Genomic DNA, 57,671 nt, shown 5'->3' on the forward strand with positions numbered 1-57,671 from the left:
AACTTGCATGTGTTAAGCCTGTAGCTAGCGTTCATCCTGAGCCAGGATCAAACTCTCCATTGTAAAATATGTTTTGGTGATAAGTGATGGGTGATAAATGATAATGGATACCATGTTAACCCAAACGCTTCACCGAGTAATCTCTGTTTCAGAACGCTTATCCTAAAAGTATCAAGTAAAAAGCACCTTTTCTTTTGTTCCTTAATTGTTTTGAAGCGATGCCTCAAAAGCAGGAACAATGAATTGATCGGTTCGTTTCTTTTACCCATCTATTTGATATAAAATCAAACAGACGCTTCTTGTACTACTTCTCTGTTTATGTAAATCTTTTCAAAGAACTCTTTCTTCTATGCTTTAACCAACTTGCCAAGAGGCTTGTTTTGTAAAGCGAGTGCAAAGGTATAGACTTTCTCTGTAACCTCCAAATGTTTTGAGAGAAAATTTTATCAAAAACTTAATTTTTCTTCGTTAGGAGCGAATTAAACGGCGTTACACCTTATTATATAATACGCTTCCCTTTCTTGCAAAAAATAAGCTTCTTGTCCCGACCGTCATCCTTTCACGACCTAATTAAGCCAGGATTGACATTACAGCCATACTATTTCTTTTTAGGCTTTATCAGATGCCAAGCCTCTCTAACCCATAGAACCAAAGAAGAGCCAAGCATGATAATAATCCAATCCTCCAATGACAATCCCCCCTTAGCAATGTTAAAGAACTTCTGCAAGATAGGCAGTTCCACCATAGCAATTTGTCCGATAAGAATAATCATAACGATAAATAGCAATCCCCGGCACCCTTTGAAATGCAAAGCACTCCGTCCTGTTTCAAATGCACGAGCATTAAACAGATAGAAGAAATGCGTCATAACAAAGATAGTAAAGAGTAAAGTTAATTCATACGGACTAAGTCCATTAGTGCTACCAAGCTGCAGATGGATAATATCCTTTAATGCCGTAATATCAGCATGTTCGAAGATATAGAGTAAAGCCAACAACATCACAAAGAAGAAGCCACCCACACCAAGAATATTCCAGCCCATAGAACGACTGATAATAAAGGCATTACGGTCACGCGGAGCATCCTTCATCACCCTTTCAGACGGAGGCAGAGAAGCCAGTGCCATAGCCGCAAAAGTATCCATGATAAGGTTCACCCACAACATCTGCGTCACTGTCAGCGGAGATTCCGTACCCATGAAAGCACCAGCAAGGACGAGGAAACAAGCCGCAACATTAACCGTAAGCTGAAAGAGTAAGAACCGTTGTATATTCTGATAGAGCGAACGACCCCACATCACCGCCTTACCGATACTACTAAAAGAGTTATCGATAATCGTAATATCAGAAGCCTCCTTAGCCACCGACGTACCATCACCCATAGAGAGTCCCACATGTGCCGCCTGCAATGCAGGAGCGTCATTCGTGCCATCACCTGTAACGGCAACCACCTCATTACACCGCTGCAACGATTCAACCAGTCGTTTCTTATCCAGCGGACGAGCCCGAGAAATAATCTTCAAGTCCTCCACTCGTTTATCAAGTTCAGCATCAGAAAGAGCCGCAAACTCTGGTCCTGTAATAATATTCTTATCCGAATCGCTGCTTGTCCACAGTCCTATCTGTCGTCCAATCTCCTTAGCAGTCCTTGACGTATCACCTGTCACGATCTTCACATCAATCCCCGCCTTCATACAATCAGCCACAGCAGCAGGGACATCATCACGAACAGGGTCGCTGATAGCGACTATCCCTTGGAAGATAAGGCCATCAGCCACTACTCTTCCCTCCTTAAACACATCCTCCTTACCATCAACAATCTGATAAGCAAAGCCCAGCGTACGCATAGCCTGCTCCTGATACTCTTCCAACTGTCGTTCGATATCCTCTTTCGTAACATCACAATCCGTCTGTTTACAGAGTCCATAGACAATCTCAGGAGCACCCTTCACATAGAGGATCTGCTTTCCTTCCATCAGCGTAGACTTGACGAGCACAGCCATATACTTCCTTTCCGTAGTAAACGGCAGCTCCTCAACGATTTGCACATTACTTCTTATCTCTCTATAAGATATCTGATGATCATTCAGCCACAGCAACAAAGCCCCTTCAGTAGGACTCCCCAATACCTCAGGTTTATCTTTTTCCGAGTAATCCAAAGATGCAGTAGAGTTAACCGATATCCCCTCCATCAATAAACGTGCAGCCAGACTCTCATCCAATTGTTGCTTATCCAAGGCATAGAACTGCGTCTGATAAACCCGCATCTGGTTCTGTGTCAGCGTACCCGTCTTATCTGTACAGATGACTGTCGTTGCTCCCATTGTCTCACAGGCATGCATCTTACGCACGAGATTGTTCGTCTTCATCATCCTTCGCATACTATAGGCTAAGCTCAATGTCACAGCCATTGGAAGGCCCTCTGGTACAGCCACAACAATCAAGGTCACAGCAATCATCATTGTATTCAGCGTATGCGCCAACAAGCCCGTCATACTCTCTTCAGGAAGGAGCATTATATGGAACACGACAACACAAGCCATTAAGATAAGGAAATAGCCAATCGTTATGAACGTATTAACAAACCATTTCCATCCCTCAAACTTCTTAATAACAAGCCAGAAGAATATTAACGTAGGAATACTCAACGTCCAAACAATTGGTTGCCAATGGAAGAACACGATCAATCTACCTACTATGATACATCCTGCAAAGACATAGCTTAACTTCGTAATGAGCTCACTCAGTCCGTCAAGCTGTTCACTGAGCGGTGTCTTCACACTATCGTCTATTTGTGCAGCTTCAAACACCTTACCATTCTCAGTACTATCGCCTACAGCCTCAACCACAAAGATGCCATGTCCTTCCATCACCTTCGTACCACGCAATACTTGGTTAGTAGCGTAAGAGGCATCCTTGTCAAAATCTTCTTCTTTTACTGATTTATAAGCAGGAACACTCTCCCCATTCAGCGTTGACTCGTCAACATAAAGCGAGATAGCCTCGAGAAGCCTACCATCTGCTGGTATTTCTGCTCCTGTATTGATAATGACAACATCGCCAACAACAATATCTTTCTTAGCAACTGTCGTCGCATTACCATTTCTTATCACCTCAACCTCTTCCTCATCGTTCGCTTGGTTGAGGATAGAGAACTCTTTATCTGCTTTCAGTTCAAAGTAGAATGCAATACTTGTAGCCAAAAGGATAGCTATAAAGATACCCACTGGTTCAAAGAAGACAGCCACTCCGTCCTCACTATGTAGTCCCCAGTATTCCCAACAAGAAATAGCGATAGAGAGGAAACCCGCAATGAGAAGGATGATAATGAGTGGGTCCTCAAACTTCTCTAAGAACTGCTTCCATAGTGGATCCTTCTCACAAGGCGTTAACACATTAGCCCCATGTTGTTCACGACTGGCCAACACCTCCGTGTCAGTCAACCCTTCATAATGTCTTTTTTGCTCCATAACTTTACTTTGCAAATATATTTAGTTAGATTTTTTCTTGTTCTGCAATCGTATTATCTCTTTGGTAGTGTAGCGTTTAGAAGATTTCCGTCTCTCGTTCTATTGACTGGTAAACACCATTGAGAATCATTACGCTCAATTTCACTTGACATGTCTGCAAAGATACAAATATTTTGTTATTAACAACCTTTATAACCATAAATATTATGAATGATGACGCTATTATACAAACAAAAACCTACCTCCAACTAGAAATCACTTCTTGTAAAGAGGTAGGAAAATGAAATAAAAACGAGTTTTAATTCACCAACGAGGTCGGTAACATCACGTCACGGACAAGCTTCGTTATTAAACAAAAAAAACGATATTATTAATTACTCAATATTCTTAAGACCAACCACATGAAATCCTCCATAAAAGAAGAAATAGCGATAGAAAGGGTTGCGGTCAACAAGATGCTTTCGAAGTAAATAAGAGCTAAAATGCCCAAGATAGCCACAAAAGGAATTTATCACACTTCGCAACAGAAAGATTTGTTTCTCTTTCATCGTTGTTCTACATCTACAAAGAGCTTCTATCAAACGCATTCGATTACGAAACTTGCATATCGTACGCCATCGAGGATAACGCCTATAAGGCATAATGTATGCTCCAAGAAAAGTCATACCCTTAGAACAGTGTTGCAAACTAATCTTCTTTGGGTGTAACGTAAGATGCAACTCATCATGCAGATAATCACGAAACAGCCCTATCAATCTTGCCAGTTTACGGTGATCAGTATCTATAACATAAAAGTCGTCTACATAACGGCCATAATACTTCAAGCCCAACTGACGTTTAGCAAACTGGTCAAGCTGATTAAGATAAATATTACTAAACAGCTGAGATGTCAGATCACCAATAGGAAGCCCTGAACCCTTTGCAGAACGGAAGAGACTCTTTGAAGGCGGTAATCCCTCCCAATCCTCCTTCCCCCCAACGATGCGTACATCACTTGTAGGGTCACGTAGAAGAATACTATCTATAAGGAAATCAACCAGCTGGCGGTCGAATTTCTTATTCCATTCAGGTTTTCTATCCATCTCCTTACGTAATAGTTCTCGCAATTCACGCTTAGGAATACTCATAAAGTATCCTTTTATATCAAGCTTCAGCACGTACGCTGATTGTGTATAATTCTGTGTACAACTACGCAAATGATGCTCAAATCGTTCCACACCCTTCAACGTTCCTTTACCCACACGGCAAGAGTAACTATCATATATAAACGTTGTTTCAAACAGCGGTGCTATATAGTTAAAGAGCAGATGATGCACCACACGATCCTTAAATGAAGAGGCAAAAATCTCACGCTGCACAGGGTCGAACGTAATAAAACAGATACAAGGTGATGGTCGATAAGTTCGAGTACGCAATTCATCGTAGAGATGCATCAAGTTATGTTCAAGATTCATCTCAAACTTCATTTGACTCTCCGTGTTTCGCTTGTTCCTCCTTGCATCGTAGTAAGCGCTAAATATATCCCTCAATAAATCCATATTCTTAACGTCTCTACTTATTACCATTCAACTCGTCAACATCTCTCCCTCTCCTGTAGGCTGTAAATGCTGAGACCGGACGCGCCGCGAACCCATAGGTCCGATTGTTGTTGTTCAGCGGGTTCACGTTGCCCGAGTTGAAGTTCAGGTTGCAACCGTTGTTCGTGTTGTTCGGAACTGCCGACCAATAGTAACCGTTGTTGCCGACGTTGTTGAGCGAACCATCATTGTTGTTGCGATAGCCCGAAGCAGGGAAAAATAGTAACCACTCATTAAATGAAGCATGGGGACCACCACCATTCGTAATCCTATGAAAGAGAAACGAAATAAGGGCATGTGACCATCCAACAGATTGGGATAACATAACCAGCCAAGACGCATTGCCACGGGGCGTTTGCGTACCTTTTACATGTACTGGTGGGTTACTGGATTTACTAATGCACGCTGTCAACGACCTTAGTCGCTGACATTCTGGCTTAGCCTGAGTTAGGAGGGGAGAGAGAAGGAAGACGAGTAAAGTCATAAGCACAAAACAACCGAACGAGTCAGTATGCTTTGCGTATATTGTATTATAGGTTGTGATTAAAGTTTGTTTCATACTCCCGCTTCTTCTTTATTTGTACATTTAGTTGCGTTTGTTCCCTTTTGACTGTATTTATGCCATGCCGTCAGCTGCTTTGATATGCTTTCAGTCTGCAGGCAGAGTTGTGCAAACTGTGGTACACTTAGGTGGTGCATGTCTTTCAATAGGCGTATACGAAGCCTGATATGTACAAACACCTCAAGACATCTTCGTAGGATTTGCTCTTTCTCACGTTGACTATTTACTTGGTAAACCATCACCATCAACTCAACCAACTCATTCTTTAGGTCCTGTACCAGCGTGTATCTCAAGTCACGAGGTACATTGCGTGTACGTTGATAGACATCTAACAATAAGTCGTAGATAGCCTTAAACACTGGCAAATTATCATACTGTGCCATGTCATTCTTCCTCTTTCTTTTAGTCGTTCAACTTTCCCTGCAATTGTGCTATAAACATCATACATTGCATAGGAGTACTATTAGCAACATTAAAGTCTCTCACCATCCTTATTATACTACCCGCATCAATATGTCCGGCACTTTCAGGCATTGTACTGTTGCTCGTCATACTGCCTGTTTGTGTAGACTCTTTTAGCTCTATTCCTTTCTTCCATTCGACAAAAGCATTCAAATCAATGGGTTCTGTCAGTCCTATAACTTTATGTGCATCATCTGATTCTATAATATTCCTCCCATTCAAATACTTATCTTCTGACGAAGCAGGGAAGCCCACGTAAGCGACCTCCTCACCATTAAGAACCTTCAGCTGGCGTTTGATAACCTTAAAAGGATGTACAAAACTGCACAGGGCGAACGCTGAAGCTTCATAAGCACGAAAGAACAAGCCTTCACGATAGAGATTTATCCTGCAGGTATTCTTTTTCTCGGCCTCAACTATTTCTTTGATGTTCATTGTTTCTTCTTATTACTTTGTTGTTTATTATCCTCGCCTTCATATACCGAAGGCAAGGATTTTTTTTCGACCGGCTACGCCGGTTTCTTTTGCCGGCGGGCGGGGCGATGCCCGCCGGCAATAAATCAAATGAATCAAATCAATCGAATTATTCTGAGACCGGACGCGCCGCGAACCCATAGGCCCGAGCGCTGCTGCTCACCGGGCTCACGCCGCCCGAGCTGAAGCCCAGGTAGCAACCGCTGATCGTGCTGTACGGAACCGCCGACCAATAGTAACCGAGGCTGCCGACGTAGTCGAGCGAACCATCATTGTGGCTGCGATAGCCCGAAGCAGGGAAATTGATAGTAGCCGTCTTGCTGCTACTTGTCCAGAAGTTATGACCAAAATTGTTTTGGTAAGTCTGCCAATCGCTTGTACCATAAACATTCATAGTTCCTCCATTCTGACCATTTGCAGTAAAACCAGTAAACGCATTGGAAGCTGGCATCTTGAAACCTACAGGACAAGGATCGTAAACGGTCTTGACTACAGAGTTATCATTGAAACCTGTTGCCGTATTTTCGGCTGACCAAAGATTATAATAACTATAACCAGTTGGAGGAGTACTATACCATGACGAACCCCATGTATAGAAATTGTCTGGATGCTGAATACCATTCATAATAGACATATTATCACCTGCACTCTGCGTAAAATGGCTATTTGCTGCTAATTCGGATGCATCTACACCAGGGAAGGCATCCTTACGACCGAACTGGTAAAGTGTGGTAGCACCCTTCTTAACGTTACCAGGATTCTGGGTAATATTGATAACAGTCTCTTGTGCTACTCCACCATTCTTAATGGTCTGCACAACCTTGACTTTGACAGTACGAGCTTTGTCGTAGGTAGAACCACTCCACTGGGTTGGCTTCCAACCCAAGGTTTCCTTAGTGAAGTTATAAACCTTACCCTGATAGTTGGTAACAGGAATCTTATCAAGTGCATCCTTAGGAGCAAACCACAAATGCCATGACCAAACAGTCGTACCACCCTTCTTAACAGCAACAACAGCATTACCGCTCTGAATGTCGCTTGCTGATACAGTGAAGTCGAGGAAACCCTCGCCACCATCATGCACAATAGAAGGAGAGTGAACGAGGTTGGCAGCATCTGCCCAAACCACCTCAGCACCATCAACGCCATTGTTAGCAGCGCCATTGGTCTTTTCTATCCAAGGGTCAGTGATGTTTTGGTTATTGTGGTCTTTAAAGTTATACAAAACGTATGAATTACCTGCAGCAGCATGGCTGGTGTAAGAGTTCGCATTGGTTGCACCGTTCTCGATGGCATTACCATAAACAAGCGGTATGCGATAATGACCGGGAGCTGAGATAACGTAACTATTAGCAGTGCTACGATTTTCTGAGCCGCCCTTCGTTGAAAGGTCGTAAGGAGTAGCTGTACCTAATTCTGTTGCCTCCTTAAGTGCCTTGTTACGTTTAGCGAGCAAATCGGTAACGTCTTTGGTCAATGTGGCCGTACCTTGGTCGGCAGCAGTACCACCCGTGCCCTCGGTCTTGCTAAGGCTGGTCAGCCATGCAGGCTTTTCACTCATAGAGAAAGTACCATCGTTATTGGCATCATAACCAACAACTTTCCATGCGACAGCCTGCTGCTGGTGTGTTGCCGGGTCTTCACGATAACTTGTGATACCGTATGCCTGCGACTGGGTTTCATCATAATTAGCCGCACGGCTCGGGTCGGTTGGCGTGAGCGTGTAAGTCCAAGTAGAGGTAGTCTGGCTTAGCTTGTAAGTACGGGTTGTTCCCGCCTTCCATTCACCCTTTAAAGGTACGGTGATTTCTGTTCCATCGGTGCAGTGCACGTAAGCAGTCACATGGCCAGTAAGCTGCTGTGGTATCATATAGAACGTATAGTTATCGCCCGCATTACCCATGATGGTAACATTAGGGTTGGCACTTGTGCTCACACTGACACCCGAGAGGGTTGCATTGCCACGTGTGTCACTTGAGTGGTCCCAATCGGCCCCATTGCCATCAAACTGCTTAGAGAGTACATACTTACTCTTCATCACAGCACCACGCAATTCCACCTTATCGATGGTCTTATTCCAAGAAAGGTTCTGACCCACAGCAAAGCGAATACCCGTAAGAGCGTGGCGGAAATCGAGGTTGGTTGTAGGCTGCTGAAACTGCGTAGCATACTCAACATCACCCGTACAAGCCGTCATCAAGTCGACCTGCTTTGTCACATCACTGTTTACCTCGAAATCAACACTTGGGCTACCACTCGTAGCATCGGTGTTATTGATGGTCATCTTTGCGTAGCTCTCTGCGTTAGGATAGACAGCAAAGAAGCGAGCCTTAGGCTGTGCAAACGACCATCGGATAGGCGAATAGAGTTCGCCATTGCTCTTGGTCTTCTTAGCATGGAACCACTCGGGCGTGGTGAGGATGCCAGAGGCTGCTGTACCACGGATACCTGAGGCAGAGAAGTCGCCAAGGGTAGAGGTAGCTATGATGTCAGCACGTGTGCGGGCGTCAGCCTTAACAGGATTGACACCCTCGACAGTAGTCTCTATCAAGCAGACGTCAATATTGCGGTTACTATGGGCTGCGAGCTTACCACCAGCGAGGTCGTTGCTGCCCAAGCCAGGCGTGATGGCACCACGTGTCATAGCACCACGGCTGATAGCCCCTTCCTGCACATCGTTTACACTAAAGCGGACGAGGGCATCATTGCCATTCGTTCCACCATTATCCAAATCGTCGTCGGCACACGATACTGCCGTCAACGCTGCGCCACCGGCCAAGAGAGCCGAGCAGGCGTAAAAGAAAAGTTTGTTCATTGTTGTTATTTGAGAAGTGAAAGGAGTGAAGGAGTGAAAGGGAGTTAAGACAATACCCTAACCTTACTTTACACACTTCCATCTCCATTGTTTAAATGTTGTTTTTGAGGAGTGAAAGGAGAGAAGGAGTGAAAGGGAGTTAAGACAATAGTTCTATTGTCAAATTCCTAACCTTACTTTATACACTTCCAACTCCATTGTTTAAATGTTGTCTTTGAGGAAAAGAAGGAGTGAGAGAATAAAAGAGCGTGTAGACAATAGCGTTGTTAGCCTTATCGTTACTCATTTCAAACTTGTTGAAACGATACTTATACACAAGCAACTTGTCTACTTGTAAACTCGTCTACTCGTCAACTTGTCAACCCGTCAACTATCCCTCCAAATTATCATCATCACCTCCGTCCTCTTCAGTAGGAGGTACAACCTGAATACTGCCTGGATGAGAAGTAGTACCGCCACCACCTGGGCGAACGAGAGGACTCTCGGCAAGGAAATTGCCCTCAGTCTCAACCTTGACCACCTCAACGGTAGGACGAACATAAAGTTGTCGCACGGTCTGTCTGATTTTCTTCATAAAGCTTAATAATTAGTTAGTTTATAATATATGTTTGCTCACACAGTTGTCATAAGCGAAAGGGAATTAAGAAACCATGCTGACTCCTAAGGGCAACGACGTAGACACGTCGCATCCCATCATAGCCAACATGGTCGCAATCAAATTATATGAGGAAAAAACGAATGATAACACGAAAAAGACAAAAGGCAGATAGAGCAAGCCCCTTGTCGACATCTCGTCACGGTCTGCGCAACACACAGACACGTAACAAGCTATGAGAAAGTTAGTTATACTATTATATAAGAGAGAGAGAGAGAGAGAGAGAGAGAGAGAGTACTAAAATTATTTGAAACCTCCAAATAATTTAACATCTTTTTCGCATTTTCTTTCAACCAAGCTCCTCGTTTCTTAGAATCAATGAGAGTGACAGGCACAACACAAGTCCTTACATCTTCTTTACAAAAGATGTAAACATCAGTGGTTGGGATAAAATGCTTCGTAACTCTCATTATCGTTATTACAAGTTAATTTTCGTTTAACTGCGTGCAAAGATAATAATAATTATTGAAACACAAAAGAATAAGACAGGAATTTATTAAAATAACGAAATAATATTAGTCTTTCTGCTACTTTCTTAAAGACTTATTAAATAACTGTCAAAGCGAAGAACATAAAAAATAGTGGCCCCTCCCCCTGCCCCTCTCCGAATGGAGAGGGGAGTAATCACCGAGATACCCCTATGGCTAATCATTAACACCTAACACCCAACACCCATCAGAGGCCTCACCCCCTGCCCCTCTCCGAATGGAGAGGGGAGTAATCACCGAGGTTACCCCTCCTTCGCTGTTTGCGTCTTGATGGGACGTGCCATTGGCTCGACCCCGCCTAAGCTAATCATTAACACCCAACAAGGCTATTCATCATCACCCAACAATTAACACCCAACACCCAACATTAGCTGTAACGTTCTGTGATATCGGTTGACTTAATGTCTCTGTGCGCCTTTGTGTGTTCTGTTCTTCTGTGTAGTTCTGTGAGAAAACGAATACAAGAGGCTCGTTGGATATTTTATCTCTCACAGAGTTTCACAGAGGAACAGAAGCCCTTCAGCGAACAGGGGGGAACTCACAAACGTCTGCAAGCAGGCGACAGATATCACAGAGCGTTATTGCTAATGTTGGCAGAAACGCTCTGTAATATCGGTTGAATTAATGTCTCTGTACGTTTTTCGGAAGACCATAAAGGTTATGGCAAAGAGAACAAGGCATGAAAAGAAAAAGAATAAAAACTATAAAACCTAACTGTCTACCTCTATGAAAACGTCAGCTTATTATCTTTTTTTAACTTAACTCAGTCACATTTGTTATCTTTCTATTTCCAAAGAAGGCCTTATCTTTGCAGCAGAAAACAATAAAATCAGTAACAGAGTTATGGCAAATAAGATGAAAGACTATCTCCCTAAGATTGAAATGGAGAAGATGCAAGCAATGCTTGAACTGGAGGAAAAGTACGAGACAGGACAGCTCTCATTAGAAGAGGCACGTGAGCAGATGAAGACAAAGGTAGGGAAGATACGCCCTTATCACCTTGCCTTCATCGAGCAAAACATGAAGTCGCGTGAGGACGATGAGTGTATACGTGCCGACATGCGCAAGATTATTGAACTCGTTGAGGGTTTCATGGATTACAGCCGACCAGATGTACCAGAGGACCACCCACTTTCACATTATTATAAAGAGAACGATGAGATGCGCCGACTGCTCCTTGCTGTTGAGGACCTCATACAGTATCCGATGATAAAGAACCAGTGGTTAGAACTCTACGACCAGATACGTCAGTATCCTATCCACTACCAACGTAAGCAGAACCAACTCTATCCTCTCTTGGAGAAGAAGGGCTTCGACCGCCCAACAACGACGATGTGGAACTTTGACGACATCATCCGTGATGAGATCAAGGAGTCGCTGCGACTCTTAGAGGCTAACGACGAGGAGGCCTTCATCGCTGCTCAAAGTGAGTTGATAGCCAATGCACGCGACTTGATGGAGAAGGAAGAGACTATTCTCTACCCTACTTCTTACGCACTTATATCTCCGGAAGAGTTTGAGGACATGAAGGCAGGCGACCAAGAGATTGGTTTTGCCTTCTTCACAGTGGAGACTCCATCATCACCCAACACCCACCACTCTTCACCTAAAGAAGGCTTTGCAGAAGACCTCCAAGCCCTACTCAGTAAGTATGGTTACTCCGCAGGACCACAGCAGGAGTTGGATGTGGCAACAGGTAAGCTTACCTTAGAGCAAATCAACCTCATCTATCAGCACCTGCCAATCGACATCTCCTTCGTAGACGAGAACGAGTTGGTGAAGTTCTATTCTGATACTGACCACCGCATCTTCCCAAGGTCGAAGAATGTCATCGGTCGACAGGTGTCTAACTGTCACCCTCGTAAGAGCGTGCACATCGTTGAGGAGATTGTAGAGAAGTTCCGTAATGGCGAACAAGACAAGGCTGAGTTCTGGATTAACAAGCCTGAAGTGTTCCTCTACATCGTCTACTTTGCTGTGCGCGATAAGCAAGGTCGCTTCCGTGGCGTACTCGAAATGATGCAAGACTGTACGCATATCCGTGAGCTGACTGGCTCACAGACCTTGCTGACATGGGCTGGTAAAGAGGAGGAAAACGCATCAACCACCACCACTACCGACGATAAGAACGACGACGCACCTACTGCCCAAGCAGACAAGCAGATAGAGATAACTTCAGACACACGTCTGAAAGACCTCTTTGAAGTTTATCCTCATCTAAAGAAGGAACTTGCTGCTCGCTATCCATCCTTCAAGATGCTGAACACGCCATTAGGTAAGTTGATACTCAAGAAGGCCACTGTCCGCACTGCTGCTGAGCGTTCTGGATTAGGCGAAGAGCGGTTTATTCAGTTGCTAAAGGATTGTATCTAAAATAGACTTAGTAGTAGGTCTATCCCTATAAAGGTAACCTCACCCCCACTTCCTCCCTGCTTGTAAATGGGAGTAAGGGGGTGAGGTTATCCTTTATAGAACCACTAATAAAAGAATAAGGAACGTACTCACCCTATTTATCAACATCTCCACATGAGAAAAATCGGTAATGTCTCCACCGTTCAGGATAATCAATAACATCGTAAGAAATCATTACATACTATTGAAGTAAGTATCTGCAAAATAAGCATATATCATCTCCTTTTATCACACTCATAACAGTCAACAAATCAAGCTATTACAAACAGCGTTGTAGAAGACGCCCTTCTTGCCTCAAGAAGGGCGTCTTCTGCATGCAAGAAGGGCATGTTCTCGGACGAAGAAGGGCGTCTTCTTGTTGTATACTCGGCCTTTTCTCAAAAAAAGAAGGGAACAATCTATAAAATATCTTGACATTTTCTGTTTACCAGGTTAGTGTTCTATCTCTCACAGAGGACATTTTTTTCTCTCACAGAAGAACACAGATGAACAGAACACACAGCATTTCACAGAGACATTAAGTCAACCGATAACACAGAACCTTACAGCCACCATTAGCTATAACGTTCTGTGATATCTGTATGCCGAAGGCCTTCTGTGGGTTTGAAACTGTGCGCTATAATGTTCTGTTAAATCTGTGAGTTCTGTGAGAGAAAATACTACCCAGCGACTCTCAAGCGTTCATTTTTCTCACAGAAGAACACAGATGAACAGAACACACAGCATTTCACAGAGACATTAAGTCAACCGATAACACAGAACCTTACAGCCAATAGAAGCCTCACCTCACCAAGCACTCGCCCGTAGAAATAGCCGAGCAATCCATCAACCCTAATCCCTCTGTAAAGCTATCTTTTGTTGTTCATCCTTGCAAGGTTCAAAGAAAATACGTAAATTTGCCTACAAGAATCACGTATTATGACAAGAAATATATTACACATCATAAGCTTGAGCCTACTACTCTTGGGTGTTACAGCTTGCAAGCAAGAAAGAAAATCAAACGATATCATCACTAAGATTGCCCCAAAACCTCATGTGCCGAGTGGTACAAAGGCTATGGATGAATTCAAGTATGAGAAGAAAGTGGAGTGGATGGGTGCTACCTATACAATTCGCATACATCGTTTTGCAGATAAATCACTCTCTACTGTAAGTGACGAGGACGGCCGCAAATACTATGACAACAAGTTTCAAGTACAGATACTACGCTCGGATGGTTCATCATTCTACGACCGTACGCTTACAAAAGACGATTTCAGAGAGTTTACCGACAATCAGTACGCTAAGAATGGAGCCTTGATAGGTTTCATGTTCGACCGAGCTGAGGGCAACAAACTATACTTTGGAGCAAGTGTTGGCTCTCCTGACCCAAAGAGCGACGAGTATGTTCCATTAGACGTAACCATCGATAACATGAGTAGGATGCGTATCAATAAGGCAACACAATTAGACACTCCAAGCGACCAACCCGAACAGCCGAAGAGTGAAGTGGATAAATCGGAGGAAGAAGGAGTGTAGGGAGAAGGGGACCTCCCCCAGCCCCTCCGAAGGAGGGGAGGCCCAAGCTGCTAAATCCCCTACAATTCCTTCGAAGGAGGGGAGTACTAAACTGCTGGGACCTCCCCCAGCCCCTCCGAAGGAGGGGAGGCCCAAGCTGCTAAATCCCCTACAATTCCTTCGAAGGAGGGGAGTGCTAAACTGCTGGGACCTCCCCCGACCCCTCCGAAGGAGGGGAGCCCCAAGCTGCTAAATCCCCTACAATTCTTTCGAAGGAGGGGAGTACTAAACTGCTGGGACCTCCCCCGACCCCTCCGAAGGAGGGGAGGCCCAAGCTGCTAAATCCCCTACAATTCCTTCGAAGGAGGGGAGTACTAAACTGTTGGGACCTCCCCCAGCCCCTCCGAAGGAGGGGAGGCCTAATAGGATAAGATTGGTGATTAGGCTTAAGTCTTATTAGCCTTATTAGCCTTATTAGCCCAATACCCTTTACTACCCTTCCCTCACAAAGTCAAGGGCCTCTTTCACCTCTTCCTCGCTAACAGACTGGTTGATACGGATGTCACCGATACCCCCTAAGAGTGTGACATTAATCTCATCTCCACGGTTCTTCTTATCATGATGCATCAGCTCAATGAGCCTTGCATAATCGTTACAAGTGATGGGCAGCACCCCATAATACGTACGGATGAAACTGACAGTCTGCCGCATACGCTCTGTTGGAAAACCCGTCTTCACTACAGAGAGGTATAATTCAGCTATCAAACCAAAGGCAACAGCATATCCATGAAGGATAGGACGATGGTCTAAAGCCCATGACTCGAACGCATGACCAAAGGTATGACCAAGGTTAAGGGACTTTCTAATACCCTTCTCGTGCGGGTCCTCCTCCACAATTCGTTCTTTTACGCATACGCTTCTACCCAACATTCCACTCAACAACAGCAGGTCTGGATCAGCAAGGTTGTAGTTTATTAACTCAGCCCACATCTTTTCATCAGCAATCAAACCATGTTTTAGCATCTCAGCATAGCCACTGCGGATATTAGCAGCGTCGAGTGTCTTAAGCCAATCAGTGTTAAGAATAACCGTATTCGCCTCATTGAAGACCCCAATCTCATTCTTCAATCCACCGAAGTTCACGCCCGTCTTACCGCCAACACTGGCATCAACCATCGCAAGAAGCGTTGTAGGAATATTAATGAAGTTAATGCCCCGTTTGAATGTTGATGCCGCAAAGCCACCAAGGTCGGTCACCATACCACCACCCAGGTTTATCAACAGCGAGTGACGCGTAGCCCCTCCCTGCTGTAAAGCCTCCCACACAGCCACCAAGGTATCGAGCGTCTTATTGCTATCTGTCGTCCCAATCGTAATCACTTGAGCCTTTTTTAGACAGAAATCATCCTTGATAAGTTCCCAACACAACTCACGTGTCGTCTCATCAACAAGCACAAATATCTTGTCTTTCTCGCACTCTGAGATCGCTGTTGCCAGTTCACTCTTGAACTGTTTGGATATAATAATGTTCTGTTTCATAAGCTTCTCCTCTATAGTTCACAATACAAAAATAAGCTTTTTCAGCTTACGAAAACACAGAAACACGCTGATATTTCACACACTTTAATACTATCTACCACGTTTTTGCGCACATTGCTCACTCTATGTGCAACCCTTTCGGAGGATAACGCACCGTGTTTTCCTACGCAGAGACCTTTCATTCGGCCTCAACAACCAGCCGAACAACAACTTTTTTAATAAATTACTTATATCTCATTAAACCTTATTCTTTTTTCATCGTCATACTTATCGTTCTACGACAAGATTAAGAATTTAACAATAAATTTATGGTAAAAAGACTGTTGACATTTGTTCTTTTGCTGTCTGGCTCTATATCGATGCTGGCACAGAACAGGACAATTACGGGATCTCTCTACGATGGAGAGTTAAAAGAAAAGGTACCTTTTGCTGTTGTTCAGCTGCTGAAGCAGGACAGTAGCTACGTCGTTGGTGCCACATCAGACGAAGCAGGAAGCTTTAAGATTACGGCCCCTAATAACGGACGCTACATCTTAAAGGCATCGTATGTAGGCTACAAGACTATTTTCCAAAACGTTACTATCGCCAACGAGCAGGATGTCTCGGTGGGACAATTAGACTTTCAAGTAGACACAAGGACGTTGAAAGAGGTGAAGGTAGTGGCCTGTGCCCCGAAAGTAGTCGTCAAGGCCGATACCTTTCAGTATAATGCTTCGGCCTATCGAGTGCCTGAAGGCTCAACTATCGAGGCCCTCGTAAAACGCTTACCGGGTGCAGAAGTGTCAAGCGACGGTACGATTAAGATTAATGGTAAGGAGGTTAAGAAGATTCTTGTAGATGGAAAAGAGTTCATGGTGGGCGACACCAAGACCGCAATGAAGAACCTTCCTACCTCTATCATACAAACGATTAAGGCCTACGACCAGAAGAGTGACCTCAGTAGAGTTACTGGTATTGATGATGGAAACGAGTCGACAGTACTCGACTTCGGTATCAAGTTGGGTATGAACAAGGGTCTCTTCTCTAATATCGACCTCGGTATCGGTACGCAAAACCGCTATTCTGAGAAGGCGATGGGCGCTTACTTCAATAATAAGTTCCGTATGATGGGCTTTGCATCAGCCAATAATGTCAACGACATGGGCTTTGGAGGTGGTCCACGTGGTGGCTTCGGCGGTGTGCGCCAAGGTCTGAACGCTACCAAGATGGTGGGTCTGAACATGAACTACGACAATGGTAAGACCCTGCAATGGGACGGTAGTGTGCGCTGGAACCACGCTGATGGCGACTTAAACACACGTGTAGCGAGTGAGAACTTCGTAGCACGACAAGGCTCATTTGCGAACCGCTTGTCGCAAGAATACACCAGAAGCAACTCTTGGGATGGGCGTTTCAGACTCGAGTGGCGTCCCGACTCTGTATGGAACATTATGTTCCGACCAAATTTCCGACTTAGTAAGAGCGACGGACAAATCGTTAGTTCGTCTGCAGCCTACAATGCCGACCCCTACGAAACGGTTGACGATCCATTGTCAACAGCCGCTATCGCACAGCTGAAAGGGCTTGGCTTGATGGGGAACACACAGCGTAATATGACCATCAGCTATGGTAACACCACTGCTTTGGGGGCTATGTTACAGGTGAACCGCAAGCTCTCCAGCAACGGACGAAACGTCACCTTGCGCACAGATGCTAACTATAGTAATTCGGACTCTAAGACGTTCTCAACGCAAGACATTCAGTATTTTCAGTTGCAGGACGCTCTCGGTAACGACTCTACCTACCGTGCTTACCGCTACAACCTCATGCCGACAAAGAGCTGGGACTATGCTTTGCAGGCTACTTACAGCGAACCAATAGCTCGCAAGACTTACTTGCAATTCAGCTACCAGTTTAAGTATGGCTTCTCAAAGAGCGACCGTGACACTTACGACCTGTCGGCTTTACCATCAGGAACGTTCGGTAGTTTGAAACCTGCCTACCGTTCATGGGACAACTATCTCGGCTTGTTGACCAACCCATTGGGCAACTACCTTGATAATAACTTGAGTCGATACTCTGAGTATCGCACCTATACTCACGACGTGCAAGTGATGATGAGGATGATACGCGACAAATGGAAGATGAACGCGGGAGTAATGTTTCAACCACAGCACTCCACTTACATGCAGGATTACCTCGGTGTACATGTCGACACAGCACGCACAGTATTCAACTGGAGTCCTACCTTCGACTTCCGTTACAAGTTCAGTGAGCAGAGCAACCTACGTATCAACTATAGGGGTACGATCGCTCAACCGACAATGAGTCAGCTGCTTAGCATTGTCGACAACACCGACCCACAGAACATCTCAATTGGTAACCCTGGTCTGAAACCAGCCTTCACCAATAATTTCCGCTTGTTCTATAACACCTATAAGCAGAGTCATGCGCAGGCCTTGATGACCTTTGCAAACTTCTCAACGACCCGAAACGCCATAGGAAACAGTGTCACCTACGATGCTGTCACAGGTGCTCGTACGATACAGCCTGTCAATGTGAATGGCAACTGGGAAGCTGATGCAGGACTAATGTATAACATGAGTATCGACTCAGCTGGCGTATGGAATATCCATAGCTTCAGCCGTGCTAACTTCAACCGATACGTCAGCTATCTACAGCTGAACCGCACGAGTAGCTTAGACAAGAACATCACGAAGTCGCTTAGCTTAGGTGAACGACTTGCTGCAAGTTATCGTACATCGTGGTTGGAGTTAGAGTTAGACGGGTCAGTAGACTATACTAACACGAAGAACAACCTGCAGAGTATGAGCAACCTACGCACATGGCAGTTCGCTTACGGTGGTACGCTGAGTCTTAACCTACCATGGAACATGAGTATCTCGACCGACCTCCACCAGACCAGTCGACGTGGTTATAGCGACGCATCATTGAACACCAACGAGCTACTCTGGAACGCACAAATATCACAGAGTATGCTGAAAGGAAACGCGCTGACCTTCAGCTTGCAGTTCTATGACATCCTTCGTCAGCAGAGCAATCTCTCACGTGTCATCAACTCTGTGAGCCGTACGGACACAGAATACAATAGTATCAACAGCTATATCATGCTGAGAGCAACCTACCGATTGAACCTCTTTGGTGGTAAGAACGCTATGCCGAAACCAAAGGATGGTCCTGACTTCGACCGAAACGGGCCGGGTATGGGGCCACGGGGCGGTCAGCGTCCTCCAAGAGGGGAACGTCCATCAGGTCCTTCACCATCAGGCGGTGGCTTCGGCGGCTTCTAATAGACAGGATATAAAGTTTGTGTAACAGCGTGAACGCTGTCTGACCGAGCATAAAAAACAAGGTTACAGCGTGAACAAGGTTAGGCTGACAATGAAAGAAAAGATGTCGGAGTGGACGATGACAGACTGAACAAACGACGTCGACACCCGAAAGAGCGAGAGAGCCTCACCCCAACCTATCTCCAAACGGAGCAGGTCAGGGGTGAGGCCTCATTCTTTTAAGAACACTTGCACAGTCCTTTGAAAATGCTTACCTTTGTCTGCAAAGCTAAATCTTACAAGGGACTGAACCCTAACAAACAAATACATTGAAGATACAAAGTCGTAAAATGAGACAGACCAATCACTTTATTATAGCTGTGGGCTTGCTGTTTGCGCTCTCTGCAAACACACACATCGCTCACGCACAGGGACGAAATATGCAGGAGAAGGTGAAGAACTATTTCCTACAAACACTCAAAACAAAACAGGACGAGGAGCTGAAGAGCAAGGAGACCTACCAACGTAACCGACCTTACACGACATCTATACAACAAGTAATGAAGGCTAACGAGATTGCTAAAAACCAAAAGATGGTATGGACGGCATGGTGTGAAGCCAACCGAGCGTTGAAGGAAGAGAAACTTGCCAAGCCCGAGGATTTACGGAAAGGGGTGAAGGCTGCATGGCACCTGCCTATGACCTTGGAGAAAGAGGCGGTCATGCCCTACTATTATGGACGAAAGGGAAGCAGCGAGGGAAAGCTGCCCTTGTTCCTTTACCTGCATGGTTCTGGTCCGAAAGAACAAGAATGGTCTACCGGACTTGCCTTAGGCAACAGGTTCAAAGACGTTCCTTCGCTCTATTTCATCCCACAGATTCCTAACGAAGGCGACTACTATCGCTGGTGGCAGGTGGCTAAGCAATTTGCTTGGGAACGCCTTCTCCGACAAGCACTCGCCGAGGACAATGTCGATGCCAACCGCCTTTATGTCTTCGGAATATCTGAGGGAGGCTACGGCAGTCAGCGTCTTGCCTCGTTCTATGCCGACTACTGGGCTGCAGCAGGACCTATGGCAGGGGGCGAACCACTGAAGAATGCACCCATAGAGAACTGTGCTAACATTGGTTTCTCATTCCTTACTGGGGCTGATGACACTGGGTTCTACCGCAACATACTGACTTATTACACACAAGTGGCCTTCGATTCGGCACAGTTGGCACGCCCCATGGATGCCGACAAGCGGCCGCTCTTTGTTCATCGCATCAATCTTCTGCCAGGGATGCAACACCATATTAATTATGACCTTACCACCCCTTGGCTGAAAAACTTTGTCCGTAACCCTTATCCAAAGACTGTTCTTTGGGAAGACTACGAGATGGATGGGCGGCATCGGTCAGGTTTCTACAATCTTCAAGTGATAGCTTCTCCTACGAAGAATCGCACCTACTACGACATGACTATCCATGATAACGTGGTGAGAGTCAGTATTCGAGAGGTAGAATACACCGCTGTTGAGCGTGACAAACAATGGGGAATTGAAATGAAATTCAACCGTAACTACACCACAGCAAAGGGTGGACGGCTTCGTATCTATCTGAACAATGAGCTCGTAGACATGGCTAAGCCCGTGACAGTCATCGTCAATGGACAGGAATGTTATCGAAAGACAGTGAAGCCAAACCTGCAAGACATGATTAATAGTTGCACCGAATACTACGACCCCTATCGTGTTTATCCAGCCTCTATCGAGGTTAGTTATTAGGTTCAATGGGCTTTTCAAGTGGCGACACAAGGGTTTTTCATAGTGTTAACGGCTGATTATCTGTGTGAGGAGTATGTATCGAACAGGTCGTAAAACACAAACATAGCGAGGGTAGATGTTGTTGTCTAACCTCGTTTTTTACTCTTTCTACTCTTTAACTCCTCAATGGCTTGTCAATAATTTTCGCCCCTTTTGAAACCAGTACACGCCCTTCTACGTTTAAGAAGAGGCCCTTCTGCGTTCAAGAACATGCCCTTCTTGCATGCAAAAGACGCCCTTCTTGAGGCAAGAAAGGCGTCTTCTTCAACAGAGTATGTAATATGCTGATATATTACGAGTTAGGAAGTTGGTTTTCACAGATGATATAGTCTTGATTTGAGGACAAACCTGTGTGTTTTTGTCACATATTTTCATGAATTAAGAAAGTTATCTGAAGGTTCATTCCTCAGAGGTTTTCACAGAATGAGTAAGGACCTATTCGCACCCGAGAAGGTACCTTATAGCAGTGCCTTCTATAAGGTTGTCGCATGAAAGAGATTGTGCACTTAGAATAAAAGAACCATCAAAAACGGGACTACCTTCGTAAAGGTAATCCCACAAATCTAATACTTCTAAAGATTATGACGTGCTATAAGCCTATAGTTAAGCGTCTGATCAAGAACTTGTTGTGTAGGAACTTAAAGCACTTTCAGACGATATTCTGTTAACGCAACTTATAGCCCTTGAAAGCATAAAACATAATATAGCCAAAGCATACAAAGCAAAGACCATAGGCATATCGAGCATCTGAAACATCCTTTAAGAGGCCAAACAACACTGTAATAGCTGCTCCACCGATAAGTCCCATGGTTAAGAGTGACGACCCTTTCTTGGTGAACTTACCCAAATCCATCAGTGCTAAAGGCCAAAAAGCAGGCCACATCAGTGAACAGCCTAAGGCCATGACACCAACACTAAAGATACTATAAACCCCTGGGAGAAGGACGACAAGGGCAGTGCCCAGCAAGGCTACGAACGAACATATCTGTAAAGCACGTGTCTGAGAAAGATACTTAGGGATAAGGATAATTCCCGCTATATATCCAATACTAATACTAATCGGTGTTATCCAAGAGTAGTTCTCTGGATGAGTAAGCCCTAACTCGTTTGCATAATCAATCAGTGTACCCAAGACGATGGTCTCTGCACCAACATAAAAGAAGATGGCAATAGCGCCAAGAACCAAATGTGGAAACTGGAAAACAGACTTTTTACTATTCGCATAAGTAGACACCTCTTGGTCAATCTCATCTGTTTCACTACTATCCTCACCAGCGGCCTTCACCTCTGGTAATGGTGATAAAAGCGCCACAACACCCAAAGCAATGAAAAGAAAGATAATCACAGCAAAGGGTTTACCTAAGTCATCTATAGCAACACTGCCTGAGGCTCCTGCAAAGAGAGCAATAAACAGAGGTGATACTGGCCAAGCTAACTTGTTAATCATACCCATAATAGAGATACGCTTTGCGGCACTCTCCGTTGGTCCTAATATCGTAACGTAAGGATTAATAGCTGCTTGTAAGAAGGTGTTGGCCGTTCCACAGAAAAAAGAAGCCGTCAGGAACAAAGGAAAACTCTTTGCATCTGCCGAGAAGATAAATGCTCCGAAAGCTATGGCAAACATTCCAAACGCAGTAGCCATCGTACGCTTATACCCTATCTTACTGATTAATATTCCCGCAGGATAGCCAAAGATGAGGAAAGGAAGGAATGTTGCACCAATAAGCATATACGCTTCCATGGAAGAGACGCTTAACGACACCTTCAATACTGGTACCAATAAAGAATTAATACCCAGTGCAAAACCACAAGTGAAAAACATTAGTCCTAAGAATGCCATAGGTACAAGGAAACTCTTTTGTTCTTTCATAAGTCTATTAACAACACTTTTGATGAATACTATTATATATGTAATATGGGACTATAAGAGATATGCTCCAAAATAAAGGAGTGATGGGATGCCCACAAGCAAGAATGCTGCACAATGTTTTCAGTGCTACAACGCTTTGATAACAGGAACAGAGATGTCAAAGGAAGTGATAGAACACTAACCTTAGAAATGGCAACCTCTCACTTCTTTAAGCGTTATGAAAAGATTACCAAAGAGTATATAAGTCCCTAAACACCTATTATCAACAACTGATATACTCTATCATTTATAATTGTTGGAAGGCCCAACAAATGTTACTCTGTATGTTGTCATTTCAAGAGAAAACCTAACTCAAGTGTTGCAATAAAGCCACATTAAATCTTGAATGACGGTGCAAAGGTACAAAAAAAATGCGAAAGTCTATCATAAAAAGATAGCTTTCGCATTCAAACTCTTCGTAAAAAGATAAAAAAATATCATTTCGTATATCGAAGTATCTCATCACGACACTCCTCCATCAGCCATTTTGGTGTACTCGTTGCGCCACAGATGCCTACTGTCTCTACCCCATTAAACCAGTTCATGTCGATTTCATCAGCGCTCTCAACCTGATGGGAGTTTGGATTCACACTTAGGCACTCATGGAAGAGGACCTTACCATTCGAACTCTTACGCCCTGCCACGAAGAGAATCAAGTCATGACGGGCAGCGAAGGTAGAGATGTTGGGCATGCGATTGGCCACCTGTCGGCAGATAGTATCAAAACTTTGGAACTTAGCATCAGGGGAGATATGACGCTGGATGTAGTCTATTATCTTATGAAACTCATCCAAACTCTTTGTCGTTTGGGAGTAGAGATAAATGTCATGGGTGAAGTCTAAGGCCTTTACATCCTCAAACTTTTCTATCACAATGGCATGACTATGGGTCTGCCCAACCAGTCCGAGTACCTCTGCATGACCGTTCTTACCAAAGATGACAATGGAGGACGACGCACTAAGCGTTTGTCCCTCACCGACTGCAGGAGGGAGAGAAACAGAGGAGGAAGATGTCGTGTCTTCTCCTTCTGTTAGGGGTCTGAGTTTTGATGGGTCGTTGACAGTTGTGTTACCCTTGGATGTTATCATATAAGAAGGCTGTCGTCCCTTCTCATACTGAGTCTTGATACGCCGCTGAAGAGCGAGGACCACGGGACAAGTAGCATCTATGATCTCTATGTTATTACGCCTTGCAAGCTCGTAGGTCTCGGGAGGCTCGCCATGAGCACGCAGTAGAACCTTCACGTCATGAAGCTCGCGCATCTGCTCATGGTTGATGGTGATGAGTCCTTTCTTCGTCAGTCGCTCCACCTCCATACTGTTATGTACGATGTCACCTAAGCAATATAACTTTGTCCCTTTGGCTAATTCTTCCTCGGCTTTCTTTATGGCTGTGGTCACACCAAAGCAAAAACCACTACCGTTATCTATCTCTATTTGAAGCATTCCTACTATTTATATAAAAGAGTGAGAGGAGTGGATGGGAGGTAAGGAAATATCCCCCTATCCACCTCACTACCTAATAACTCGTTCACTTGTAGACTCGTCTACTTGTCAACTCATCCACTTATCTACTTGTCAACTCATTCACTTATCTACTCGTCTACATGTCTACTCCTTCACTTGAATAACCATGGCTCCAGTGCGTCCGCTATACTCTGGGGCGTATGCACACTGTACTGTACAGGTTCCAGTTTGGTAAACACCAGCGCGATCAACGTAATACTCGGTCTCAACAACATGTTTACCCTTAGCCATCTCATCGAAGTAATAGTTGGTGGTGTAGTCCTTCGGAGCAATATAATACCCCCAACGATAACCACTCAACTGGCTAACAGGCTCAAGGCAGGCCGCACGCTTGTCAACAACCTGTACGAAGTCGTAATCACGATCAGCAATGATTGTCAAGCGGATGCGCACCTTGTCACCCACCTTAAGGTGCATAGTCTTCTTGAAAGACACGCTATCTACCAGCACCTCACGTATAATCTTCATACCAGATGTGGCTGCAGAGATGTCTGTCGAAGCCTGGAAGAATTGTGCATAGACCGCCCCCCAGCTGGTGCCAGTGCTTGTCTTATTGATTGTTAGCTCATGACGGGAAGGCGATTGAATGTCGACAGGCTGCGAAACCTTCACATATCCCAAGCCAGCAGTAGGCTGTGTTGTCTGCAAAGGTTGGTTGTCAAGCAACAACGTAGCGTGTTCTCCGTTCTGCATCAGCCAGTTACCTTTATTAGTAAAGGCCCAAACAGCATTGACAGAGTTCAATGGTGTGTCCCAAGCCTGCGTACGCTTCTCCTGTAAGAGCCACCGCTGCATCTCGATAAGCGTCTTACTATCATTAGGTGCGATGGCCTTTAAAGCCTCGATAGCCGCCACCTGCGTTGGTATCTTATAATCACGCCAACTGTAATAAGCGTTTTTAGAATCAAAGTAACGTCCCTTCTCCTCCGTATAAACCGTATATTCCTTGATACTCTGTAGGTATTGACGTGCCTTCTCAACCCTACCATACTGCTGAAGGATTACTGCTGTATTAGCCTTACCATAAATGGTTAATTCCGTAGGCATCTTGGTCAAGCGGTCAATGAGGTACTTAATATCATTTGTAGAACGGTCGTGATAGAACAAAGCATTGGTGTAGAGATAATCACAAAGGTCATCAGACGGGAAGAGAGTAGTGTCATACTTCTTCTCGTAACGCTTCATCTCCTTCACACACTTAGCCACCTTCTTATCCATAAAACGGAAAGAAGCCTTAATCATGTCCGTTTGCTCTGGTGTTGGAGTCGTAATACTCTGCAGACGAGCGAGTGTCTTTGTCACCGCAACCGTCATATACAGACTTCCCTTCATCTCTGGCCACCAAGAGAACGAACCATCAGATTGCTGCAAATCCTTCAATTTCTTGAAGATTGAAGTAAGGTTGTTCTGCAACTGATTAGCGTCGAAGAAACGCACGAGTTGCTGTTTTTGTTCGCTTTCGTTCTTTGCCTCCATCACCCATGGCGTCTCATTAAGTGCCAGCGACTTAAGTTCTTGATTCTTCTCCAAAGCCGACATCATTGAAGTTTCCTTACTGCTCTCCTTCTTCCATTGCTCAATAGTCTGCTTAATCACCGGTGAAGTACTCATGATGTGATTACCCAAGTAATTTGCATAATAAGCCGATACAAGACTGATAGCATTATCGTCATTTGTCTTAGAGATATATGGCAAGGCCTGAATCATCAACCAGTTAGGGTTGTTAGTGTACTCTACTGTAAGCTTCTGGTCGGTACTCTTCTTTGGGAAGAGCTTACTGATATCTATTGTCTTAACGCCCGCCTCATTCTGAGTAAACGGATAGGTGTTTGTAACATACTCCTTATTAGGAAGTACTGAAAGGTAGTGTTGCTCCCCATCAGAGAACCCACCGCCCTCAACCAAGAAGCGCACAATGAGCAAGGATTGGTCAGCTGTAAGCTTGTTAGCGTCCTTTGCCAACAATGAAGCTAAACTATACGTTGCCGAACCACCCCCCTGTGCCTTCAAGACAACAGCTTTGCTATCGGTGAAGAGCACCTTCTCCGTTGCAGGGTCAAGTATTTCAATCTTTGCCTTAGCATTGATATCCTTCTCAGAAAGGTTGAACAAGCGCGCAGAAAGCATCACCTCATCACCCATACGGACAAAGCGAGGCATGTTAGGTTGCACCATCAAGGTCTTCTGAGCCACGATGTCATCAGAAAGGAAGCCATTGTTCATATCCTCATCATGTGCTAATCCCATGAAGCGCCACGTCGTTAAGCTCTCAGGAAGGGTGAACTTAATACTTACATTACCGTTCCCATCTGTCTGCAACTGTGGATAGAAGAAGGCAGTCTCATTGAGGTTCTCACGCATAGAAGGCTTTACAGTCTTCGTTTTGTCCTTTTCTTGTTTTATCTCCTCATCTTTCTTGATAACAGGAGCAGTAAATTTCACATCCGATTCATTGTCATCTTCATGGCCAACCTTAGCTACCTCGGCCATAGCAGACTCCTTTGCGAAAGCCATTGACTTAACGGCACGCGTCATGCTTACCATTCGGTCTGATGTTGCTGAATAAATATAAGCATCTGGCGTATCATATTCTTCTAAGAAGCGGCTATCAAACTTTGAGAAAGTTAACCTATCCACATTATAATAAAGAAGGTTTGCATCAGCTGAAAGATAGATGCCTCCATAGCGAGGACTACGCCATTCAGCAAATGTATAGTTAAGTGAGAAGAAGTTGATAAAGCTCCATGAATGAGACATGAGCTCGTCAAGACTCTTATCATAAAGCGTTGCCATCAACTGAGCATTAGCCGCCTTACCATCAGGACGATTAATGGTCACTGTCCATTCCTCCTGTTGTCCTGGGGTGAGCTTATTACGGAATGTCTTCCATTTCACTATCAATTTCTTATCTGGTAACGGACGGCTAATCCTCTCAGAATGCCTATACAGAATGCCATTCTTTACCCAAGCATAATTAAGAAATATCTCATCACCATACTCTTCCTTATATATAAACTTGCGTGTCGTTATACTATTACTCTGATTGAAAGCGCCTGTCTCAATCACTTTATCGCCTGAGAAGATAGAATAAACAACATATTGATTCTCATCGCTTGAGCCTACCTGCATATAAATAGGACCTCCATCACGAGGGAATTGGTTCCCACTTAGATAGAACCAGTCATGTGTCTCAATAACAGGACGCTTATCGTCTAAAGAGAAGACTATAAAGTCCTGGTCTATTGTATCCGCCCCACAAATTGCATGTAGACGATAAGTTCCAGAAGACAAAGCCTTTATAGCAACCTCCTCATTAGCCTTCACGGTCGTGTAATTGCCATATACATACCTACTCTTATCCTTCTGCTGTGGTACTATCACATATTTCACGGTACCATCAAGAGTATTTCCTGCAACATTATAGTAACCGAACTTTATCGTTTTAATGCTATTGCGCAGATTCTCATAAGGGAGATTACAAGACAAGAACGTCTCTTTTGTACCTATTGGTAACGACGCATAGCCCTCATGTGTCTCACCGGCAGCATCAGTCACCGACGCTTCCACACTAAAACGATAGAATAGTGAGCGAAAGTCTTCATTACCGGCTTCTATTTCTTTCTTGACCTTGTCAGACAATACAAAAGGTACGGTAACAACGAACTCACCCTTATCATCTGTCATAACGTCCTGTTCGTTCACGCTTGCAACGTCTTCATAGAAGCTACACCAATAGCTTGTATTACGCGTGACAACGTAATGCACCTTTGCACCTTGTACTGGTACACCAGCAAAACTCTTAGCATGTCCAATCAACTTGATAGTGTCACCGATAGCATACTTATCCTTATATTCGTCAAAACTTACGTCAAACGTTGGGCGCTTATACTCATCTACCGAGAATGACTCATACCCTTTCGTACCATAATCTGCCTTGATAGAGAATCGTCCAGTCAGTCCACTTGTAGGCAGCTCAAAGTCGGCTGCAGCAGTACCGAAGCTGTCTGTAGTCACTGACTTACGTCCAATCTCCTTATAATTAGCGTCACGTAAGATCATATCGAAGGTTAGTCCGCCTGCAGCCTTCGTCTTATACCCTTGCTTTGTATTCTGATAAGCAATGACAGATGCGTGCACTGTCTGTCCAGGACGATAGATACTCCTATCCGTGAAGACCTCAGTTACCAAGTTGTCATAGTTTCTCCCGCTGTAATCATACGAACTTTCCAGTCTTACTTCCCTAAAGGCTTTGTCCTTACTCGTAGCGACATAGATCTTTGGGGCATTGCTTTCCGTCTCAAACACAACCTCCCCTTTCTTGTTCGTCACCTGCTTCTTTACAACAGAAGGCTTACCATAATATTCTGCATAGGTAGCTCTAACCTTTACATCGGCTACTGGTTGCCCATCCACAACATTAACTACAACATACCGTGACAGCCCCTTCGGCTGCTGTTCAGACATGACATAGAGGTCACTAACATAGTAGAAAGCATACTCTGGCAGGACATCCTTATTAGAACTCTCTATCTTAATAAGGTAGACACCCAAAGGTAATGTAGGCATTAAGAAGGAGTCCTTCACCTCTTCATAGTCCTTATGACCAGTGTAAGTACGGATGATTGTCTGCTTTGTTGCGGGCAACAGGCTTGCCATCAACTTATCCCTATCCTTCTCAACATTGACACTAAGGCGGTGATCTCCAGCCAGTCTTGTACGCGTAACAGTTATGGTAACATTCGACAAGTTGCGTGTATTCAGTCTAACCCAGTTATTCTTCTCCGACGAACTAACATTAGACTTATCAAAACGAGCATCGAACATCGGTTTTGTCAGTGACATACGGATATTACGTAAACGCACTATTCGTTTCCATGAGGCCCATCTAACGAGGGCATCATCAATATAAGCTATCTTCTTCTCAACGGGTGTGTCCTTGCCCATACATAGATAACGTTGTATTGCAACTTCCCCACTTATAGGTAAGTCGCTATACTCTTGCATGAGTGAGTCGAGCTTTGGAATACTCTCTTCCTTCTCCTCTATCCCCATCAAGGCCGTGTAGCAAGCTGCTTCTCGGTTTCCAACGCTTTTGTAATAACTATGTAGTTTATCATAGTTGCCCACCTGCATACCAATAACATGCAACAGGTCGCCCTTGAAGATATTATCGTCTTTACCGATTTCTACCAACGGCTGAAAGTCAGCTGCTTTCTGGCTTGCCAATAGAGAAGGATTGGCAAGTGCCTTCTTAAAGTATTCGTCAGCATTACCAGCATCTTCATTCCGATCTATCACACCCAAAACACAGTTATAGATAGCCGATAAGACTTCATCCTTCCCTTCTACCATCTTTGCCTTTCCCTTCAATCGTTTAAGCTCCACCTCAGCAGAGTCTGGAGCTATCTCTGTCCGTAACCTTGATGCCATCAGACTTGCTGCCAACACCTGTCCATAGGCTTTCTCCTTCTGTGCCTTCCGTTCAATCTGCTGCAATAAGCTGATTTGTGTCTTTGGCAGGTCCATTCTCTCTGCTTGATTTACTTGTTGCCATAAGGCATCGAAACTCTGTGCTGTTACGCTGATAGGCAACAACAGAAATATAATTGATAAAATGATAAGGGATTTTCTCATACTCTCTTTCTTTTTATTAATTGCAAAGATAATGATTTCAAAGGATATTTCAAAAGATGAACTATGTATATTATAGAGTATTAATATTCCTACCTTATTATATAATTAAACGTATCGAAGCGTGTAAAGCCCATCTTCTCCAACTGCTGCCGACTCTCTTGTCGGTCTTTGTCTGTGTTATATTTGGGTATCAAGGGTAAGCGAATAATCACCTTATCAGCATACCCGTTCGCTGCTAACCACTGAAGGTTACTGATTACCAGAGCATTGTCTTTACAAGTGTATGCCTTATAGATAGTAGGGTTCATATCCTTAATATCAACATACCACAGCTTTATCAAAGGGGCAACAGACTTGACCCTCTCAAGCTGTACATTGAGTGACGTCTCTATTGTCAACATCCACTCAGGGTTCATTATAGCTGCAAAGGCCTTGATGAAGTCTGAATGTAAGAGGGGTTCACCACCTCCAAAGCAGATGCCACCACCCGTTGCCATAAAGTAGAGGTCGTCTATCTCCACCTCACTATATAACTCTCCTGGCGTCATCCTGCACCATACCCCGTCAGCTTGTAAGCACTGAGGATTTAAGCAGTAGACGCAATGAAGCGGACAACCATGGAACCCTACCAATGTCGTTACGCCCTCCCCATCGGTAGAGAGCCTATGCCGATTGATAGCTATAAACGGTGCTGTTATTTCTGATTGCATTTCTCTTTATGTGATTGCGGTGCTGCGCTATCGGCTAACTCTTTTTCTAAATATGCCCTATCTATCCCTCCAACAACGGCGAGAGAGGGTTCTAAACGGACAACCATATCGTTAGGATTACGAATAGACTTCACTGCTATCACCTTATCTATATACCCATAAGATGAGAACACGAGCGTGTCATTGCGATTAACCTGCAAGGCAAACCTTCCATCCTCGCCCAAAGACACTCTCTTCTTACCTCCCTGTATCATAACATTAACCTCCGAAGCAGCCTGACCAGATGACGCATTAAGCACACGCCCACTAATAGCTATGGAGCACTTCAAATCTCTTGTGTGTGCTTCTGGCATAACTTCTGTCTCGCCCTGAACTAACATATCAGTAGAATCCTGAGCTTTGCTCTCAACGTTGCAAGCTTTGGGAGTATTCTGACATGATGTAAGCGGGACCGTAGCAACACAAATGCCTGCAGCCAAGCCAGCCACCTTCATGCCCCATCCCTTGCGTTTCCGTTCTCTTAACTGTGTCTCTAAATAGCGTATCTCTGCCTCACAAGCAGGGCAAGTACCCGCACAATCCCCCTCATAGTGACACTCTTTGGGTTGATAGCTAATACCATTCGCATTTGCTATCTGCTGCCGAATACTCTTTAATAGCTTACAAGTACTCTTCCCTTTCACCATAACCTTAATCTTTACTTACACTTCTTCGTCTTCTCCTTATGCGACTTCACCTTATAAGTCCTACGACCATATACATCATCGTTATATATTGTCTTCGTAAATACAGCAAGGTCTCCAAGCATCACATTTCCATCGGTTTTAAGAATAATAACATTATTCTCTGAACGTAAAAGAGAACTTACACGAACCTTTTGCTTCTCATAACCGATATATGAAATAACCAACGACGTGTCTGACGGTACTTTCAAAGCAAACTGTCCATCGATATCTGTTGCAATGCCCTTGTTTGTTCCGTCTATAAAAACACCTGCCCCTATCACTGGTTCTTTATTTTCTTCGTCTATGACCATTCCACGTACAATCACAGGTGATGCACAACTATCAGAAAGGTCTACTACCTTTATAGGGGCTTTCTTGGTTGTTTGTACAGGAGGGTTAGCCGTACTATCAGACTTAACAGCTTGCGCAGCAGCGGTCATCGGCATTACCGTGGCGCAAATACCTGCTGCGATACCAGCCACCTTCATACCGAAGCCACTACCCTTACGTGCTTTCAACTCCCGTTCAAGGTAACGTATCTCCGCCTCACAAGCAGGACAAGTACCCGCACAATCCCCCTTGTGGTGACACTCCTTAGGCTGATAGCTGATACCATTGGCATCCGCTATCTGCTGCCGAATATCCTTTAGCAACTTACAAGTACTCTTTCCTTTTACCATAATCCTTATCCTTACTTACACTTCTTTTTATTCTTCTCCTTATGTGACTTCGGCTTATAAGTTCTACGACCATACAAGTCATCTTTACTGGTAGGTCGTGTAGCTATTGTTACAATACCATCTAACATTGGCTCTCTACTATCCTCAAGCACTATAACATTATTATCAGAATGCAAAAGAGAGCTTACATGAACCTTCTTTGTCTTGTATCCGATATATGAAATAACCAACGAAGTGTCTGGTGGTACTTTCAAGGCAAACTGTCCATCAATATCTGTTACAATGCCCTTTCTTGTTCCGTCTATAAAAACAGCTGCCCCTATCACTGGTTCTTTATTTTCTTCGTCTATGACCATTCCACGTACAACCACAGGTGATGCACATCCATCAGAAAGGTCTACTACCTTTATAGGGGCTTTCTTGGTTGTTTGTACAGGAGGGTTAGCCGTACTATCAGACTTAACAGCTTGCGCAGCAGCGGTCATCGGCATTACCGTAGCGCAGATACCTGCTGCTATACCAGCTACCTTCATACCGAAGCCATTACCCTTACGTGCTTTCAGCTCCCGTTCAAGGTAACGTATCTCCTCCTCACAAGCAGGGCAAGTACCCGCACAATCCCCCTTGTGCTGACACTCTTTGGGTCGATAACTGATACCATTGGCATCAGCTATCTGCTGCCGAATATCCTTCAGCAACTTACAAGTACTCCTTCCTTTCGTCATACCATCAACTTCTCTTTATTTCTTCTTGCACTTCTTTTCCTTGTGCGACTTAGGTCCTTTCTTTGGATGATGCTTCCCTGGTGTTCCTTTTATGCCTCCAACGGTGAAAATAACATGCTTATAGGTAGTATCCTCCTCAAGATAAATCGTCTTATCCTTTGTCGCTAACAGCTCTTTAACCGTTACATAAGTCTTATGATAGCCTACAAATTCAGCTTCTAAGGTGTCGGTTGGCAGAGCTTTCACCGCATACCAGCCATCCACATTGGTACATGTCCCCAATGCATTGGGTGCTGTTGACCCTTTCAACATAACAACTGCTCTAAATAATGAATCTTTTGTATCCTTATCAAGCACCTGTCCACGTAAGAGCACAGCATCGGGATTACCCTTCGTCAGGTCCACCACTTCTACACTATCCTGCTTTATGAGCTGGGGATTCGCCTCCAGACTAATCTTACTCTCTGTTTGTACCATAGCAGCCATTGGCAATACTGTCACACAAACACCTGCTGCAATGCCTGCCACCTTCAATCCCAATCCTCCACGCTGCTTGTTCCTCAATTGTTCTTCGAGGTAACGAATCTCCTTCTCGCAGCCTGGGCAAGTACCAGAACACTCGCCCTCATGATGACACTCTACCGGCTTGTAGCTTATTCCATTCTCTTTCGCAATTCTCTGACGAACCTCTTTCAGGACTTTGCAGATAGCTTTCCCTTTTTCCATAAATTATCGTTTAAGTGTTAGAACATAATAGTTTTCGCCACAAATATATAAAAAAAAGAGGATAAACATGAATGTTCTAACAAATTTGTTATGCGAGTGTTGGGTGTTAGGTGTTTAATGTTGGGTGGTGATGATGACACTCCTTAGGCTGATAACTGATACCATTCGCATCCGCTATCTGCTGCCGAATATCCTTCAATAGCTTACAAGTACTCCTCCCTTTTACCATAACTTTATTTCTTATTACACTTCTTCTCCTTATGCGACTTAGGGCCTTTCTTCGCCTTATGCTTCCCAAACATTTTATCACATCCACCGAAGACTATAATTTCATTCATCATCGCCGAGTCCTCAGTGATATAAATATCATTATTCTTTTTATCTAAGAGTTCTTTAACTGTCACACTCTTTTTATAATAACCAACACCTCTCACCTCCAGTGTATCAGTTGGCAGAGCTTTCACAGCATAGTCGCCCTCAATATCGGTGACATCTCCTTTTTTTGTGTCCTTCGACTCAACAACGGCTCCAATAATAGGCTCCTTTGTCTTTGTATCGAACACCTTCCCACGTAATAGCACAGCATCAGGGTGACCATTGGTCAGGTCTACCGCTCTTATAGAATCATTCTTTATCGTTTTATCCTTAAAGTCAGGACTAATCTTACTCTCTGTTTGTACCATAGCAGCCATTGGCAATACTGTCACACAGACGCCTGCTGCAATACCCGCAACCTTCAATCCCAATCCTCCACGCTGCTTGTTCCTCAGTTGTTCTTCGAGGTAACGAATCTCCTTCTCGCAGCCTGGGCAAGTACCAGAACACTCGCCCTCATGATGACACTCTACCGGCTTGTAGCTTATTCCATTCTCTTTCGCAACTCTCTGACGAACCTCTTTCAGGACTTTGCAGATAGCTTTCCCTTTTTCCATAAATTATCGTTTAAGTGTTAGAACATAATAGTTTTCGCCACAAATATATAAAAAAAAGAGGATAAACAAGAATGTTCTAACAAATTTGTTAGGCGGGTGTTGGGTGTTAGGTGTTTAGTGTTGGGTGGTGATGGAATGCCTTTGTTGGGTGTTAGGTGGTAATTTTTGGGTGTTAGGTGTTTAATGTTAGGTGTTGATGGCGTGCTTTGTTGGGTGTTAGATGTTTACTATTGAGTATTAAAGTCTACATGTTAGTAATATCATATTAAACATCCACAACTACAAACGTCATTGGTTTTCTCTTAGTAGCTTGGGGCTCCCCTCCTTCGGAGGGGTTGGGGGAGGTCCCCTCTATCCACCTTTCCCCTTGTCTATTTTTTCGTCCTTCTTCGTTCGAGAACATGCCCTTCTTCGTTCGAGAACATGCCCTTCTTGGGGCAAGAGGAGGCCCTTCTTGAGGCAAGAAAGGCGTCTTCTCCAATAGAGTATGTAACATATTGATTTCTTGTGTGTTATAGACTCGATTACAGAGGAGAGAGTTCTCGCTTTTTGAACGGATTAAGCACAATAGTATGTAATGATTTCCTACTTCTTCACGAACGCCTTATAGAGATAATCTCACACCACACACTCCTCCCAGCGGAGGTTGAGAAGGAGGAAAGATCACTTTTCTCATACGTTCGACCGTGGGTAGAATGTATCTGTTTCGACTGTGCTCTCTGTGAGAGAAGGAAACTGCCAATCAGCAAGAAAACAAACGAATAGACTTTTGTTAAGAGAAGAATACATACCAAACGCACAAACGTATAGACACAAAAATCCCCTCTCCAAAACCATTCCTACGGTCGACACCGTTGGTTCTGAGAGGGGACTGTATAATTGTTTCAGCTCAACTGAGTAGTAGCCGCTAATATCCAGTGGTATTAAACTTAGAGAAATCTGTCATACGAAGCAGTTCCTCATACGAGATCTTTGAGTTCTTTTTCATATATTCATCGACCGCCTCTTCGTAACGACTGTGATAGATGCGCTTCGACATGACCTGATTAACAAGCCATTGTATCTTTCCTATTTGTAGATCACGCTCCACCTGCGGACGCGACTCAAAGTGTTGAAGAGGATAAACACTCATCAAATAGAAGGTCATACAGTCTGGAAGGATGTATTCACGCGACATCTGTTTGCGCTGTGTAGGCGAATAGAACTTCGCATACAATGGGTAGTTAGGGCCGAGATACTTATCCAATGATATGCCTATCGTACCGTTACCGACCACAATACTCTGGTCTAAAGCTGATATCTGGGCATAGACTCTTGGTATGGCAACGTTTGGCAATAATTGTCTCAACCGTTTGAAAGCCGAACTAAACTGGTGGTCAAGGTCCTCCGTATTGGCATACTCCGACTCGACAGCGGCAATAACCGACTGTAAAGTTGTGTCTTGATAGAACTTCAAGAACTTAGTATTGATGTCAGGGTCGGTTATCTCGCCTATCTTTACTACATCTTCTATTAGCGTACGAGTCTCTATAGGATACTCAGTATTCATCTGCTGGAGGGCAGAGAAGTCACCTGTTGTCAAATAACGATACTCCAAACGGTCATAGCGATCTATCTCAAACAATAGAGAGGAGTCTCTCCCATCATCTGATGTAAGCCTAAACTGACAACCAACGCAGGTAAACAGTACAACAACTAATATGTAATAGAGATATTTCACTGGTTACTTTTTACAATATTTGAGTATTCTCTGCAAAATTACTAAAAATTATTTTAAAGCGCAAGTGATATGCTAAAAATATTAAAAAGGCATGTAATCTTTTCTTATTTTTATTCAGGTAGAGTCTCAAAGAGCTTATGTCCTTTCACATAATACTGCCAAAGAAGGGAATACTCCTTGCGTCCATCATGCGTACAGGACGGTAAATTCTCTCTATGACCATCGATCTTCTCAAGATAACTTGGTAGTCGTTCAAACTCGTGTCTCCACTTCTTAAAGGCACGACGTGCCGATAGTATCGCTTTGAACTCACCCCAATTACGCTTCTGTATCAGTGCTTGAAATGCTGCGAGATAGTCTAAGAACCATCTTACACGCATGACATGCTTCAACTCATCCTCTGGTAAGTTCTTCCACAACATAGTAAGGTTATTGCGGAAGTTCAGGAAGGTCTTACGTGGATTCGACTTGGGTAACGTACCGCCTCCGACGTGATAGACATAGCTCTCAGGAAAGCAGAAGATGCGTTTACCCATCTGATGCAGACGCCAACAGAGGTCTATTTCCTCATTGTGGGCAAAGAAACGCCCATCTAAACCGCCTGCTGTCCAATAGTCTTTAGCACGTATCATTAGGCAAGCACCTGTTGCCCAAAGTACTTCCTCACTGTTATCATACTGCCCATTATCGTCCTCCACCGTGTCAAAGATGCGCCCTCTGCAGAACGGATAACCGTAACGGTCGAGGAAGCCACCCGATGCACCAGCATACTCAAAAGCGTCAGGATTGGCCACAGAGAGCAACTTCGGCTGACAAGCCGCTATGTCTTCATGGGCTTCCATCTCCTCTATGAGCGGTGTTAACCAGTGGTGGGTCACCTCGACATCACTGTTTAGTAGCACGTAATACTCGCTGTCTACCTGCTTAAGAGCACGGTTATAGCCCTCAGCAAAGCCATAGTTCTTCGTCAACTCAATCACCCGCAAGTAGGGATAAGTAGCTTTTAACCATGCGACAGAATCGTCTGTTGAGGCATTGTCAGCAATGATTATCTCGGCTTCATTACGTGAGAAATTCAGCACAGAAGGCAGGTATTGCTCCATCATGCTACGTCCGTTCCAGTTCAGAATGACAATGGCTACTTTCATAAGAGGTCTGCTTTTAATGAGCTCTGGTCGAAGTTGAACTCGCCTAAACGTACTCGGAGGATTTGGTTGTCATACTCCTCTTTTGCCTGTGCAGGCGATAGCTCCACTCGAATATAGTTATCTGTGAAGCCATGCATAGCCTTTCCACGTGCGGCTTTCTCGAAGAGTACGTTGGCTTCCTGCCCTATATGCTCCGCATAGAAAGCACGTGTCTTCTCATCCGACAGCTTCAAGAGCTTGTGAGCACGGTGTTTCTTCTCACGGTCGTCTACCACGTAAGGGATCGAGAGGGCCGCTGTTCCTGGGCGTTCAGAGTAGGGGAAGACATGCAGTTGGGTGATAGGAAGGGAATTGAGAAAGTTATAACAGTCCTCAAAATACTCTGGTCTTTCACCACGAGAACCCACCATTACATCCACACCGATAAATGCTTTCGGCATCTTCTCCTTAATGAGTCGTATCTTGTGGGCAAAGAGCTGCGTGTCATAACGGCGGTGCATCAACTTCAACACCTCGTCAGAACCACTCTGAAGGGGGATATGGAAATGAGGCACAAAGGCTCGTGACTCGGCACAATAGGCTATTAAGTCATCGTCAATCAGGTCGGGCTCCAACGAACTAATGCGGTAACGCTGTATTCCCTCAACCTTATCTAATGCCTTGACAAGGTCTAAGAAACTCTCGCCAGTGGTCTTTCCAAAGTCACCTATGTTCACTCCCGTTAGCACAATCTCCTTTCCTCCTTCCTTGGCAGCCTCCTCTGCCTGTGCAACAAGCGACTGAATGGTAGGGTTACGAGAGAAACCTCGTGCAAAGGGAATCGTACAATAAGTACAGAAGTAATTACATCCATCTTGTACTTTAAGGAAGTAGCGCGTGCGATTACCACGTGAGCAACTTGCCTGAAAACTCTTGATATCCTTCGTCTTAACAGAGTGGTACTCCCCTTCCTGTGCTTCTTCCTTAGCAGAATCGACCTTATTCCATGCGTCACTAAGGTACTGCACGAGGTCAGCCTTCTCATTACTCCCCAAGACAAGGTCAACTCCTTCAATCTTCGCTACCGTTGCACTCTCAAGCTGAGCATAGCAACCTGTCACGATGACAAAGGCTCCTGGGTTCTGACGGACCATACGATGAATGATCTGACGGCACTTATGATCGGCAACCTCAGTGACCGAACAGGTGTTAATCAGGCAGATGTCTGCCTGCTCTGTCTTCTTCGCTTCACGCACGCCCATATTATATAAGGTACGCGCGAAGGTACTTGTCTCTGAGAAATTGAGCTTACAACCCAACGTATAGAACTTGGCTGTCTTGCCTTGAAATGCTGCTGTATCTATCATATAACCTGCAAAGTTACAGTAAAATGAACACATTACCAAAGAAAAGAGGCCGTTTGCACATTATAAAAAGGTAAGAAAGACAAAGAAAAGAAGATTTTTCACGCCAAGAGAAGACTTTTAGATAGCAAAAAACGAAGCCTTTTCAAATTGTGTAGGCACACATCTAAAACGTTAACATTTATTTACTATTTGTATATAGTTGAGTATCAACACTTTGCAAGAACACCGCTTTCAAAGAATAAAAAAAGTCCTAAAAATATTATTGCCGTATAAAAAAAATACTTACCTTTGCATCGTTTTAACAAACAAATGATTGTTTTACAGATTTAAAAAAGCAAAGAAATGAAGAAATTAGTTTTAATGTTCGTAGCTATTGCAGCTATCTCTTTCGCATCATGTGGTGGTAACTCTAAGCCAGCTGCAAACGCTGACTCTACTGCAGACTCTACTGCAGACTCAGCTATGGTAGATAGCGCTAACGCTGACTCAGCTGCTGCTGACTCAGTTGCTCCAGACTCTGTTAAGTAATTCAGAGTACGAACAGAAAAAGAGAGAAATTGGCCGCAGGACCTTGTCCTGCGGTTTTTTTTGTGCCTATAAGGCTGAACTATATCTGTCAACAGGCTGTTCTAATAGCTTCTACCGCATTTTAAGCAGTCGACTCCATCCATGAGAAGAAAAAAAGGATTAGTCGGTCTATGCTTTTCTACGCTATCACTCTACCCCTACATTAGCATACCTTCTATACTGCTTATCTATACACTCAGATAAAGCACGCCCTAACCACCTACCCTATCCATACATGCTTTGGAACTGACAAGTCTATCAGTCACAAAAAGAAAAGCGAAAAGGAAAACATAGAAACAGCTTTGCAATACAAGACAGCACGTACTTCTTGTAAAGAGTTTTCAATCCTCTCCTTACCAGTACACGCCCTTCATGATTGAAGAAGACGCCCTTCAACGTTGAAGAACATGCCCTTCTTGCACCAAGAACACGCCCTTCTTGCACCAAGAAGAGGCCTTTCTACAACCGACCTCACAACCCTCTGACATCATGCGACTTACGTCTGCGACCTTCACATGCGTTTCTTTTGTAGTTGTCTACAATCTTATTCCTTCTTTGTAAATATATTTCAATCCATAGAGAAAAGTGTTTCCGAATCCACGTCAGTTCTTATAGAAATCATCAACACCAAGCAATTTTCTACGATTAAGTACGTTTACACTATAAAAGAGATAGGGTTCTTTTGTCTCTTTTGGTTTGCTTGCAACAGCAAGCACACTTATTTTGAAGAAAGTAGTCGGTTAATTCGTAAAGTATGAGACATCTTTTATATCCTTTCTTATTGTCAGTTCTGCTCATCGCATGCAGCAGGTACAACGGACCCGTTTATCCCCAAGCATTTACAGGTGAGTGGGTAGGCGTGAAAAAGACTATCGTCGGTATGCCTCCAATACTCGAGGTGACCGACTCAACTGCGGTTTTCGACCCAGGGATGGGCGACACCTGCAGATGGTTTACCCATTATCACTTTGCGAAAGACTCGCTTTTCTTAGTGTATAACGAGGAGGACACCGCCCGATGTAAGGTTTTAGAATTACATGATAGTGTGTTGGTTATCGAAGGATTACCATGGTATGAAAAGCAAACAGTAGCGTTCAGGCGGCAAAAGAGATAAGTAGCATCTCGAAGTTCGTCTTATTCTCTGACGATAACTCCCTTATCCAAGTTGATAGTAAGCATCTTACGCTCCTTCCCAAAGTCCTTCAGATACTTGAATTTCACCCTATAATCTTCGCGAGTAATCCCTGCAACTCCCTTTTGATAGACGATTTTGTAAGATGAAAACAAGGCAACATCAGCCATCAGAACACCCGCTTTCTTATAGCCTAAGTATTGTTGGAAATAAGAATCAAAGGGCAGATAACTGTCTTGATGACTATCGACATACCGCCTCACAAGGGTCTTAGCGAGTTCAAACTCCTTGTCGCTCAGTTGTTTCGGCACCTCTGTTCGCCTCTTATCAAACAGCGAGTCACCATTAGCCGTTACTGCCTTCTCAGAAACAACATTGTATATTTTCTGTCCTTCTTCGTCCTTTGCGTAGACAAACACCGTGTCGTATGGAGAATGAACAGCCTCAGCCTTCCTCGTCCTCGTCGTACAAGAGAGAAGAAAGAAGCAAGATAAGAGTATTAGAACCGTCTTCATACGTCACAATTACTTACTCTTCAAGGGAATATCCCCTACAAATATCCAAACCGAACCAATCTCCCCACTCCCCGTTTTCATTAATGGCGAGAAGATACTGTCAGCATTTTCTCTTTCGATAGGATACCGCTTATTCATAAACCAGACGGCATCCTTCGTGCGATAAAGATTCATTTTGATATAGGGTTTGTCTGATACATAATAGCCACCATATTCTTTCAAATCCTCATAATTTGGGAAGTCTTGCACCAAGATACCCAATGTCAGTCCCTGACCTGTTATGGTATGCGAGAGGACTCCATCGGTATATACCCATCCATGCAACAGTGTAAAGAACTTATTTCCGATACCTATTGGAGTCGTGTTGAAGTCGTAATCTCCACATTCCATGATGACTATGTCGTCCTTGAACTCCTTTAGATATTCCCTCTGGTCAGGGAAATGACCTGCTGCCACACCCGAATCCTTCGCCTCATCAGATTGCTTTGTCTTGCAGGCAAGCAATAGAAGCGAGAGAAAGAACAGTGTTAGGGCCGTTTGATATCTTCTCATACGCATCGTTATAGTATGTTTATAGTGTTCGTAAATAGCTGCTGTTAGCTGCGTCAAAGATACAAAAAGATTCCCAAACAACAAGGCTTTTTCACTGATTATCAGCCTAAAAACAAAAATCCTCCCCACCCAGAAGAGTGAAGAGGACGATGTCGTATTGTGTTCTGAACTTACAATGCGGTGAAAGCAGCTACAAAACCAAAGATGATACCTGGCGTGTTAGCAATTGCCAAAGGCCAATCACGCTTCTCCTTGAACAATCCGTATGCGACCCACAAGGTACAGTTTATACCTGCCATAAATGGCTGAATAAAGGTTCCCTTCTGCCCCGCTAAGTTGTTTCCTATCTGTGGGATGTAGAATACATACATCAAAATAGATGTCACCATACCAACCCATCCCATAGAGGTGAAGAACTTTTCTTTTGTCATAATTGTATTTATTAATTGTTATCTATAATCTTAACGACGCTTCAACAGTCTGATTAATCGTTATCTATCCTGTAAACCAGTGTTATCCTTACCAATGCAGAAAAGGATTAAAATCATCAACCAGGGTGTACCCAACAGACTAAAAAGAATCCATAAAGCAATGCTTCTGTTTCTCTTTCGTGCCATCATGGCAACGATAACATAACCTATAATACTGAAAAAGCCAATGATGAGCATGGTACTGAGGGCGATTGTACTCCCTAAGAACCTCGATACCAAGTCCTGTGCACCCTGATTATTGGCCGCAAAAGCCGATAAGGCCATGAGTATTGACCCACTTGTTGCAAGTAATCGCTTTGTATCCATCCTTTGTAACTTAGTTATCTTTTGTGCACAAAGGTAACCTTTTTAAGTCAGAAAACTATCTTTTGATGTATAAAAAGTATTTATTCGTATTATTAAAAGGAGCTTCTGTCTAATTAAAATACTTCTGTATGCTCTCCATCAGAGGTGTTAGTTCACGATTGAAAACCCTACCGTGGCGGTCGACCATCTGTAGGGCATAGGCGATGAACAGCCTACGTTTAGCACGCGACATGGCCACATAGAACTTACGGGCATCCTCCTCATCCTGCTGCTTCGTCTTGTTGTAGGCGTTTGGATAGCGTCCGTCAGCAGCATCAAAGATGATAACATTATCAAACTCCAGTCCCTTGGCCTTGTGAACAGTCGTCACATAGATACGCTCAAGGATACTCTTACTATTGCAGAAATCGGCCTCTTTGAGTGTGTTAATATCCATCATGTACTGCGAAAGTTGTGGGGCAAGGGCGTTGGCAACTCCCTCATCCGTCAACATATCTATACGGAGATAACGAAGGATATAGTCTAATCGGGGAATGTCATTGACTAATCCGTCGAGACGAAAGGCCTTATAAGCCGTAGAAAGCTCACTAACAAGGGCAAGCTCAGGGTCGGCAGAGGGCTTATAGAGACGGTTGACGGCCGTTCGATAGCTTTCGCCATAATTGCTTCGGAGCACATTTGCAAAGGGCTTCACCTTTGGGTGGTGGATAAAAGCCTCTTGACTGGCCTGTTTCTCACGTGCCTTCTCAGCACAGAGGCGCACAAGACTGACCGTTGCCCGCACGTCATCAATTGCCTGATGACTGTTTACACCCGTCAAGTGAAAGGTTTCGAGCAAGCTTTCCAACTTATAAGAATGAAGGCTCGGAGCCAGTAGTCTTATCAGTTTGAGCGAGTCGAAGCAACGAATAGGATGTGCCTGCATCGTGTCATTACAGTAACGTTGCAGATTGTTGTCTAATATGTTGTAATCGTAGTTGGCGTTATGGCCGAGGATAGGACTGGTACCGACGTAGGCAAGGAAGCGTTGTAGGGCATCAGCAGGAGGGAGCAGTTCGCCCGTGGCCAGCTTCTCATGGTAGATAGCATACATCGGGTTCTCCTTGTCACCGAGCTTGGGCAGAATCGGCTTATCGGTCTCTATGTAGAGGTCGAGCGGTTCGCCAACCACTTCCCCACCCTTTATTCGTATGGCCGCAACCTCTATGATATCATCAGTAAACACATTCAAACCCGTTGTCTCAGTATCGAAGACAACGATTTCGTCCTCGTTATAGGCACGAAGGAACTCTGCTGTGTAACAGCTTTCGGGGTAGAGAAGGAAATCGGAAGGCGTTAGTGCTAATTGTTTCAGCTTCCAATTAAATCGGCGAGCAAGGGCATGAGAAGGGAAGGCATGCACCCCCTTCATAATACGTGTCCATGCGATAGAGTTATGTTCATTGGAGAGAACACTCAAATGAGCCAATAACAACTTGACATCTGGTGTATCGAAGAGGTCACGCCCAGACACCCTAAAGTGGGTCAAGGCAGCCTCCGACATCGCTTCACTGATACGGTCGGCATCAGAATTAGAGCTGACGATGATAGCTGTACGCTCCTCGCTATTCTGTTCATAAAGGCGGAGAGCCTCAGCAGTAATATCCTTCTGTTCAGCTTCAATCGTACTGCTATGTATGATTCGTAGGTCGCCTAATGTGGCCTTCGTGTCGTTGTCGGAGAGAGGGAGTAGTTCGCGGTCTATCTTCAGTTGCTTTTCAGCATAGTCATTAAAGACATCGAGCAAGTATTTTGGCGAACGGTGATTGCGCTGTAGATGGTGGATATTACCCTTACAGCGCATCTTCAAGAGGGTTAACGTCTCCACTTTCGCCCCCATAAAAGAGAAGATAGCCTGCTGCTCGTCGCCTAAGTACATCACCATCGGGTTGTCCTTTGCCGTTAGAAGGTCGATGATAGCGAGTTGCATACCGTTAAGATCCTGCACTTCATCGACCTGTATCCATGGATAACGCTTACAGCTTGGGTCAGAACGATAGATGTCGTAGGTGAAGAGGAGCAAGTCCTCGAAATCGAAAAGGTGGTTTTCCTCTTTATAACGAGCGTAACAGCCAGCGTAATACATCTTCCATAGCAATACACGTATCCTATCGGCTAACTTTGCATCAAGCCCAGGTGCATTCGCTTCGTCCATGTATTCCTGTGCATGACGATAGATATTCACTACGGCCTGTTCGTTATAATCAATCTTCTGTGAGCCACAGATGTGTTTTATCGCTTCTCTATCACCATCCGTAAAGCTCTCAGGATGGAGGTAATACTTCCATGGGTGGTGGTGTTCTAACTGATAGATGAAATGCTGAAAGAAGATGATTGTCTGATAGCCTTTGTACCTATTGAAGTCTCTTGTTACTCCTTCCTCATCTTCATTGCGATAGTCTGCAATGATGCTCACCGCCTCTTCGTCGTCAATAATAGCCGAGTCGGCTGGTATACGACCCTGTTCAAAGAGAAACTTAGAGCAGAAACGATGCACATTACCTACCATCAACTCAGAGAAGTCACCTCCTACTACTTTTTGGATACGGTTGGTCATCTCTCTCGCAGCACGGTTTGTGAATGTAAGACAGAGCATATCCTCATACTTAACACCCCTTTCTCGTGCATACCTCACCCTCTCTGCGAGGATATGAGTCTTACCACATCCTGGCGACGCAAGCACAAGGTGATAGCCCTGACTTGACTCTACAACAGGTATCTGATACTGGTCTAAACTGGGTGTGTAACTGTTTTCTTCCATAGATAGTATTCTTTATAGCAGTAGATGCTCCTCCTGCAAAAGTAAGAAAAAGATTGGAAATAACTCGTTATCAGCCTAAAAGAATGAAAAGAAAGTTGTATCTTTGTGCGTAGATACTTTATGTTACATAACATAAAGCGTCATCTACAGATTTAAGATACAATAGACGACAAATATAATTAACAGTAAACTATGCAGGACTTTGCGTCAATTGACTTTGAAACAGCTAACTTTGAGCGATGTAGTGTATGCTCGGTAGGAGTAGTGATAGTAAGGGATGGAGAGTTTGTTGACTCTTTCTATTCGCTTATACAGCCTGAACCAAATTACTATCAATGGCGATGTACGCAGGTGCATGGGCTCACCTGTGCCGATACTGACGGTGCACCGGTATTCAGTGAGGTGTGGGAACAGATCGAACCGATGATAGAAGGCTTGCCACTTGTGGCCCATAACGCATCTTTCGACAGGTCTTGTCTGATGGCATCGTTCCATACCTACCAGATGGATTACCCTGATTATGAGTTCTTCGACACGCTGAAAGCAGCCCGACATCATTTCCCTCACCTCCCCAACCATCAGTTGCATACGGTCTCTTCAGCCTGTGGCTTTGAGCTAATCCACCATCATCACGCCCTTGCCGACGCTGAGGCTTGTGCGTGGATAGCACGAGAGATATTGTAGGGTGGTAGGTGTTGAGTGTTAGGTGATGATGAATAGATGATGAGAGGTAGTGGGTGTTGAGTGTTAGGTGATGATGATATGCTGCATGAGAGGTATTGGTGGTAATTTTGATAAGCTTTTTCACAAGGGTTGGATTTCGTTGTCTTTCTATATAAAAGATGACTGTAATAATCCGCCCAAGCCTCATATAGGATTCTAACTGAGCCAATAGGCTGTCTTAATGATACTATTGACCATAATTCTCATCCCATCTCTTTTGCATACAAGGGCATAGCGAACGCTATCTATCAGTCTTTCAAGTGGTTTTGATAGATGTCAGTAATATAAATGAGAACCTGCAAGCCTTGCAGAAATTTGGCTCTTTTTTATTTAATTCATACCTTTGTAAACATAATCAAGTGCAACATAAATAACGATGACAGAAGAGTATATCCCTATTGATTTCGATATTCCAGAGGACAAGACACAGCGTCTTATCAAAGTGATTGGCGTTGGTGGTGGTGGTTGTAACGCTGTTAAGAACATGTATAACGAAGGTATTAGCAGCGTCTCCTTTGCTATCTGCAACACTGATAGTCAGTCGCTTGTACACTCTAACGTACCTGTCAAGATTCTGTTGGGTACAGGACTGGGGGCAGGAGGAGTACCTGAAAAGGGTAAGTCGGAGGCTGAACAGAATATTGAAGATATAAAACGACTATTGAGCGACGGCACGAAGATGGTCTTTGTGACAGCCGGTATGGGTGGCGGAACAGGGACGGGTGCGGGCCCTGTCGTGGCTGGTGTGGCTAAATCGATGGGTATTCTTACTATCGGTATAGTAACTATTCCATTCTACTTCGAGAAGAAACGCAAGATTATCAAGGCTATCAAAGGGGTCGAACAGATGCGTAAGAATGTGGACGCCTTGCTGATTATCAATAATGAACGGCTTTGCGATGTGTATAGCGACTCACCTCTTCCTATCAAAGAGGCCTTTAAGCGTGCCGATAACATCCTACTGAATGCTACGAAAAGTATCTCAGAACTGATCACAGTGGAGGGTGACATCAACCTTGACTTTCGTGATGTTGAGAACACCTTACGCAGTGGTGGCAGTGCTATCATGGCTATGGGGCGTGCAAAAGGGGAACATCGTGTGGAGAATGCCATTGTGAGTGCACTCGACTCTCCCCTCCTCTATGGCAGTGACATCAGTCAGGCTAAGCGCATACTATTCAATATCTACACCAGTAACGATAAGCCTTTACTTGTCGAGGAGATGAACGAGATAGACGCTTTCATGGACACTCTCGATGTGAATATAGACGTTATTTGGGGCACAAGTACCGATGACAGCTTGGGTGAGGACGCTAAGGTGACGATTCTCGCTACTGGTCTTGATAAGAGTAACGTACATGAAGCGGACGAGCAGACCGAAGAGATGAGCGAACACTATGATGAGATTATCAACAAACTGTACAAACCTGTGAGGCGTAAACCTGCTGTTGCTGAAGAGACAACAGTTTCTCCTACGATAAAGGAGGAACCCATTGAGCCAAAAGAGGCCGAACCTGAATTTATCGTAGAACCAACGATAGTACCTGAACCTGCGGTAAAGGTGGTCAGTCCAGAGCCTGAACCAGCAGCGCAGGAACCGTCTGGTCGACTGTCATTCTTAGACAGGTTGAAGGCTCGTATGCGTCAGCTGACATCTGAAATGCTTGAAGGAGGGGAGGAGTAGGCTTATGTCTGACCCAATCATGCAAACCCCCGAACAGTTAGCCGACATTGTGCAGCATGCAAGTCAACGGCTGATTGGCTTGGGTCGTTACGACCTTCTCTTGAAAAGCTTAGGTGGCTCAGCGGTCATCGAGGAGCTGCGCATAGAATTAGCAAAGAGTCGGCTGTCTCCTCTTGTCATCACTTCCGACTATCGTTTCCTGTTACCTGAGATGGAGAAAGAGGTTGAGTTGACCCCAGTACATAAGGCTGTGTATCTCTTCTTCCTACATCATCCAGAGGGAATAGAGCTGAAACGGCTATCAGAACACCGACAAGAGCTATTAGAACTGTACTGTAAAACAGCCCGACTGTCTGACAATGAGAAGATTGAAGAGAGTATCGACCATCTTATCAATCCACTTGATAATGCCATCAACGAGAAGTGCTCGCGCATCAAAAAGGCCTTTTGTGATGTGATGGACGAGTATCTTGCAAGCTACTATATCGTCAGTAGCCATCGTAAACGGCAGCTCTCTAACTCTACCCGCATCTGGTATCAACGCTTGAAGATTATTACTCTACCACGAGAGTTGGTGGTTTGGGAGTGATGGGTGGTGGGTGTTGAGTGTTGGGTGATGATGAATAGTTAACGAGGGGTGATGGGTGTTGAGTGTTAGGTGATGATGAATAGTTAACGAGTAAGTATTGAGACTGACGTTGACAAGTCCTTTCTGAAAGGTTAGACAGCCTTATACCTTATATAATATAGCAACAACAAGAGATTTTGTAACCTTTTTCTACAAACGTTTGAAAGGTACACAACTGTTAACCAAAGGGTTAACACTTATCTTCAAAAGCATACACAATTATTATCTAAAGCGTACACAATTATTATCTGGAGGCTTTGAACATATTATTCAAAGCGTCCGAACTAACAGTCCAAAGGCTTTACAAACATTGTCCGGACGCTCCGGACAAACTGTCCGAAGGCCCCGGACACGTTGTCCGAGGGCTTCGGACATATAGTGCTAAGCCTTCACACTTATTTTATTAGGTGCTAAATGATCAACTGACTGACCCTCATACGCAGATTAACTATGCTCAATCTCAACGAAGACTTGCGTAGATGTAATATATAGCAGAGGTATCCTTGATTAGAATATATAGTAGATATCGTGTATAGCAGAGGTGTCCTTGAGTAGAGTATAGGCTATTCATCAACACCCATCACCCATCACTCAACACCTAACTGACATTCAACACCTAACATTCAACACCCATCACCCATCACTAAGCTCCTTCGAACTCACGGAGGAAGCGGGTATCATTCTCTGAGAAGAGGCGGAGGTCGCTTACACGGTACTTGAGGTTAGCAATACGTTCAACACCCATACCGAAGGCATAGCCCGTATATACGCTTGAATCAATGCCACAAGCCTCAAGGTCATGAGGGTCGACCATACCACAACCGAGTATCTCTACCCAGCCAGTATGCTTACAGAAGCCACAGCCCTCACCGCCACAAATATTACAGCTGATGTCCATCTCTGCACTTGGCTCAGTGAATGGGAAGTAGCTTGGACGCAGACGTATCTTCGTATCTGCACCGAACATCTCACGAGCAAAGGTCAGGAGCACCTGCTTAAGGTCGGTGAAACTAACGTTCTTATCGACATATAAACCCTCAACCTGATGGAAGAAGCAGTGCGCACGAGCCGAGATAGCCTCGTTACGATAGACACGTCCAGGGCAAAGCACACGTATTGGAGGTTCGTGAGTAGACATATAATGAGCCTCATCGTTCGATGTGTGACTACGAAGAAGCACATTCTTCGTAACGTCCATCGTGTTGCTACGCTCAATGAAGAAAGTGTCCTGCATATCACGAGCCGGATGGTCAGCAGCGAAGTTAAGCATAGTAAAGACGTGCTCATCGTCGTCTATCTCCGGACCTTGGTATAGGGTAAATCCCATACGGGCAAAGATATCAATAATCTCGTTCTTTACCAACGTCAATGGATGGCGTGTACCGAGTCCGATAGGATAAGCCGTACGTGTCAAGTCGATATCATCGCTCTGTGCTTCACTGGTCTCCAACTGATCCTTGAGTTCGTTGATCTTGTTCTGAGCACTTTGCTTCAATTCATTAATCTTCATACCGACAACCTTCTTCTGGTCGGCTGCCACATTACGAAACTCGCCCATCAACGCATTGATTTCGCCCTTCTTACTGAGGTATTTCAGACGGAGCTGCTCTACGTCATCAGCACTCTTTGCTGTGAGTGCACTCACTTCTTTGAGAAGTTCTTCTATCTTGTCTAATAACATAGTTCTTGTTTATTTTCCTGCAAAGGTACAATTTATAATCGTAACGGAGAAATTCGCCTAATATAAATTTGCTTATTTCCTATCTTATTAGAAATAAATATCGTACTTTTGCAGCAAGTTTGAGATGAATAAAAAGACTGTATGAAAAAAGCGTTTTTACTTATTATGTGTGTTTGTGTGGCTATGGTAGCTGTTACTACGGGCTGTACAAGCAAGAAGGTTGATGCCGATGACAGTATAAACACTGACTCTACAGAGGCCGATGAGGCTGACACTGTAGACAGCGTCGACTCTGCCACGGAGGTAATAGCTGCTACTCCTATGCCTAAAGCAGCTGACCAACTATTCGACGACTTCTTCTTTAACTTTATTGCCAACAAGAAACTACAACGCAACAGAGTTAAGTTTCCACTGCCAGTCGTTAATGGTACAAAGACAACAAAACTAACTCGTGATGCATGGAAAATGGATTACTTCTTCCGTAAACAGGGTTATTACACGCTTATCTTCGATAATGAAGCACAAATGAAATACCCTAAGTCAACCGACTTAGACAGTGTCATCGTTGAGAAGATACGCTTACAAAAGGGCACGATAGAGCAGTATTGGTTCGATCACCAGGATGGAAGCTGGAAGTTAAATCAGATTCGTACCATCTCGTTCAAGGATAGCTACAATGCAGACTTCCTCGATTTCCTCCATCGTTTCTTTACTTCTGGAGGCAAGGGCTACGTGAAGAGCACCTTAGCTTACACTGGTCCTGACCCTAACGGAGAGGAGACTGCAACCGTGAACACCACTATCCCTGCAGAAGAATGGGCATCATTCCTACCAGAGATACCACATGACATGATTTACAACATCCTCTATGGACAGAAATACACAGAGACTGACCATAAGATAGTGACCTTCCGTGGATTGTCAAATGGGGCAGAGACGCAACTTGTCTTTAAGGCTCATGGCAAGAGTTGGAGGTTAGAGAAGATTATAGCATATTAATAAGTAAGACCCCCAACCACCCTGGTTGTGGGTCTTTCTTTAATCCTGTTACTCGGTTGTTTAAGCCCCATTGCAGATGAAAAGCGAACTCCAAAAAGCCATAGATGGCGAGTTGTTCAATGCTATCGACCCAGAGATACAACAGATAACGATACGTACTAAACGCCTATTGCGCCAGTTGAACGATTGTGACTATGCTGACGCCGAAGGGAAACGTAGGATTATCGAACAGCTGTTTGGCTCTGTTGGCGAAAGAATACATATTGATGTAGACTTTCATTGTGAGTATGGTGTTAACATACACATGGCCGACTGGGTGTTTGTCAACATGAATTGCACCTTTATAGACAATAGTCGTATTGACATCGGTAGCCATGTTCTTATCGGCTCAGACGTGAAGATCTATACAGCTACCCATCCTGTCAATGCCAAGGAACGCATGCTTCCGGGCGGAGGGTGGACAGTCTACGCTAAAGCCGTTAGGATAGAAGATGGCGTATGGATAGGAGGAGGAGCGGTTATCCTGCCTGGTGTGACGATTGGACGTAATGCTGTGATTGGTGCAGGGGCTGTGGTAACGAAAGACATACCCGCCAACGCCGTTGCTGTGGGCAATCCTGCAAGAGTAATAAGATATCAGGAAGGATAACACCTTTCTATATATAAGAACAAAGAGAAACGCAAAAACGATATCAGTTAACATGAGAATAGAGCATAACTATAGTCTGCTAAAGCATAACACCTTCGGTATTGACGCTAAATGTCAGCGTTTTGTTGAATACGAATCAGTAGAGGAAGCACAGGAGCTTGTGCGTTCCTTGACAGAAGACGACTATCCCCTATTGATTCTCGGAGGCGGTAGCAACCTCCTACTCACAGGTGATTACAAGGGTACCGTAGTCCATTCTGGCATCTCCTTTATCGAGCGTCTCGATGACGAGCGAGTACGTTGTGGCTCAGCTTACGTATGGGATGACTTTGTAGACTACTGTGTTCTTCATCAGCTCTATGGTGCAGAAAACCTCTCTATAATCCCTGGTGAGTGCGGTGCCAGTGCTGTTCAGAATATCGGAGCATACGGTGCTGAAGCCAAAGACTTGATAGATGAGGTCGAGGCGGTGGAGATCTCCACTGGTGAGGTGCACCATTTCAAGAATGCTGATTGTGCTTATAGCTACCGACAGAGTAAGTTCAAGCATGAATGGCGTGATAAGTATCTTATCACATCCGTCACTTATCGACTCTCAAAGACCTATCATCCTAAGCTCGACTATGGTAATATCCGTGCGGCATTGGCTGAGAGAGGCATCGAGAACCCTACTGCCATAGAACTTCGTCAGACGATTACTGACATTCGTAATGCTAAACTTCCCGACCCGAAAGAGATAGGTAATGCGGGCAGCTTCTTTATGAATCCTATCGTTCCTAAGGCTAAGTATGAGGAGTTGGCAGCGTTGTATGAGCGTATGCCCCACTATACTATCGATGCTGAACATGAGAAGATACCGGCCGGATGGATGATTGAACAATGTGGCTGGAAGGGTAAGGCTTTAGGCCCTGCAGGCGTCTATGCGAAGCAAGCATTGGTATTGGTCAACCTTGGTGGGGCTTCTGGTGCCGACGTGGTGCGCCTCTGCCAGACCATACAACATGATGTGAAGGAGAAGTTTGGAGTTGAGATTCTGCCAGAGGTGAATGTGAGGTGAGGACCTCCCCCGGCCCCTCCGAAGGAGGGGAGAGCCTAACGGGGGCTAACAAGGGACAAGTTCTATATTGTTGAATAATATTGAGATGGGACGTGACTACTAATATGTCTTGTCTTAAAACGTCCCTTAAACAAATAAAAGCCAGCACCTCCGAAGGAGGGGAGAGCCTAACGGGAGCTAACAAGGGGCAAGTTCTATATTGTTGAATAATATTGAGATGGGAGGTGATTACTAATACCGTTCATATTAAACTCTCACCTTAAACGAATAAAAACCGTCCCTTAAATAAATGATAAGACCTATCCCTTGAAACAATAAGGATATATAAACCAACGAATAACACCTATCACCAACTTACTGATATACCCTTTGAAATAAGGCGAACAGACACGTTCTAACAGAAAGTATATCCTTTGAAATAAGGGGAACAAGCGTTTTTTAGAGAAGAGATACCCTTTGTACAAAAGGAGTGTAGTCGTTTGAGTAATTAAGACATATAATCATCTAACAAGAGGCAGACAATGAAACGAGAAGAAGACATACGCAGCGAACATTCCGTTAGGCTCTCCCCTCCTTCGGAGGGGTTGGGGGAGGTCCTCACCTTCCTTGGTACTGGTACATCCAACGGAGTACCTGTATTAGGCTGCAACTGTGCTGTCTGCAGGAGTAAGGACCCACGCGACAACCGCTTACGTACCTCCGCTTTATTAGAGACGGCCACTACTCGCATTGTCATAGACAGTGGGCCCGACTTTCGCCAGCAGATGTTGGCTCAGACATTCCGCAAGATTGATGGTTTATTAATCACCCACATCCACTATGACCACGTAGGGGGCATCGACGATGTGCGCCCTTTCTGTGCGTTAGGCGACATCGACGTCTATGCTAACGCAACTACTTGTGAGGGCTTACGACACAACTTTCCCTACTGTTTCACCGACCATTTATATCCAGGAGTACCTAAACTGAACCTTCATAGTATCCAACCTCATGCGAAGTTTGTCATTGGTGACATCGAGGTAACACCGATTACTGTAATGCATGGTAAGCTCCCCATCCTCGGTTACCGCTTCGGTAAGCTGGCTTACATCACGGATATGAAGACGATAGACGATGCTGAGTTGCCCTATCTCGAGGGTGTGGAGACACTTGTCGTGAACGCATTACGATGGGAGCACACGCACCACTCGCACCAACTCATCGCTGATGCCATCGCTTTTAGTTGGAAGATTGGGGCCAAGCGCACCTACCTAACCCACCTCACCCACCGTATCGGTCTACATGAAGAGGCGCAGAAGAAACTCCCTAAGAATGTCTTCTTCGCATACGATGGGCTTAAAGTGGGTGTTGGGTGATGGGTGTTAGGTGTTGATGATATGCTTTGTTGGGTGTTAAGTGATGAGTGTTAGGGTGTTAGGTGTTTAATGTTAAGTGTTGATGGTGTGCTTTGCTGGGTGTTAGTTGTTAAGTATTAGGTATTGAAGATATGCCTTTTGGCGTATTAGGTGTTTATTATTGAGTATCAAAACCTATTTGTTAGTATATCAAATAAACACCCACAACAACAAACGTCATTGGTTTTCTCTTAGCAGCTTGGGGCTCCCCTCCTTCGGAGGGGCTGGGGGAGGTCCCCTCTACCCACCTCTCCCCTTGTCATTTTTTTTCGCTCTTCTATGTTCGAGAACACGCCCTTCTCCGTTCGAAAACATGCCCTTCTTCGTTCGAGAGCATGCCCTTCTTGCATGCAGAAGACGCCCTTCTTGAAGCAAGAAGGGCGTCTTCTTCAACGCTATTCGTAACACATTGATTTCTTGTTGATTACCTACTCCGTCAGAGCCAACGCTATACTCTTTTTTAGAGGATATTTGGATTGCACCGATATAATGATTTTTTTCAGCGCTTGCCACCTCCATGTGGGGTCGAAATGTGTACCAAGAAACTCCGTGAACTCAGTGTGCTCTGTGAGAGATAAAACTCCCCTGCGAGTCTCAAAAATGTTCTTTTTCTCACAGAGAACACAGATGAACAGAACACACAAAGGCCCACAGAGACATCAAGTCAACCGATATCACAGAACGTTACAGCCACCTTTAGCTATAACGTTCTGTGAATTCTGTATGCCAGAGGCCTTCTGTGGGCTCGAAACTGTGCGCAAAAAGGTTCTGTTAGATCTGTGAGTTCTGTGAGAGATAAAACTCCCCACTGAGTTTCAAGTCTTTTCTTTTTCTCACAGAACACACAGATGAACAGAACACACAAAGTTTCACAGAGACATCAAGTCAACCGATATCACAGAACGTTACAGCCACCTTTAGCTATAACGTTCTGTGAATTCTGTATGCCGGAGGCCTTCTGTGGGATCGAAACTGTGCGCCAAAAAGCTCCGTGAACTCTGTGCGCTCTGTGAGAGAAAAAACTCACCAGCGTGAGAGAAAAAACTCTCCACACCCCATGTAAGCTGCCCAGTAGGGGTAACCTCACAGACTAACTACCAGTTGGCCCCTCCCCCTTCCCCTCCCCCGAAGGGAAGGGGAGTAATCACCGAGATACCCATGTGGCTAATCATCAACACCTAACACCCACCATCCAACACCCTTCAGTGGCCTCACTCCCTACCCTATCCGACTAAGGAACCTCCTTAATCGGCACAAAGTAATAAGTCTTACCAGCCACAAGGACGGTCCTTAAGCGGCCAGACTTGAAGCGACTCTCAAGGTCGACGAGCCTGTCAAGCATCTCCTTATAGGCTGCCTCCCATTTACTCTCATCACATTTCTTACGTGTGATGTCCTTTACTCGTACGATATTATTCAATACGTCAGAGCTTGGGACACTCAATCGATGATAGAAGACAGACGAGATAGACGACTTATTCTTCAGTACTGTGCGGTAAGAAAGACGGTTGACTAAGTCGCTCTGCAGCTTAAAGTTCCTTCTCAACTCAAACAGTTGCTGATTAGAAAGAGAGTCGGCATGGAAATAAGGCATGAGGGCACGATAGCCTTCAAGGAGGTTTTTCAACTCAACAGCATCAAAGAGATAACCCTCATCGTAGGTTGACAACTCCATAGGAGAGATTAACATCTCCTTGAAATAGAGGTCGTTGATGTTGTTCTTCTCTATGCTCTCAACAGGAACACCAGCATCTTTAGTGGTGTTAACCATCTCTTGTGTTGGGATAGCACGCAGTGCACCGTATTGGTTCTCAGCGTCGGTAGAGACCGCTACCAGTTTCTGGTTGCGCTCATCAATTCGTACGAAGAGAGAGTCGAGAACCCTTGCAAAGCCAGTGTTCGTCAGTTCTGTATCAAGACGAGGATAGACGAAACCACCCGTCACAATGCCGTTCTTCGGTGCATCCAATACGAAAGCATTCTCGCTCTCAGTACTGATATCGGTAAACAAGCCACCCTTCGACCAGTCAGAGGCACATAGATAGTCCTTCGCATAACTCATATACTCAGAGGTGTTATTGTCTAACAAGGTCTTTGACTGTAGTACGAAGCTCTGGTAAGAAGGCGTCAGTCGACCAAGCATCTGCGCTAAGAACAAGGTAGCAGAACGTGTGTACATCTCTGCGTTAATCTCAGAAGTAAACGTAGGGAACTCATCTGTACCCAAGATGATAAACACATTGTTCTCGAACTTAGTATAAGGAGTCTCAGAGAATATCTTGTTCATGGCAGCATGAAAGCCAGCCCCACCAGAAACAGGGAGCGTGTTGGGTGCAGTTGCATTAGCCAAGAAGTCAATCCAACTACCAAAGTCGGATGTCAACGCAAGGTGCTTGTTGCCCTTATCAGACACGGCTGTAGCAGAAAATCTGACCTGACTGGCCTTGCCAAACTTGCCCTCCAAGCCCTGTAAGGCATTGAGCAAGTTGCGCACCTGCATGCGGTCTTGACTATAGAATATCAGATGGATATTCATCTTCTTACTGTTCTCAATCAGCTGATCGAGGTCGGCAACCGACACGTCCTCACCCTTAGCATTAACCATCATCGACTTCTTTCTGTCCCAAAGAGCGAGTGGCATATTGATAGCAACACGTGGGTCTTCATAGTTGCCCAGATAGTTGCCGTCAGAAGTGAAGAGCAGGTTAGACCCAAGCTGATAGTTGCCAAAGACAGGATAAGGCGAGTCGAGCAAGAAAACACGGTTCTGTCCTACCATCGCAATGAGGTCGGATGGAACCCATCCCAAGACTGTTCGCAAGGAATCAGACAGTGCTGGACGGTCCGCAACAAGTACGGCCTGTCGGCTGACATCATACTTATAAGCATAGACGATTTGCCCATCTACCAACTTTCCTTTGGTCTTCTCAAGGAAGAAGGGGTCGTTATAGAGATTGAGCGAGTCCTTTGTGAAGAACGTCTTAAGGTCGGACAAGCGTGCAGCCCTTGTAGCACCAACACGATAGCGAAGCGGGAAGTTGTTGTCTTTAGACACAAAAGAATGATTGAACTCCAAGACAGCATTCTTGTCAATCCAGCCTACGAAAGGCGACTTCTTAGCATCCTTAAAGTGAGTACGGCCACTGTAAAGGGGTGCGAAGAGTCCCTTAGGCTGTCCAAGTAGCTCTTGGTTGGCTGCAACCACCTTATAATAACCATTCTTCTCACCGATGACATAGAAAGGAGAGCCCATCTTCTGCTCGCTTAACACACGCTGTGCGTAGGGTTCAGCGTATGCTTTATTATGGCTTCTGTCGGAGAATACGATATGAATATCGTTATTATCACGAACCTGTTGAGCCCCTGCTCCACCCACTGGGTAATTGAAACTGGTATGACCAACGGTCTTCGTCTTGTCATACCGAGCCACTTGAGCAGTGAGACATTGCGGTAAAGCAAGGCAGAAGACAAGTCCAGACAACCCATATAACGTCTTTATAAATCCTTTCTTCATTTTCCTATATTTCTTTGAGTTACTTCTATTTTAGTAATACGATGGAAGTCATCCACCTTAACATCATCTATGCTGACACGACTATAACGGTTGCTTTCCAGATAATGAAGGCCTTGACAGTAGTCAGGGAATAGGTTATAGCGTTCGCCATTCACCTGTACAATCACCCTT

The 57,671-nt window shown here is 44.6% G+C and carries 41 protein-coding genes and 1 pseudogene (1 of these 42 running past the window's edge); 13 read left to right on the forward strand and 29 right to left on the reverse strand.

The window, feature by feature from the left end:
• Positions 1-598 precede the first annotated feature (598 nt).
• The 7 genes from CHB62_RS06685 to CHB62_RS06715 form a co-directional block, all read right to left on the reverse strand.
• Positions 599-3,469 (reverse strand): cation-translocating P-type ATPase, encoded by a 2,871-nt coding sequence (locus CHB62_RS06685; RefSeq protein ID WP_089366206.1) that lies wholly within the window; start codon positions 3,467-3,469, stop codon positions 599-601.
• A 374-nt stretch (positions 3,470-3,843) separates the two neighbouring features.
• Positions 3,844-5,007 (reverse strand): reverse transcriptase domain-containing protein, encoded by a 1,164-nt coding sequence (locus tag CHB62_RS06690; RefSeq protein ID WP_158296867.1) that lies wholly within the window; start codon positions 5,005-5,007, stop codon positions 3,844-3,846.
• Positions 5,008-5,020: 13 nt separating this feature from the next.
• Positions 5,021-5,605 carry a hypothetical protein gene (locus CHB62_RS06695; protein WP_089366208.1) on the reverse strand — a complete coding sequence of 195 codons (585 nt, stop codon included), beginning with the start codon at positions 5,603-5,605 and terminating at the stop codon, positions 5,021-5,023.
• Positions 5,602-5,991 (reverse strand): four helix bundle protein, encoded by a 390-nt coding sequence (locus tag CHB62_RS06700; protein WP_089366209.1) that lies wholly within the window; start codon positions 5,989-5,991, stop codon positions 5,602-5,604. The genes CHB62_RS06695 and CHB62_RS06700 overlap by 4 nt, the downstream gene beginning before the upstream one ends.
• A gap of 19 nt (positions 5,992-6,010) precedes the next feature.
• Positions 6,011-6,505 (reverse strand): hypothetical protein, encoded by a 495-nt coding sequence (locus CHB62_RS06705; protein ID WP_089366210.1) that lies wholly within the window; start codon positions 6,503-6,505, stop codon positions 6,011-6,013.
• Between the two features lie 148 nt (positions 6,506-6,653).
• Positions 6,654-9,359, reverse strand: coding sequence for a hypothetical protein (locus CHB62_RS06710; protein ID WP_089366211.1), 2,706 nt, complete (start codon positions 9,357-9,359; stop codon positions 6,654-6,656).
• 370 nt (positions 9,360-9,729) lie between these two features.
• A complete protein-coding gene (locus CHB62_RS06715) occupies positions 9,730-9,933 on the reverse strand; it encodes a hypothetical protein (protein ID WP_089366212.1) in 204 nt (67 codons plus the stop codon).
• Between the two features lie 1,412 nt (positions 9,934-11,345).
• On the opposite strand from CHB62_RS06715, the gene CHB62_RS06720 reads away from it, so the two are divergent.
• Both CHB62_RS06720 and CHB62_RS06725 read left to right on the forward strand, forming a co-directional pair.
• Positions 11,346-12,875: a DUF438 domain-containing protein gene (locus CHB62_RS06720; protein ID WP_089366213.1), complete on the forward strand. Its 1,530-nt coding sequence runs from the start codon at positions 11,346-11,348 to the stop codon at positions 12,873-12,875.
• 957 nt (positions 12,876-13,832) lie between these two features.
• A complete protein-coding gene (locus tag CHB62_RS06725) occupies positions 13,833-14,432 on the forward strand; it encodes a DUF4738 domain-containing protein (RefSeq protein ID WP_009010525.1) in 600 nt (199 codons plus the stop codon).
• A 471-nt stretch (positions 14,433-14,903) separates the two neighbouring features.
• On the opposite strand, the gene aroB is transcribed toward CHB62_RS06725, so the two are convergent.
• Positions 14,904-15,950: a 3-dehydroquinate synthase gene (gene aroB / locus CHB62_RS06730; RefSeq protein ID WP_089366214.1), complete on the reverse strand. Its 1,047-nt coding sequence runs from the start codon at positions 15,948-15,950 to the stop codon at positions 14,904-14,906.
• A 308-nt stretch (positions 15,951-16,258) separates the two neighbouring features.
• Between aroB and CHB62_RS06735 the strand changes: the two genes are divergently transcribed.
• Entirely contained in the window at positions 16,259-19,240 is a 2,982-nt protein-coding gene (locus tag CHB62_RS06735) for a TonB-dependent receptor (RefSeq protein WP_089366215.1), read from the forward strand.
• 329 nt (positions 19,241-19,569) lie between these two features.
• Positions 19,570-20,985, forward strand: a complete 1,416-nt coding sequence (locus tag CHB62_RS06740; RefSeq protein WP_089366216.1) for a carboxylesterase family protein — start codon at positions 19,570-19,572, stop codon at positions 20,983-20,985.
• A gap of 703 nt (positions 20,986-21,688) precedes the next feature.
• Here the strand turns inward: CHB62_RS06740 and CHB62_RS06745 are convergent.
• The 13 genes and pseudogenes from CHB62_RS06745 to mtaB all read right to left on the reverse strand — a co-directional run bounded on the left by CHB62_RS06745 (position 21,689) and on the right by mtaB (position 38,808).
• Positions 21,689-22,897 carry an MFS transporter gene (locus tag CHB62_RS06745; protein ID WP_089366217.1) on the reverse strand — a complete coding sequence of 403 codons (1,209 nt, stop codon included), beginning with the start codon at positions 22,895-22,897 and terminating at the stop codon, positions 21,689-21,691.
• 476 nt (positions 22,898-23,373) lie between these two features.
• Positions 23,374-24,381 (reverse strand): 4-hydroxy-3-methylbut-2-enyl diphosphate reductase, encoded by a 1,008-nt coding sequence (locus tag CHB62_RS06750; RefSeq protein ID WP_089366218.1) that lies wholly within the window; start codon positions 24,379-24,381, stop codon positions 23,374-23,376.
• A 165-nt stretch (positions 24,382-24,546) separates the two neighbouring features.
• A complete protein-coding gene (locus CHB62_RS06755; RefSeq protein ID WP_089366219.1) occupies positions 24,547-30,096 on the reverse strand; it encodes an alpha-2-macroglobulin family protein in 5,550 nt (1,849 codons plus the stop codon).
• 89 nt (positions 30,097-30,185) lie between these two features.
• Positions 30,186-30,806 carry a radical SAM protein gene (locus tag CHB62_RS06760; protein WP_089366220.1) on the reverse strand — a complete coding sequence of 207 codons (621 nt, stop codon included), beginning with the start codon at positions 30,804-30,806 and terminating at the stop codon, positions 30,186-30,188.
• Entirely contained in the window at positions 30,791-31,492 is a 702-nt protein-coding gene (locus tag CHB62_RS06765) for a carboxypeptidase-like regulatory domain-containing protein (protein ID WP_089366221.1), read from the reverse strand. The genes CHB62_RS06760 and CHB62_RS06765 overlap by 16 nt, the downstream gene beginning before the upstream one ends.
• A gap of 11 nt (positions 31,493-31,503) precedes the next feature.
• Positions 31,504-32,211, reverse strand: coding sequence for a carboxypeptidase-like regulatory domain-containing protein (locus CHB62_RS06770; RefSeq protein WP_089366222.1), 708 nt, complete (start codon positions 32,209-32,211; stop codon positions 31,504-31,506).
• An 11-nt stretch (positions 32,212-32,222) separates the two neighbouring features.
• The gene (locus tag CHB62_RS06775) at positions 32,223-32,936 is read right to left on the reverse strand and encodes a carboxypeptidase-like regulatory domain-containing protein (protein ID WP_089366223.1); all 714 of its coding nucleotides are present in this window, start codon (positions 32,934-32,936) and stop codon (positions 32,223-32,225) included.
• 15 nt (positions 32,937-32,951) lie between these two features.
• Positions 32,952-33,662, reverse strand: coding sequence for a carboxypeptidase-like regulatory domain-containing protein (locus CHB62_RS06780; protein WP_089366224.1), 711 nt, complete (start codon positions 33,660-33,662; stop codon positions 32,952-32,954).
• A 130-nt stretch (positions 33,663-33,792) separates the two neighbouring features.
• A pseudogene (locus CHB62_RS14605) lies at positions 33,793-33,924 on the reverse strand (carboxypeptidase-like regulatory domain-containing protein); the annotation flags it as partial.
• Entirely contained in the window at positions 33,896-34,594 is a 699-nt protein-coding gene (locus tag CHB62_RS06785; RefSeq protein ID WP_089366225.1) for a carboxypeptidase-like regulatory domain-containing protein, read from the reverse strand. The gene CHB62_RS06785 and the pseudogene CHB62_RS14605, both read right to left, overlap by 29 nt.
• Before the next feature lie 907 nt (positions 34,595-35,501).
• Positions 35,502-36,314, reverse strand: coding sequence for a gliding motility protein GldB-related protein (locus tag CHB62_RS06795; RefSeq protein ID WP_089366227.1), 813 nt, complete (start codon positions 36,312-36,314; stop codon positions 35,502-35,504).
• A 110-nt stretch (positions 36,315-36,424) separates the two neighbouring features.
• Positions 36,425-37,462, reverse strand: coding sequence for a glycosyltransferase family 2 protein (locus tag CHB62_RS06800; protein WP_089366228.1), 1,038 nt, complete (start codon positions 37,460-37,462; stop codon positions 36,425-36,427).
• Positions 37,459-38,808, reverse strand: coding sequence for a tRNA (N(6)-L-threonylcarbamoyladenosine(37)-C(2))-methylthiotransferase MtaB (mtaB, locus tag CHB62_RS06805; protein WP_089366257.1), 1,350 nt, complete (start codon positions 38,806-38,808; stop codon positions 37,459-37,461). The genes CHB62_RS06800 and mtaB overlap by 4 nt, the downstream gene beginning before the upstream one ends.
• Before the next feature lie 342 nt (positions 38,809-39,150).
• Here mtaB and CHB62_RS06810 point away from each other — a divergent pair, with 342 nt between their 5' ends.
• Together CHB62_RS06810 and CHB62_RS06815 are read left to right on the forward strand one after the other, a co-directional pair.
• Entirely contained in the window at positions 39,151-39,336 is a 186-nt protein-coding gene (locus tag CHB62_RS06810) for a PG1828 family lipoprotein (protein ID WP_089366229.1), read from the forward strand.
• 793 nt (positions 39,337-40,129) lie between these two features.
• Positions 40,130-40,489, forward strand: coding sequence for a hypothetical protein (locus CHB62_RS06815; RefSeq protein WP_089366230.1), 360 nt, complete (start codon positions 40,130-40,132; stop codon positions 40,487-40,489).
• A 20-nt stretch (positions 40,490-40,509) separates the two neighbouring features.
• Here CHB62_RS06815 and CHB62_RS06820 read toward each other — a convergent pair whose 3' ends face one another.
• The 5 genes from CHB62_RS06820 to CHB62_RS06840 form a co-directional block, all read right to left on the reverse strand.
• A complete protein-coding gene (locus CHB62_RS06820) occupies positions 40,510-41,022 on the reverse strand; it encodes a hypothetical protein (RefSeq protein ID WP_089366231.1) in 513 nt (170 codons plus the stop codon).
• 9 nt (positions 41,023-41,031) lie between these two features.
• Positions 41,032-41,574, reverse strand: a complete 543-nt coding sequence (locus CHB62_RS06825) for a hypothetical protein (protein ID WP_240616294.1) — start codon at positions 41,572-41,574, stop codon at positions 41,032-41,034.
• Positions 41,575-41,744: 170 nt separating this feature from the next.
• Entirely contained in the window at positions 41,745-42,005 is a 261-nt protein-coding gene (locus CHB62_RS06830) for a hypothetical protein (RefSeq protein ID WP_089366233.1), read from the reverse strand.
• A 60-nt stretch (positions 42,006-42,065) separates the two neighbouring features.
• Positions 42,066-42,371 carry a hypothetical protein gene (locus tag CHB62_RS06835; protein WP_089366234.1) on the reverse strand — a complete coding sequence of 102 codons (306 nt, stop codon included), beginning with the start codon at positions 42,369-42,371 and terminating at the stop codon, positions 42,066-42,068.
• A gap of 109 nt (positions 42,372-42,480) precedes the next feature.
• Entirely contained in the window at positions 42,481-45,171 is a 2,691-nt protein-coding gene (locus CHB62_RS06840; protein ID WP_089366235.1) for a 3'-5' exonuclease, read from the reverse strand.
• Between the two features lie 192 nt (positions 45,172-45,363).
• Between CHB62_RS06840 and CHB62_RS06845 the strand changes: the two genes are divergently transcribed.
• The 3 genes from CHB62_RS06845 to CHB62_RS06855 all read left to right on the forward strand — a co-directional run bounded on the left by CHB62_RS06845 (position 45,364) and on the right by CHB62_RS06855 (position 48,167).
• Positions 45,364-45,855, forward strand: a complete 492-nt coding sequence (locus CHB62_RS06845; RefSeq protein ID WP_089366236.1) for a 3'-5' exonuclease — start codon at positions 45,364-45,366, stop codon at positions 45,853-45,855.
• Positions 45,856-46,270: 415 nt separating this feature from the next.
• Positions 46,271-47,578: a cell division protein FtsZ gene (ftsZ, locus tag CHB62_RS06850; RefSeq protein WP_089366237.1), complete on the forward strand. Its 1,308-nt coding sequence runs from the start codon at positions 46,271-46,273 to the stop codon at positions 47,576-47,578.
• Between the two features lie 4 nt (positions 47,579-47,582).
• On the forward strand, positions 47,583-48,167 hold the full coding sequence (locus tag CHB62_RS06855; RefSeq protein WP_009010498.1) for a hypothetical protein: 585 nt from the start codon (positions 47,583-47,585) through the stop codon (positions 48,165-48,167).
• A 682-nt stretch (positions 48,168-48,849) separates the two neighbouring features.
• Here the strand turns inward: CHB62_RS06855 and pheS are convergent.
• Entirely contained in the window at positions 48,850-49,887 is a 1,038-nt protein-coding gene (gene pheS, locus CHB62_RS06860; RefSeq protein ID WP_009010497.1) for a phenylalanine--tRNA ligase subunit alpha, read from the reverse strand.
• A 141-nt stretch (positions 49,888-50,028) separates the two neighbouring features.
• Here pheS and CHB62_RS06865 point away from each other — a divergent pair, with 141 nt between their 5' ends.
• The 4 genes from CHB62_RS06865 to CHB62_RS06880 all read left to right on the forward strand — a co-directional run bounded on the left by CHB62_RS06865 (position 50,029) and on the right by CHB62_RS06880 (position 53,947).
• The gene (locus tag CHB62_RS06865; protein ID WP_089366238.1) at positions 50,029-50,886 is read left to right on the forward strand and encodes a DUF4348 domain-containing protein; all 858 of its coding nucleotides are present in this window, start codon (positions 50,029-50,031) and stop codon (positions 50,884-50,886) included.
• 76 nt (positions 50,887-50,962) lie between these two features.
• Entirely contained in the window at positions 50,963-51,535 is a 573-nt protein-coding gene (locus tag CHB62_RS06870; protein ID WP_089366239.1) for a sugar O-acetyltransferase, read from the forward strand.
• A 52-nt stretch (positions 51,536-51,587) separates the two neighbouring features.
• Positions 51,588-52,592: a UDP-N-acetylmuramate dehydrogenase gene (gene murB / locus CHB62_RS06875; protein WP_089366240.1), complete on the forward strand. Its 1,005-nt coding sequence runs from the start codon at positions 51,588-51,590 to the stop codon at positions 52,590-52,592.
• 521 nt (positions 52,593-53,113) lie between these two features.
• Entirely contained in the window at positions 53,114-53,947 is an 834-nt protein-coding gene (locus CHB62_RS06880; RefSeq protein ID WP_240616295.1) for an MBL fold metallo-hydrolase, read from the forward strand.
• Between the two features lie 1,270 nt (positions 53,948-55,217).
• Here the strand turns inward: CHB62_RS06880 and tssR are convergent.
• Both tssR and CHB62_RS06895 read right to left on the reverse strand, forming a co-directional pair.
• Entirely contained in the window at positions 55,218-57,500 is a 2,283-nt protein-coding gene (tssR, locus tag CHB62_RS06890; protein ID WP_089366242.1) for a type VI secretion system protein TssR domain-containing protein, read from the reverse strand.
• A protein-coding gene (locus CHB62_RS06895; RefSeq protein ID WP_089366243.1) for a PKD domain-containing protein crosses the window boundary here: on the reverse strand, positions 57,497-57,671 show its end. 800 nt of this gene lie beyond the right edge of the window; only the last 175 of its 975 coding nucleotides appear in the window; its start codon lies beyond the right edge, outside the window; it ends in the stop codon at positions 57,497-57,499. Before CHB62_RS06895 ends, tssR begins: the two co-directional genes overlap by 4 nt.

Source organism: Prevotella jejuni (assembly GCF_900187995.1).
Lineage (GTDB): Bacteria > Bacteroidota > Bacteroidia > Bacteroidales > Bacteroidaceae > Prevotella > Prevotella jejuni.

Coding starts and splice junctions, on each gene's coding strand:
- CHB62_RS06720 (WP_089366213.1), top strand. CDS start 11,346: ATGGCAAATAAGATGAAAGACTATCTCCCTAAGATTGAAATGGAGAAG.
- CHB62_RS06835 (WP_089366234.1), bottom strand. CDS start 42,371: ATGGATACAAAGCGATTACTTGCAACAAGTGGGTCAATACTCATGGCC.
- CHB62_RS06695 (WP_089366208.1), bottom strand. CDS start 5,605: ATGAAACAAACTTTAATCACAACCTATAATACAATATACGCAAAGCAT.
- CHB62_RS06685 (WP_089366206.1), bottom strand. CDS start 3,469: ATGGAGCAAAAAAGACATTATGAAGGGTTGACTGACACGGAGGTGTTG.
- CHB62_RS06770 (WP_089366222.1), bottom strand. CDS start 32,211: ATGGTAAAAGGAAAGAGTACTTGTAAGTTGCTAAAGGATATTCGGCAG.
- CHB62_RS06820 (WP_089366231.1), bottom strand. CDS start 41,022: ATGAAGACGGTTCTAATACTCTTATCTTGCTTCTTTCTTCTCTCTTGT.
- CHB62_RS06710 (WP_089366211.1), bottom strand. CDS start 9,359: ATGAACAAACTTTTCTTTTACGCCTGCTCGGCTCTCTTGGCCGGTGGC.
- CHB62_RS06775 (WP_089366223.1), bottom strand. CDS start 32,936: ATGACGAAAGGAAGGAGTACTTGTAAGTTGCTGAAGGATATTCGGCAG.
- CHB62_RS06725 (WP_009010525.1), top strand. CDS start 13,833: ATGACAAGAAATATATTACACATCATAAGCTTGAGCCTACTACTCTTG.
- CHB62_RS06855 (WP_009010498.1), top strand. CDS start 47,583: ATGTCTGACCCAATCATGCAAACCCCCGAACAGTTAGCCGACATTGTG.
- CHB62_RS06880 (WP_240616295.1), top strand. CDS start 53,114: ATGAAACGAGAAGAAGACATACGCAGCGAACATTCCGTTAGGCTCTCC.
- CHB62_RS06845 (WP_089366236.1), top strand. CDS start 45,364: ATGCAGGACTTTGCGTCAATTGACTTTGAAACAGCTAACTTTGAGCGA.
- CHB62_RS06715 (WP_089366212.1), bottom strand. CDS start 9,933: ATGAAGAAAATCAGACAGACCGTGCGACAACTTTATGTTCGTCCTACC.
- CHB62_RS06760 (WP_089366220.1), bottom strand. CDS start 30,806: ATGCAATCAGAAATAACAGCACCGTTTATAGCTATCAATCGGCATAGG.
- CHB62_RS06815 (WP_089366230.1), top strand. CDS start 40,130: ATGAGACATCTTTTATATCCTTTCTTATTGTCAGTTCTGCTCATCGCA.
- CHB62_RS06765 (WP_089366221.1), bottom strand. CDS start 31,492: ATGGTGAAAGGGAAGAGTACTTGTAAGCTATTAAAGAGTATTCGGCAG.
- tssR (WP_089366242.1), bottom strand. CDS start 57,500: ATGAAGAAAGGATTTATAAAGACGTTATATGGGTTGTCTGGACTTGTC.
- murB (WP_089366240.1), top strand. CDS start 51,588: ATGAGAATAGAGCATAACTATAGTCTGCTAAAGCATAACACCTTCGGT.
- pheS (WP_009010497.1), bottom strand. CDS start 49,887: ATGTTATTAGACAAGATAGAAGAACTTCTCAAAGAAGTGAGTGCACTC.
- CHB62_RS06750 (WP_089366218.1), bottom strand. CDS start 24,381: ATGCTTCAAATAGAGATAGATAACGGTAGTGGTTTTTGCTTTGGTGTG.
- ftsZ (WP_089366237.1), top strand. CDS start 46,271: ATGACAGAAGAGTATATCCCTATTGATTTCGATATTCCAGAGGACAAG.
- CHB62_RS06745 (WP_089366217.1), bottom strand. CDS start 22,897: ATGAAAGAACAAAAGAGTTTCCTTGTACCTATGGCATTCTTAGGACTA.
- CHB62_RS06755 (WP_089366219.1), bottom strand. CDS start 30,096: ATGAGAAAATCCCTTATCATTTTATCAATTATATTTCTGTTGTTGCCT.
- CHB62_RS06810 (WP_089366229.1), top strand. CDS start 39,151: ATGAAGAAATTAGTTTTAATGTTCGTAGCTATTGCAGCTATCTCTTTC.
- aroB (WP_089366214.1), bottom strand. CDS start 15,950: ATGAAACAGAACATTATTATATCCAAACAGTTCAAGAGTGAACTGGCA.
- CHB62_RS06705 (WP_089366210.1), bottom strand. CDS start 6,505: ATGAACATCAAAGAAATAGTTGAGGCCGAGAAAAAGAATACCTGCAGG.
- CHB62_RS06735 (WP_089366215.1), top strand. CDS start 16,259: ATGGTAAAAAGACTGTTGACATTTGTTCTTTTGCTGTCTGGCTCTATA.
- CHB62_RS06780 (WP_089366224.1), bottom strand. CDS start 33,662: ATGGAAAAAGGGAAAGCTATCTGCAAAGTCCTGAAAGAGGTTCGTCAG.
- CHB62_RS06840 (WP_089366235.1), bottom strand. CDS start 45,171: ATGGAAGAAAACAGTTACACACCCAGTTTAGACCAGTATCAGATACCT.
- CHB62_RS06800 (WP_089366228.1), bottom strand. CDS start 37,462: ATGAAAGTAGCCATTGTCATTCTGAACTGGAACGGACGTAGCATGATG.
- CHB62_RS06690 (WP_158296867.1), bottom strand. CDS start 5,007: ATGGATTTATTGAGGGATATATTTAGCGCTTACTACGATGCAAGGAGG.
- CHB62_RS06740 (WP_089366216.1), top strand. CDS start 19,570: ATGAGACAGACCAATCACTTTATTATAGCTGTGGGCTTGCTGTTTGCG.
- CHB62_RS06825 (WP_240616294.1), bottom strand. CDS start 41,574: ATGAGAAGATATCAAACGGCCCTAACACTGTTCTTTCTCTCGCTTCTA.
- CHB62_RS06870 (WP_089366239.1), top strand. CDS start 50,963: ATGAAAAGCGAACTCCAAAAAGCCATAGATGGCGAGTTGTTCAATGCT.
- mtaB (WP_089366257.1), bottom strand. CDS start 38,808: ATGATAGATACAGCAGCATTTCAAGGCAAGACAGCCAAGTTCTATACG.
- CHB62_RS06785 (WP_089366225.1), bottom strand. CDS start 34,594: ATGGAAAAAGGGAAAGCTATCTGCAAAGTCCTGAAAGAGGTTCGTCAG.
- CHB62_RS06830 (WP_089366233.1), bottom strand. CDS start 42,005: ATGACAAAAGAAAAGTTCTTCACCTCTATGGGATGGGTTGGTATGGTG.
- CHB62_RS06700 (WP_089366209.1), bottom strand. CDS start 5,991: ATGGCACAGTATGATAATTTGCCAGTGTTTAAGGCTATCTACGACTTA.
- CHB62_RS06865 (WP_089366238.1), top strand. CDS start 50,029: ATGAAAAAAGCGTTTTTACTTATTATGTGTGTTTGTGTGGCTATGGTA.